Source organism: Pseudomonas sp. KH_046_1 (assembly GCF_057839025.1).
Window position 1 is genome coordinate 2,028,478 of the sequence record NZ_CM174481.1, and the last position, 57,193, is coordinate 2,085,670.

A 57,193-nucleotide genomic window follows, 5' to 3' on the forward strand; every position below is an offset into this window, starting at 1 on the left:
TTCAGGCGATTGACAATTGTCGGAAATTCCGTGAAGGTGACGTACCCAAATCAAACGGGCGTATGAATTGAGCGTTTGTATTTCAGATCGCTCCTACAGAATCCCGACTATCGCGTTGGCGGGTGTGCCGGGGGAATGGGCGTAGCATTGACGATCAACGTCCCTGCCAAGCCATTCGCCTGCGTCCGACGTGTACTGTTCAGCTTCCATATCGTGGAGATCAGTTGATGATTTACGAAGGTAAAGCCATCACGGTTAAGGCTCTTGAAAGTGGCATCGTCGAACTGAAGTTCGACCTCAAGGGTGAGTCCGTCAACAAGTTCAACCGTCTAACCCTGAACGAACTGCGTCAGGCCGTAGACACCATCAAGGCAGATGCTTCGATCAAGGGCGTGATCGTCAGCAGTGGCAAGGACGTCTTCATCGTCGGCGCCGACATCACCGAATTTGTCGACAACTTCAAGCTGCCGGATGCAGAACTTGTTGCTGGCAACCTCGAAGCCAACAAGATTTTCAGCGATTTCGAAGACCTCAACGTCCCGACCGTAGCCGCGATCAACGGCATCGCGTTGGGTGGCGGTCTGGAAATGTGCCTGGCGGCGGACTACCGCGTCATGTCCACCAATGCCAAGATCGGTCTGCCGGAAGTCAAGCTGGGCATCTACCCGGGCTTCGGCGGTACCGTGCGCCTGCCGCGCCTGATCGGTGCCGACAACGCCATCGAGTGGATTGCCGCCGGCAAGGAAAACCGTCCTGAAGACGCGCTGAAAGTCGGCGCCGTCGACGCAGTGGTTGCTCCAGAGCAGCTGCAGGATGCTGCGCTGGAACTGGTCAAGCGCGCCATCTCCGGTGAGTTCGACTACAAGGCCAAGCGCCAGCCGAAGCTGGAAAAGCTCAAGCTGAACGCCATCGAACAAATGATGGCTTTCGAAACCGCCAAGGGTTTCGTGGCCGGTCAGGCTGGCCCGAACTACCCGGCGCCGGTTGAGGCGATCAAGACCATCCAGAAAGCCGCGAACTTCGGTCGCGACAAGGCGCTGGAAATTGAAGCTGCCGGTTTCGTCAAGCTGGCCAAGACCTCTGCCGCGCAGAGCTTGATCGGCTTGTTCCTGAACGATCAGGAACTGAAGAAAAAGGCCAAGGCCTACGACGAAATCGCCAAGGACGTGAAGCAGGCCGCCGTACTGGGCGCCGGCATCATGGGTGGCGGTATCGCCTACCAGTCGGCGTCCAAAGGCACGCCGATCCTGATGAAGGACATCAACGAGCACGGTATCGAGCAGGGTCTGGCCGAAGCCGCCAAACTGCTGGTTGGCCGCGTTGATAAAGGTCGCATGACCGCTGCGAAAATGGCTGAAGTGCTCAACGGCATTCGTCCAACCCTGTCTTACGGCGACTTCGGTCACGTGGACCTGGTGGTGGAAGCGGTCGTCGAGAACCCGAAGGTCAAGCAAGCCGTACTGGCTGAAGTTGAAGACCAGGTCAAAGAGGACACCATCCTCGCGTCCAACACCTCGACCATTTCCATCACCTTGCTGGCCAAGGCCCTCAAGCGTCCGGAAAACTTCGTCGGCATGCACTTCTTCAACCCGGTGCACATGATGCCGCTGGTGGAAGTGATCCGTGGCGAGAAGTCCAGCGAGCTGGCGGTTGCCACCACCGTTGCCTACGCCAAGAAAATGGGCAAGAACCCGATCGTGGTCAACGATTGCCCGGGCTTCCTGGTCAACCGCGTCCTGTTCCCGTACTTCGGCGGTTTCGCCAAGCTGGTCAGCGCCGGTGTGGACTTCGTCCGTATCGACAAGATCATGGAAAAATTCGGCTGGCCAATGGGCCCGGCCTACCTGATGGACGTGGTCGGCATCGACACCGGTCACCACGGCCGTGACGTGATGGCTGAAGGCTTCCCGGACCGCATGAAGGACGACCGTCGCTCGGCCGTCGACGTGCTCTACGAAGCCAAGCGCCTGGGCCAGAAGAACGGCAAGGGCTTCTACGCCTACGAGACCGACAAGCGCGGCAAGCAGAAGAAAGTGGCCGATCCTTCGGTACTGGAAGTGCTCAAGCCGATCGTTTACGAGCAGCGCGAAGTCACCGACGAAGACATCATCAACTGGATGATGATCCCGCTGTGCCTGGAAACCGTGCGTTGCCTGGAAGACGGCATCGTCGAAACCGCTGCCGAAGCCGACATGGGTCTGGTCTACGGTATTGGTTTCCCTCCATTCCGTGGCGGTGCGCTGCGTTACATCGACTCGCTCGGTGTGGCAGAGTTCGTTGCCCTGGCTGACCAGTACGCTGATTTGGGCGCGCTGTACCACCCGACCGCGAAGCTGCGCGAAATGGCCAAGAACGGCCAGAGCTTCTTCGGTTAAGCGCCCCCAACTAGAGTGAGAGTGAACTTATGAGCTTGAATCCTAGAGACGTCGTGATTGTCGACTTCGGTCGTACTCCGATGGGCCGCTCCAAGGGCGGCATGCACCGCAACACCCGCGCCGAAGACATGTCGGCGCACCTGATCAGCAAACTGCTGGAACGTAACGTCAAGGTCGACCCGAGCGAAGTCGAAGACGTGATCTGGGGCTGTGTGAACCAGACCCTGGAGCAGGGCTGGAACATCGCGCGCATGGCGTCGCTGATGACCCAGATCCCGCACACCTCGGCCGGCCAGACCGTCAGCCGCCTGTGTGGCTCGTCCATGAGCGCTCTGCACACTGCTGCGCAAGCGATCATGACCGGTAATGGTGACGTCTTCGTGGTTGGTGGCGTCGAGCATATGGGCCACGTGAGCATGATGCACGGTGTCGATCCGAACCCGCACATGTCGCTGTACGCGGCGAAAGCCTCGGGCATGATGGGCCTGACCGCGGAAATGCTGGGCAAAATGCACGGCATCACTCGCGAGCAACAGGACGCTTTCGGCGTGCGCTCCCACCAACTCGCCCACAAGGCGACCGTGGAAGGCAAGTTCAAAGACGAAATCATCCCGATGCAGGGCTACGACGAGAACGGTTTCCTGAAAACCTTCGACTACGACGAAACCATTCGTCCGGAAACCACCCTGGAAAGCCTGGCGGCTCTGAAGCCGGCGTTCAATCCGAAGGGCGGCACCGTGACAGCGGGCACCTCGTCGCAGATCACCGATGGTGCCTCGTGCATGATCGTGATGTCGGCGCAGCGCGCACAGGACCTGGGCATTCAGCCTATGGCGGTGATTCGCTCGATGGCAGTGGCAGGTGTGGATCCGGCAATCATGGGCTATGGTCCAGTACCGGCCACACAAAAAGCACTGAAGCGCGCGGGTCTGGGTATCTCCGACATCGACTTCTTCGAGCTCAATGAAGCTTTCGCCGCACAGGCCCTGCCAGTGCTGAAAGATCTGAAAGTGCTCGACAAGATGAACGAGAAGGTTAACCTGCACGGCGGCGCGATTGCCCTGGGTCACCCGTTCGGTTGCTCCGGTGCGCGTATCTCCGGCACTTTGCTCAATGTGATGAAGCAGAATGGCGGTACCTTCGGGGTAGCCACCATGTGCATTGGTCTCGGCCAAGGCATCTCCACCGTCTTCGAACGCGTTTAAGCGTCTCGTTGATGGAAGCCGGGGCCAAGTGCCCCGGTTTTTGTTTTTCCGGATTTATTTTTATTTTTATTTTGAAAAAATTTCAGTGAGGGCCAAAGCATGCCGATACAACCCGGGCTCTACCAACATTACAAAGGTCCGCAGTACCGCGTATTCAGTGTTGCGCGGCATTCGGAAACCGAAGAAGAAGTGGTCTTCTATCAAGCCCTGTATGGCGATTACGGCTTTTGGGTGCGTCCCTTGAGCATGTTCCTGGAGTCCGTCGAAGTTGACGGCGAACAGGTGCCACGCTTTGCTTTGGTGCAGGCCGAAGAAAGCCTTTTCAACAAGCCATAAGCTGAGTGCGCGCAAAACCCTGCGCTTGACCTCACCTTGTTGCCACTATATATAGCGGTGCCGCGTCAGGCGCCAACCGCCTTTCACTTCTCGAATTCAGGAATTTTCTGATCCATGGGCAAATCGCTGGTCATTGTGGAATCCCCGGCTAAGGCCAAGACCATCAACAAGTATTTGGGCAACGAATACGTGGTGAAGTCGAGTATCGGCCATATCCGAGACCTGCCCACCAGCGGTTCGGCTAGCGCCAGCAAAGAGCCAGCCGCCAAGCGCGGCAAGGCTGCTGCGGGTGAAGTGCCGGCACTGTCGCCGAAAGAAAAAGCGCGCAAGCAGCTGGTCGCGCGCATGGGTGTCGATCCGGATCATGGCTGGAAAGCCAAGTACGAGATCCTCCCGGGCAAGGAAAAAGTCATCGAAGAGCTGCGCCGGCTCGCCAAGGATGCTGACACCATCTATCTCGCAACCGACTTGGACCGCGAGGGGGAAGCCATTGCCTGGCACCTGCGCGAAGCCATCGGTGGTGACGACACCCGCTACAAGCGCGTGGTGTTCAACGAAATCACCAAGAAGGCGATTCAGGAAGCCTTCTCAAAACCAGGCGAGCTCGATATCGACCGCGTCAACGCCCAGCAGGCGCGTCGCTTCCTCGACCGCGTGGTGGGCTACATGGTTTCGCCACTGCTGTGGGCCAAGATCGCTCGCGGTCTGTCCGCTGGTCGTGTGCAATCGGTTGCCGTGAAGCTGGTGGTCGAGCGCGAACGTGAAATCCGCGCGTTCATCCCGGAAGAGTACTGGGAAGTTCATGCTGACCTCGGTACCGCCAAAGGCGCGACCGTGCGTTTCGACGTAGCCCGTGAGAAAGGCGAAGCCTTCAAGCCGCTCAACGAAACCCAGGCCATGGCCGCGCTGGAGAAGCTCAAGGCTTCCAGCTACAGCATCGTCAAGCGTGAAGACAAACCGACCAGCAGCAAGCCGTCGGCGCCGTTCATCACCTCCACCCTGCAACAGGCCGCGAGTAACCGCCTGGGCTTCGGTGTGAAGAAGACCATGATGATGGCCCAGCGTTTGTACGAAGCCGGCTACATCACCTACATGCGTACCGACTCCACCAACCTCTCGGTTGATGCCGTGGCGATGGCGCGTACCTATATTGAAGGCGAGTTCGGCAAGAAGTACCTGCCGGAAACCCCGAACGTCTACAGCAGCAAGGAAGGCGCACAGGAGGCTCACGAAGCGATTCGTCCGTCCGACGCCAATACCGAGCCAAGCAAGCTGTCGGGCATGGAGCGTGACGCTGAGCGCCTCTACGAGCTCATCTGGCGCCAGTTCCTCGCTTGCCAGATGCTGCCGGCGCAATACCTGTCGACCACCGTCACTGTCGGTGCCGGCGACTTTGAGCTGCGCGCCAAGGGCCGCATCCTGAAGTTCGACGGCTACACCCGCGTCATGCCGCAAATCGCCAAGCCGGGCGATGACGACGTACTGCCGGACATGGCCCAGGGCGACGCGATGAAGCTGATCAAGCTTGATCCGACCCAGCACTTCACCAAGCCGCCGGCGCGTTACTCGGAAGCCAGCCTGGTAAAAGAAATGGAAAAACGCGGCATCGGTCGTCCTTCGACCTACGCGGCGATCATTTCGACCATCCAGGACCGCGGCTACGTGGCGCTGCACAACCGTCGTTTCTACTCGGAAAAGATGGGCGACATCGTCACCGAGCGTCTGGCCGAGAGCTTCTCCAACCTGATGGACTACGGCTTCACCGCCGGCATGGAAGAGCATCTCGATGACGTGGCCCAGGGCGAACGCGACTGGAAAAACGTACTCGACGAGTTCTACGGCGACTTCAAGAAGAAACTCGAAGTAGCCGAAAGCCCGGAAAACGGCATGCGGGCCAATCAGCCGGTCATGACTGACATTCCGTGCACCACCTGTGGCCGGCCAATGCAGATCCGTACTGCGTCGACCGGTGTGTTCCTCGGTTGCTCGGGCTACAGCCTGCCGCCGAAAGAACGCTGCAAGGCCACCGTCAACCTGGTGCCGGGCGACGAAATCGCTGCGGACGACGAGGGTGAGTCGGAGTCGCTGGTGTTGCGTGGCAAGCATCGCTGCCCGATCTGCAGCACGGCGATGGATGCCTACCTGCTCGATGAAAAGCGCAAGCTGCACATCTGCGGTAACAACCCGGATTGCGATGGCTACGAAATCGAAGAGGGCACCTATCGCATCAAGGGCTATGAAGGTCCGAGCCTGGAGTGCGACAAGTGCGGTAGCGAGATGCAGCTCAAGACCGGCCGTTTTGGCAAGTTCTTCGGGTGCACCAATGCGACGTGCAAGAACACCCGCAAACTGCTGAAGAGCGGTGACGCGGCGCCGCCGAAGATGGATCCGGTGAAGATGCCTGAGCTGAAATGCGAAAAGGTCAACGACACCTACATCCTGCGCGACGGTGCATCCGGTCTGTTCCTGGCGGCCAGCCAGTTCCCGAAAAACCGCGAGACCCGTGCTCCGCTGGTGATGGAAATCGTCCCGCACAAGGATGAGATCGATCCGAAGTATCACTTCCTCTGCGAAGCGCCGAAGAAAGATCCGGATGGCCTCCCGACTGTGATTCGTTACAGTCGCAAGACCAAGGAACAGTACGTGCAGACTGAGGTCGAGGGTAAGCCGACTGGCTGGAAAGCGTTCTACGACGGCGGTAAGTGGACGGTCGAAGACAAGCGCCCGGCAGCCAAGGCTTAAAGCCGCCAATCCCCCTGTAGGAGCGAGCTTGCTCCTACAGTGCGCAAGGCCGCATGAGAACCCTTGGGTTTTCATGCGGCCTTGGTTGTTTTGGGCTTGCGGTTGGATCGGCTGATCCACGACACTGTCCAACCTGCATGAAGCAATTATTTCGTTGTGGAGGCTGCCGTCATGGCCCACGAACTGTATACCCGCACCAATCAGAAGATTTATTTCGCCGGCTTGTCGCTCGAAGCACTGGCCCGCACTGAAGAGGGTCGGGCGATGAATTCGCTGGCGCTGATCCAGGCCGGACGCGAATCCGCGCTGTTTCACCTGTACGGCGCACTGTTGGGTCTGTGTCACGAAATCGCCGGTTTCTATCGCTTGCCCCAGGCCAATGCGCCCCGTGCAGAGTTGTTGCTGACTCGCGAGGTGCTGGAAACCATCGCCATTCCGGAAATGGCTGAGCTGGTCGAGTTGGCCAATAACCCGGAGACCTGGCTGGCCAAGCTGTTGGCCGCCCATGCTGCGCTGTTTCAGCCGCCACGCGCGCCCCACAAGCCGAAAGGGGACGTGACCCAGCCACTGATTCAGGCTGTCAATCTGGATGAAGAGGAGGCAGTGGAGGAGCTGAGTCGGGAGGAGCTGGAGAGCTGGCGCCAGAATCTGAAGGGGTTGGCGATCCGCTTTCGCGAAGGCCTGAACGAGTGCTGACAGAAACATTTTTGGGATGACATCTGGTCAAGATCCCAAGCGAAGCCCGCGCGATGCCTATATAATCCTCGCCTTTCGTGGAGAACAGTCCTTTATGCCAACGTCCTTTCTAGAAATTGTCGAGTTACCAGACGGCCGTATCGAGCTGCGCAGGGCCGAGGACGAGGGTTCTCTGGTTACTTTGGATTTCTCCGAGGACGCCAAGGCATTCCTGCAAGGCCAGCACGTGGAAGTCGCCAAGGCGATGTTGAGCGTGGGTGTTCAGATGGCCGGTCGCCTGGTTGAAGGCGAATTCGACAAGGAAGAGGGGTCGCGGGTGCTTCATTGACCCCCGTCTGTCGCTTTTCTTGATGTCGTTACTCATCGGCTTCTCTGTCCCTGGAGAAGCCTTGCGCGGTGAAGCGCGCGTCTTGCCTGTCCGTTAACCCAGTCGAATATTCAGGCTCTGAGCGTCCCCGGTGCGGGCGGCGCTGATCAGTTGTTGCCGCGATTGTGGGCTCAACGGGTTGATCCAGCTGACCACCGTGTGGCTACGACCCAGGCGCAGGGCTTCGCAGGTCAATTGCTGGGCGCTCTGGGTGCCCCGCGGTTGCAGCAGCAAAATGCGCTCGCGGTTGAGGCCGGCATCTCGCAGCCAGGCTTGAGTCAGGCTGGCGGGCGGCGCGATCAGTGTCAGCCAGCGTGCGTCCTGGTCCTGGCTCAATTCCCTGAGGATCGGTGCCAGGAGGTTCAGGCAGTTCCCGGCTGCACCACGCAGTGACAGCTCGCTGAAAACGTCAGGTTCGGCGCTCCAGGGGGACTCGACTACGTCTTTCAGGATCGGCGCCAATGGCTGTGCCATGAACGCTTCGAACAACGGCAGTTGGGTTTGCTGTGGTGATGGCTGTGGGAACTGCATGGAGCCTCCTTTAGCGGCGAATGACGCCGACACTCAAGCCTTCGATCACCAGTTCCTGGTCTTGAAGGTTCACTTCAATAGGGGCGAACTCGGGGTTCTCGGCGATCAGCCAGACTTTGCTGCCGTCACGCTTGAAGCGCTTGACGGTCACTTCGTCGCCGATTCGCGCCACCACGATCTGGCCGTTACGGGCTTCGCGGGTGGTGTGGACCGCCAGCAGGTCGCCGTCGAAAATGCCGATATCCTTCATGCTCATCCCGTGGACGCGCAGCAGGTAGTCGGCGCGCGGATGGAAGAAGGCGGGATTGATGTTGCAGGACTCTTCGATGTGTTGCTGCGCAAGAATCGGGGCGCCGGCTGCGACCCGGCCAATGATCGGCAGGGTGGAGTCGTCGGCCTTGGCTTCGAAGCCGGGGATGCGGATGCCACGGGAGGCGCCAGGCGTCATCTCGATTGCACCCTTGCGGGCCAGAGCCTTGAGGTGTTCTTCCGCCGCATTGGGTGACTTGAAACCCAGTTCCTGAGCGATTTCCGCGCGGGTGGGTGGATACCCGTTGTCTTCCAGGCAGCGTTTGATGAAGGCCAGAATCTCTGCTTGTCGTGGCGTCAGCTTTAGCATATCGATCGCTCTGTTTTTTTATACAGTGACTGGGATTATATACAGTAAGGCGGTCTTGGCAATGCTCCATTTTTCAGTCGCCGCCGGACGGTCGAACAGTCAGTGGATTGAAGCTTCGCCGTTGTGTGGTTAAATGTCTGACCGACCATTCCCGAAACGAACTGCCAGACTTGACAATGCACAGGCTGAAACGTATGTTTCAAACAAGTGTTTGTCAGGCGGAGTAGCCATGGCCCAGTCGGAAACCGTTGAACGCATTCTTGATGCTGCCGAGCAGTTGTTCGCGGAAAAAGGTTTCGCCGAAACCTCGTTGCGCCTGATCACCAGCAAGGCCGGTGTCAACCTGGCGGCGGTGAACTATCACTTCGGTTCGAAGAAGGCGTTGATTCAAGCGGTTTTCTCGCGGTTCCTCGGGCCGTTCTGCATCAGTCTCGATAAAGAGCTGGAGCGGCGTCAGGCCAAGCCCGACATCAAGCCTACTCTCGAAGAGTTGCTGGAGATCCTTGTCGAACAGGCACTGGTGGTGCAGCCGCGCAGTGGCAACGACCTGTCTATCTTCATGCGTTTGCTGGGGCTGGCGTTCAGTCAGAGCCAGGGGCACTTGCGTCGTTATCTGGAAGACATGTACGGCAAAGTGTTCCGCCGCTACATGATGCTGGTCAACGAAGCGGCGCCACGTATTCCCCCCATCGAACTGTTCTGGCGCGTGCACTTCATGCTGGGTGCGGCAGCGTTCAGCATGTCCGGTATCAAGGCCTTGCGCGCGATTGCCGAAACCGATTTCGGCGTGAACACCTCCATCGAGCAGGTCATGCGCCTGATGGTGCCATTCCTGGCTGCCGGCATGCGTGCCGAGTCCGGTGTGACGGATGCGGCCATGGCCACGGCCCAGTTGCGTCCACGCAGCAAATCGACACCGGTTGCCGCCAAGGTTTAACCGCACACGGGTGGGCGCGGCAGCTGACATCCGCTAAGCTAGCCGCCCATGCCGACTCTCGTTCTGAACCCGTTTCCCATTGATATCGCCGACCTGCCGGGCACTGTGCCTGGCGGCGAATCCGTGTGGGCCGGGTTAACTGTTATCAAGGAATTTTTATGACTGCTGGCTTGCAAGGCTCGTTGATGGTGGACGTCGCCGGTACCTGGCTGACGGCTGAAGATCGCCAATTGTTGCGCCAGCCCGAAGTGGGTGGCCTGATCATCTTTGCCCGCAACATCGAGCATCCACGCCAGGTGCGTGAATTGAGTGCGGCGATCAGAGCCATTCGTCCGGATCTGCTATTGGCGGTGGATCAAGAGGGTGGCCGAGTGCAGCGCCTGCGCCAGGGTTTCGTGCGCTTGCCCGCCATGCGCGCCATTGCCGACAATCCGAACGCCGAATACCTGGCCGAGCAGTGCGGCTGGATCATGGCGACCGAAGTATTGGCCGTTGGCCTGGACCTGAGCTTCGCACCGGTACTGGACCTTGATTACCAGCGCAGTGCCGTTGTCGGCACCCGTTCGTTCGAGGGTGATCCCGAGCGCGCTGCCTTGCTCGCGGGTGCATTCATCCGCGGCATGAACAGCGCAGGCATGGCCGCCACCGGCAAGCACTTCCCCGGTCACGGCTGGGCCGAAGCCGATTCCCACGTCGCGATCCCGAATGATGAGCGCAGCCTCGACGAGATCCGCGCCAATGATCTGGTGCCGTTTGCCAAACTGAGCAAGCAACTGGCCGCGGTCATGCCGGCCCACGTTATTTATCCACAAGTCGATTCCCAGCCCGCAGGTTTCTCCCGCCGCTGGTTGCAGGACATCCTGCGCGGCGAGTTGCAGTTCGATGGCGTGATCTTCAGTGACGACTTGTCCATGGCAGGCGCTCATGTGGTCGGCGATGCCGCCAGCCGTATCGAGGCGGCGCTGACTGCCGGTTGCGACATGGGCCTGGTGTGCAACGATCGAGCGGCCGCCGAACTGGCCCTGAGCGCTGCGCAACGCCTGAAGGTCAAGCCTTCAGAGCGCATTGCGCGGATGCGCGGCCAGTCGTTCGCCAGCACCGAATACCGTCAAGACCCGCGCTGGCTGGCCGCTGTCGGCGCGCTCAAAGAAGCTCAATTGATTGATTAAGGACTGTTCGTTATGACGGTTTACGCGATTATCGGTGGCACTGGCCTGACTCAACTCGAAGGCCTGAGCATTCGCCAGTCACTGGCAGTGGACACGCCTTATGGCGCGCCTTCGGCCGACGTTCAGATCGGCGAGTATGCCGGCAAGGAAGTGCTGTTCCTCGCGCGTCACGGTCATCCGCATCGTTTTCCGCCGCATCAGGTCAACTACCGCGCCAACCTCTGGGCGCTGAAGCAGGCCGGTGCCGAAGCCATTCTGGCGGTCAACGCCGTGGGCGGCATCCATGCGGCCATGGGCACCGGGCATTTCTGCGTGCCGCATCAGTTGATCGACTACACCAGCGGTCGTGAGCACACCTACTTTGCCGATGACCTGGAACACGTTACCCATATCGACTTCAGCTACCCCTACAGCGAGCCGTTGCGCCAGCAACTGATTGCGGCATTGGCGGCGGAAGGTGTGGGCTATAGCAGTCATGGCGTGTATGCCTGCACGCAAGGGCCGCGCCTGGAGACAGTGGCTGAAATCGCCCGGCTGGAGCGCGATGGCTGCGACATCGTCGGCATGACCGGTATGCCGGAAGCGGCCCTGGCTCGCGAGCTGGAACTGGATTACGCCTGTCTGGCGCTGGTGGTGAATCCGGCGGCGGGCAAGTCGACGGCGGTGATCACCATGGCCGAGATCGAGCAGGCGTTGCATGACGGCATGGGCAAGGTGAAATCGACATTGGCGCGGGTGCTCAAGGGCTGAGTCCCGCTTGATACCGAGTTGACTCCATCGCGAGCAGGCTCGCTCCCACAGGTTCAGTGGCGTTCGCAAAAAATGTGTTCGACGCGGTTAATGTGGGAGCGGGCTTGCCCGCGAAGAGGCCGGTTCAGGCGCCGAAAGTCTCAACGCTTTTCGAGGTTTTCCGGCAGCGGCGCAAACAAGGCCTCGATATCATCGCTCTGCAGCTTCCAGTCCCCGGCCTTGCGCCCATCCAGCACGCCCGCCGCGAGGTCGGATTTTTCTTTTTGCAGGTGCTGAATCTTTTCTTCCACCGTGCCGCGCGCAATCATTTTATAAACGAACACCGGCTTCTCCTGGCCGATGCGATACGCGCGGTCGGTCGCCTGGTTTTCCGTCGCCGGGTTCCACCACGGGTCGTAATGAATCACCGTGTCCGCCTCGGTCAGGTTCAGGCCAACGCCACCGGCCTTCAGACTGATCAGAAATATCTGACGCTTGCCGCTCTGGAATTCCTTCACCGGGGTGCGGCGGTCGCGGGTCTGGCCGGTCAGCAGGGCGTAGGCCACGCCGCGTTTGTTCAGTTCGTCTTCGATCAGTGACAGCATCGAGGTGAACTGCGAGAACAGCAGGATCCGTCGACCTTCCTCGAACAATTCCTCGAGCATTTCCATCAGGCTGTCGAGCTTGCCCGACGTGCTGCCACGGCTTGGCAGGGTCGCCTCGTTGACCAGGCGCAAGTCGCAGCACACCTGACGCAGCTTGAGCAGTGCTTCGAGAATGATGATCTGGCTGCGGGCCACGCCTTTGCGGGTGATCTCGTCACGGACTTTCTTGTCCATGGCCAGGCGCATGGTTTCGTACACATCGCGCTGGGCTTCGTTGAGTTCAACCCAGTGGATGATCTCGGTTTTCGGCGGCAACTCGGTGGCCACCTGTTCCTTGGTGCGGCGCAGCAGGAAAGGTTTGATCCGGCCGTTGAGATGCTGGAGCCTGACCTCGCTGGTGCGTTTTTCAATCGGCACGCGGTAATCGCGGTTGAAGCTTTTGACGTCGCCCAGCCAGCCGGGCAACAGGAAGTGAAACAGCGACCAGAGTTCACCGAGATGGTTTTCCAGTGGTGTGCCGCTCAGGCACAGGCGCTGTCGGGCATTGAGCTCGCGGGCAGCCTGTGCGGCCTTGCTGTTCGGGTTCTTGATGTATTGCGCTTCGTCCAGCACCAGTATGTGCAAGGGCTGCGCCGCCAGGCGTTCGACATCCTTGGGCAGCAGCGCATAGGTGGTCAGGATCAGATCGTAGTCAGCCAGCTTGTCGAAGTGCTTTTTGCGGCTGGCACCGTATAGCGCCAGTACCTTGAGCTGCGGCGTAAAGTGCGCCGCTTCGTCGAGCCAGTTGGGAATCAGGCTGGTCGGCATCACGACCATGCACGGCCGATCGAGGCGGCCGGCGTTTTTCTCGCTCAGAACGTGCGCCAGTGTCTGCAGGGTTTTGCCCAGGCCCATGTCGTCCGCGAGAATTCCACCCACTTCCAGCTGCCGCAGCGACTGCATCCAGCTCAAGCCTTCGAGCTGATACGGACGCAGCGTCGCATTCAGGCCGTCCGGGGCGGTGGCCGTGTGGTCCTTGATGTCACGCAGGCGCTGGGCAAAGGTGCGGATCTGTTCGCCACCCTCCCAGAGCAGCGGCATGTCTTCCAGCGGGTTCAGGCGCGTGGCATCGGCCTTGCTCAGGCGTAGCGTGGTGTCGCCGGGTTCCTGCAGGTAGAACTCACCGAGGGTGGCCAGCACCGGTTTCAAGCGGCCGAAGGGCAGGGCGACTTGCAAAGGGCCGTGCTCAGAATTCGGGCGATTGGGGATGTTGACCAGGATCAGCTCGTCGTCGCGGCGTCGGGCCAGGCGTTCCGGGTTGAGGATTTCGGTGTGGGAGCGCATCAGGTTGAGCAGGATCGGCAACAGGCTCAGGCGTTCGCCGTTGACGATGATCCCCAGTTCCAGATCGAACCAGTCGCGCTCCGGTGCCTGTTCGACCGTGGCGTACCAGTCGTCTACCGCGGTCAGGTCGAAACCGAAGTCCTCGTCGATCTGCAATTCCCAGCCCTGGGTGCGCAGCTTCGGCAGTTCATTGAGGGTAAAGGTCAGCCAGGCGCTGTCATTGACCATCTCGAACAGCTCGCCGGCACTTTCCGGCAAGGCCTTGCTTTGCCGGGTGGCGACTTTGAAGCCGAGGATTCGCAGCTGCTCCCGGTAGGACTGTTCCACTTCCGGGTGGCGTTTTATCCGCAGTGTCTGGGTTTCCTGGCGAATCAGGATGTCGGTGTTTTTCTGCCCGCAAACGTACTCGTCCAGGTAGCTGAAAGACAGCGCCGCGCGATGCTGGATGTAACGCTGCATTCGACCATTGCGCGGTTCGAAGGCGCTGAACTCGATGCTGGCCAGCCACAGGCGCGGGACGGGCTGCACATTCTCCACCAGCACTTGCGGCAGGGCTTTCGGGCTGCGATTTTCCAGGACTGCCTGGAGCTTTTCCAGGAGTTCGGCGTCTTTGGCGGCAGCGGGGTAGTCGAGGGTTTCCTGCACTTGCAGAAGCACCGCCGCGCAATGTTTGCAGTTGCTGTGGACCGGGCACGAGCACGTGGCGTCGACCATCAGCAGCGTGCCTTTGGCTGACTCGCGCAGGCGAATGGTCTGACGGTAAACGTTACCGCCAGAGCCTTCGCAGGCGGCAATGATCGTGGCGTCGCCGGCCTCGACGATCCTGACACGATTCTCCAGCGCGTAACGGCGACCACGTTCCAGGCTCTGTTCCTTGAATCGGCTGACCCAGGATGGTGCCAGGGGTTTGCTCAGGGTCGCGGACATAGGGAATCAGTCCGGAATTTCTTCGGGAGCTGCTCGGGGTGCGGGGGCGGTCAGCGAAGTGATCTTGATCAGCAGGCCGAGGTGGCCGTTGTCGAGGAAGTTCAGCTGGCCGTTCTTGGTGTGGCTTTCCTGTTTCATGCGCTCGCTGGCAGTCACCATGCCATTGGCGTCGAACTGGTTGACCCAGAAATCGGCGTCGACGTCGGTAAAGCGTCCCAGTTTCATGTTCAGTGTGCCCTCGATCGGGTACTGGCCATACTGTTCCTTGCCGTCGCTGATCGCCACTTTGCTGGCCGTTTCGCCGAGGGGCTGTTGCCAGGCCTTGTGCAGCAACACCGTGTAGTCGGCGCTGCTGGTGAGTTTTTCCACCTCGCCATTCAGGCTTGGCGTGCGCAGGCTGTCGGGGCTGACCGGTTGGGCGCCAGCCGCCCAGTCTTCCGGCGCGGCGCGGCTGACAATCGCCGGCACGGCGTTTTGGCGGACCAGAATCATTTCGACCTGATACAGGTCATCGGCAAATGCCGTGGGTGCAATCAGCGCTGGTATCAGCAGGGTCAGCAAGGTCAGTGAGCGAAACAGGCGCATGCGGCGTCCTTCAAGCAGTTTTCGGAACGAGGCGCTCGAACAGCGCCTCTACAGTATTAAAGCGCTCTTCCGGGCGCTCCATCGGAACCATGAACTTGAACATCGTGGCGCCTTCGAATTTGTAGCGTTTTGGCTGGCTCTGGATCAGTTTGATCAGGGTCAGCGGGTCGACCGGCGTCTGTGCGGCGAACTCGACGCGACCGCCTTGTGGGCCGCCATCGACTTTCTTGATGCCCAGTTGCTCGGCCTGCAATTTCAATGCAGTGATGCGGATCAGGTTCTTGGTCGGTTCCGGCAACAGGCCGAAACGGTCGATCATCTCCACCTGCAAATCCTTGAGGCCGTCCTCGTCGGTGGCCGAGGCAATGCGCTTGTAGAGAATCAGGCGGGCGTGGACATCCGGCAGGTAGTCTTCCGGGATCAACGCCGGTACCCGCAAGTTGACTTCCGGGCCGCCGCCTAGCGGTTGATCGAGGTTTGGCTGCTCGCCCTTGCGGATCGACTTCACCGCGCGCTCGAGCATTTCCATGTACAGCGTGAAGCCGACGGCCTGGATCTGCCCGCTCTGGCCGTCGCCGAGCAGTTCGCCGGCGCCACGGATTTCCAGGTCGTTGGTGGCGAGCACGAAGCCCGCGCCGAGGTCCTGGGTGTTGGCAATCGCTTCCAGGCGCTTTTCCGCGTCCGGGGTGATTTGCTGGCGCGGCGGCGTCAACAGGTAGGCGTACGCCTGGTGGTGGCTGCGACCGACCCGACCGCGCAACTGGTGCAACTGTGCCAGGCCGAACTTGTCGGCACGCTCGATGATGATGGTGTTGGCGCTCGGTACGTCGATGCCGGTCTCGATGATGGTCGAGGCGATCAGCACGTTGAAGCGCTTGTGGTAGAAGTCGCTCATCACCTGTTCGAGTTCGCGTTCGCGCATCTGCCCGTGGCCGATGCCGATCCGTGCTTCCGGCACCAGTTCGGCGAGGTCGGCGGCGCATTTCTCGATGGTCTTCACGTCGTTGTGCAGGTAGTAGACCTGGCCGCCACGCAGCAGCTCACGCAGCAGGGCCTCTTTGACCGTGCTCTTGTTCTGCTCCATGACGAAAGTGCGTACCGACAGGCGACGGGCCGGCGGCGTGGCGATGATCGACAGGTCGCGCATGCCCGACACCGCCATGTTCAGCGTGCGCGGAATCGGCGTGGCGGTCAGGGTCAGGATGTCGACTTCGCTGCGCAGCGCCTTGAGCTGTTCTTTCTGACGAACGCCGAAACGGTGCTCTTCGTCGATGATCACCAGGCCAAGGTTTTTGATCTTCACGTCGTCCTGCAGCAGCTTGTGCGTGCCGATGACGATGTCGATCTTGCCTTCGGCCAGGTTCGCGACCGCCGCATTCACTTCCTTGGCCGACTTGAAGCGGCTCATCACCTCTACGCTCACCGGCCAGTCGGCAAAACGGTCGCGGAAGCTGTTGTAGTGCTGCTGGGCGAGCAGGGTGGTCGGCACCAGAATCGCTACCTGGCGACCGCCGTGCACGGCGATGAACGCGGCGCGCATCGCCACTTCGGTCTTGCCGAAGCCGACGTCGCCGCACACCAGGCGATCCATCGGCTTGGGCGCAAGCATGTCTTCGCGCACTGCGTCGATGGTGGTTTGCTGGTCCGGGGTTTCTTCGAACGGGAAGCCGGCGCTGAAGGTGGCGTAGTCCGCCTTCGGATCGGCGAAAGCGTAGCCTTCGCGGGCGGCGCGGCGGGCATAGATGTCGAGCAACTCGGCGGCCACGTCACGCACCTGTTCGGCGGCTTTGCGCTTGGCTTTCTGCCAGGTCTCGGAGCCGAGGCGGTGCAGCGGGGCCAGGGCATCGTCGCTGCCGGTGTAGCGGGCGATCAGGTGCAGGTTGGCTACCGGCACATAAAGCTTGGCGCCTTCGGCGTATTCCAGGGCGAGGAATTCGGCGGTCTGGCTGTCGATTTCCAGGGTCGCCAGGCCCAGGTAGCGACCGACGCCGTGGTCGATGTGCACCACCGGCGCACCTTCGCGCAGCTCGGTGAGGTTCTTGATCACGGCATCGTTGTTGGCATCGGCGCGCTTTTCGCGGCGACGGCGCTGCATCACGCGCTGGCCGAACAACGGGCTTTCGGCGACAAGAGCCAGGGCCGGGTCGTCCAGCAGCAAGCCTTCGTCGAGCGGGGCGATGGTGATCGCCAGGCGTTCTTTGCCAGCGACAAAGTCCGGCCAGCTGTCGACGGTTTTCGGGCGCAGCTTCAGACGTTCCAGCAGCTCCAGTAACACTTCGCGGCGGCCTGCCGATTCGGCGGTAAACAACACGCGACCGGGGAACTGGTCGAGGAAATCGGCCAGTGCCGCCATTGGCTGCGTGGCCTTGGCTTCGATCGCCAGGTTGGGCAGCTCGCGAGCCGGGAAGCGCTCGCGACCGCCACCGCTTTCCACGTCCTGTTGACTGGCCACCACACGCGGCCAGTTCTTCAGGCGCGCGAAGCAGTCTTCCACCGGCAGGAACAGCTCTGCAGGCGGTAATAAAGGACGGGACGGGTCGACGCGGCGTTCTTCATAGCGATTGCGTACATCGTTCCAGAAATTTTCCGCGGCTTGCTCGATGCCCGGCAGGGAAAACACTTGTGTGTCCTGAGGCAAATAATCGAACAGCGTCGAGGTTTCTTCGAAGAACAGCGGCAGGTAGTACTCGATTCCGGCCGGAGTAATCCCGCTGCTCAAGTCCTGGAAGATCGGGCAGCGGCGGAAGTCGACGTCAAAACGCTCGCGAAAGCGCGCCTTGAAACGAGTGACCGCTTCTTTTTGCAGCGGGAACTCCCTGGCCGGCAACAGCTTGACCGAGTCGACTTTGTCGATCGAACGTTGGTTCTCCGGGTCGAAGGTGCGCAGGGTTTCGATTTCGTCGTCGAACAGATCGATGCGATACGGCAGCTTGCTGCCCATCGGGAACAGATCGATCAGCGAACCGCGAACGGTGAACTCGCCGTGTTCATACACTGTATCGACGTAGCGATAACCCGTGGCTTCAAGCCGGGAGCGCATTTGCTCGACGTCGAGTTTCTGGCCGATATCCAGCACCAGGCTGCTGCCGAGCAGGAATTTGGTCGGTGCGAGGCGATGCAGGGCGGTCGTGATCGGCACCACCAGCACGCCATGGCTCAGTTCCGGCAGCCGATACAGGCTGGCGATGCGCTGGGAAATGATGTCCTGGTGCGGCGAGAACAGGTCGTAGGGCAGGGTTTCCCAGTCGGGAAAGTGCAATACGGGCAAATCCGGGGCGAAGAAACCCAGCTCCTGTTCCAGCCGTTCGGCACTTTGGCTATCGGCGGTCAGTAGCAGGGTAAAGCGCTTGGCAGCGCTGGCAGCCTCGGCGATGGCCAGGCTCAGGGCGGCACCGGGCAGGTTGCCCCAGTGCTGTTTACCTGCCGCGGCAGGGAGAAGCGGTAGACGCAGAACGGGCACGGAAGGTTGAGCTCCAAGCGTTGCGACAAAGTCGGCAATTGTAGCGGTCAACGATGCCGCCTGTCAGTTGCTGACTGCGTCTAAAGCTCTGGTTGGGCGAAATGTAGTGGTAAAGACAAAATTCGGCGGTTTTTTACCTAAAATTACTGAATATGTAGTGGCAAAAACAACGACTGTTACGGAGGGTTACGGACAAGGAAGCGTGACCACCAAAAAATTGACTGCGCTGAAAGCCCCGGTTTTATTGGGCTGGCGCGATGCGTGATTTTTTTGAACGACGATTTGTTACGTAAAGCACGACGGGCGCGCATTGCTACGGCGCTCACTCGGCGGCATAATGTAGCCCCTTTTTTCTGCCCCTACATGTGGAAGGTTCCCGTGACTCAGAAGCCCGACCAGTGTCTTGGTGAATGGATCGACCGTGAAGCACTCGCAGAAGCGATGATTCCGCTTATCGGTCAGCTCTACCGCAATAACAACGTGGTGAGCTCGATCTATGGCCGCAGCCTGATCAATCGTTCAGTCATTGCGATTCTCAAAGCTCACCGCTTTGCTCGTCACCGTCAGTCCGACGAAAGCGAGCTGTCCGTCCACGAAACATTCCCGCTGATCAAGGCGATGAGCGAGCTCAAGCTCGGCGCCGCTTCGGTGGACCTGGGCAAGCTGGCGGCCAAATTCAAGGCCGAAGGCAATGGCCGTACTGCCGAGCAGTTCGTCCGTGAAGAACTGGCTGACGTGGTTGGCCAGCAAAACGCATCCGCCCGCAAAGGTACCGACGTTGTCCTCTACGGCTTCGGTCGTATCGGCCGTCTGCTGGCGCGCATCCTGATCGAGAAGACCGGTGGTGGCGACGGCCTGCGCCTGCGCGCCATCGTTGTCCGCAAGGGCGCCGAGAACGACCTGGTCAAGCGTGCCAGCCTGCTGCGCCGCGACTCGGTCCATGGCCCGTTCGATGGCACCATCACTATCGATGAAGCCAACAACACCATCACCGCCAACGGCAACCTGATCCAGGTTATCTACGCCAAGAGCCCGGCCGAAGTCGACTACACCCAGTACGGTATCGAAAACGCTCTGATCGTCGACAACACCGGTGTATGGCGTGACGCTGACGGCCTGGGCCAGCACCTGGCCTGCCCGGGCGCTGCCCGCGTGATCCTCACCGCACCTGGCAAGGGCGCGCTGAAGAACATCGTGCATGGCATCAACCATGGCGAAATCACCCCTGACGACAAGATCATTTCGGCGGCTTCCTGCACCACCAACGCCATCGTGCCGGTGCTCAAGGCAGTCAACGACAAGTACGGCATCATCAACGGCCACGTCGAAACCGTTCACTCGTTCACCAACGACCAGAACCTGATCGACAACTTCCACAAGGGCAGCCGTCGTGGCCGCGCCGCGCCGCTGAACATGGTAATCACCGAGACCGGTGCCGCCACCGCAGCCGCCAAGGCGCTGCCAGTGCTCAAGGGCAAGTTGACCGGCAACGCGATTCGCGTTCCTACGCCGAACGTGTCGATGGCCATCCTGAACCTGAACCTGGAAAAGGCCACCACTCGCGAAGAGATCAACGAGTACCTGCGCCAGATGGCCATGCACTCGGATCTGCACAAGCAGATCGACTACGTGAGCTCCCAGGAAGTGGTTTCCACCGACTTCGTTGGCTCGCGCCACGCAGGCGTAGTGGACGCTGAAGCGACCATCACCCAGGATAACCGCGTTGTTCTGTACGTCTGGTACGACAACGAGTTCGGTTACAGCTGCCAGGTGGTTCGCGTGATGGAAGACATGGCCGGTGTAAACCCGCCAGCATTCCCGCGCTAAGCCTTAGCTGCACATGAAAACGCCCCGGCCTTGGTCGGGGCGTTTTTGTTTGTGCTGCTTTTGTCTGTTGAGGGGGTGTTGTTCGGACTGGCCTCATCGTCGGATCGCCGCCCGGACCAAGCCCGCTCCCACAGGGATTGTGGCCGGCCGTGGGATTGGCGGTCACTGAAGATCAAAATTGTGGGAGCGGGCTTGCTCGCGAAAGCGGTGGATCAGTCGACATCTCTGTTGAATGTGCCGGCCTCTTCGCGGGCAAGCCCGCTCCCACAGTTCTATCGCATAATGGCTGGCCCTGGCGGTGTGTCAGGGGATGTTTCGGGGAGCTCGGGAATTGTTGATCAGGTGGCAGGGGGTGGCATTTTTGTTGCTCGGCGCACTATCAGGCTGCGGCAACGGCGACACTCTGGAAGCCTTCGGCGGCCCGACCATGGGCAGCACTTATTCGATCAAGTATGTGCGCCATGCCGGCCTTCCGGCGCCGGACGAGGTCCGCGTCCAGGTTGAGCAGATCCTCGCTGACATTGACCGGCAAATGTCGACCTACCGCAGTGACTCGGACATCGAGCGCTTCAATGCATTGCCGGCCAACAACTGTCAGGCAATGCCGGCCTCGATCCTCGAATTGATCCGCGTGGGCGAACAACTGTCAGTGCAAAGCGACGGCTCCTACGATCTGACAGTGGAGCCGTTGCTCAATCTCTGGGGATTCGGTCCACAGGCCCGCGGGGAAAAAGTCCCGACCGCCGAAGCTCTCGCCGAAGCCCGCAAGCGCGTCGGCCATGAACACTTGCGCATCGACGGCGACCAGTTGTGCAAGGACGCCGCCGTCGAGGTCGATTTCAACAGCATCGCCGCCGGTTATGCGGTGGACACGATTGCCGCAAGACTCGAGACGATGGGCATCCACGACTACCTTGCCGAAGCGACGGGCGAGCTCAAGGCGTCCGGCAAGAAGGCTGACGGCTCGCCATGGCGCATCGCTCTGGAAGAACCACGGGATGATCGGCAGGTGGCCGAGCGCGTGATTGTTGTCGACGGCTATGGCCTGTCCACCTCCGGCGACTATCGTAATTACTTCGAGCAGGACGGCCAGCGTTTTTCCCACACCGTCGATGCCCGTACCGGTGCACCGGTCTCACATAACCTGGCGTCGGTCACGGTGATTCATCCTTCGGCGTTGATGGCCGATGGCTTATCGACGCTGTTGCTGATTCTCGGCCCGGAGCGTGGTTGGGACTACGCAGAAAAACACGATATCGGCGCATTTTTTGTGATTCGTGCCGATACAGGTTTCGTCACGCGCAGCAGTCACGCTTTTGAACACCTCAGTGGCGAAAAAACCGAATGATTTCGGCGATTTGAGCATTGAAAACTGGCGTTGTAGCGCAGGCAAAAGTAGCCTACGACGCGACCAAGGGTTAATGTGCGCGGCGTTGACGCTTCTATAGACTGTGTCCGGGTTCTGCACTGGCCCCAAATTGTTCCTTCATGCCACGCATTGGCGTGATTTAGCCGCAGGTGCCGAGGGTGCCGCGGCCTGTTCTGAGGAGTACGCATGGCTGTCTACAACTACGACGTGGTGGTGTTGGGTTCCGGCCCGGCGGGAGAAGGCGCGGCAATGAACGCCGCCAAGGCAGGGCGCAAGGTGGCGATGGTCGATAGCCGTCGCCAGGTCGGCGGCAACTGCACTCACTTGGGCACCATCCCGTCCAAGGCACTGCGTCACTCGGTGCGGCAGATCATGCAATTCAACACCAACCCGATGTTCCGGGCCATTGGTGAACCGCGCTGGTTCTCCTTCCCGGACGTGTTGAAAAGCGCCGAGAAAGTCATCTCCAAACAAGTCGCTTCGCGTACCGGCTACTACGCCCGTAACCGCGTCGACGTGTTCTTCGGCACCGGCAGCTTCGCCGACGAGCAAACCATCGAAGTGGTCTGCGCCAACGGCGTGGTCGAAAAACTGGTGGCCAAGCACATCATCATCGCTACCGGTTCGCGTCCTTATCGCCCGGCGGACATCGATTTCCACCACCCACGTATCTACGATAGCGACACCATCCTCAGCCTCGGCCACACCCCGCGCAAACTCATCGTTTACGGCGCCGGCGTGATCGGTTGCGAATACGCCTCGATCTTCAGCGGTCTGGGTGTATTGGTTGAATTGGTGGACAACCGTGGTCAGCTGCTGAGCTTCCTCGACTCGGAAATTTCCCAGGCGTTGAGCTATCACTTCAGCAACAACAACATCACGGTTCGCCATAACGAAGACTACGACCGCGTCGAAGGCGTGGACAACGGCGTGATCCTGCACCTCAAGTCCGGCAAGAAGATCAAGGCCGACGCCTTGCTCTGGTGCAACGGCCGTACCGGCAACACCGATCAGTTGGGTCTGGAAAACATCGGCGTGAAGGTCAACAGCCGTGGCCAGATCGAAGTCGACGAGGCCTACCGCACCTGCGTGCCGAACATCTACGGCGCCGGTGACGTGATCGGTTGGCCGAGCCTGGCCAGTGCCGCCCACGACCAGGGCCGTTCGGCCGCCGGCAGCATCGTCGATAACGGTAGCTGGCGCTTTGTGAATGACGTGCCGACCGGCATCTACACCATTCCGGAGATCAGCTCGATCGGCAAGAACGAGCAGGAGCTGACCCAGGCCAAGGTGCCGTACGAAGTGGGCAAGGCCTTCTTCAAGAGCATGGCGCGGGCGCAGATCGCCGGCGAGCCGCAAGGCATGCTGAAGATCCTGTTCCACCGCGAAACCCTGGAAGTGCTGGGTGTTCACTGCTTCGGTTATCAGGCGTCGGAGATCGTGCACATCGGTCAGGCGATCATGAACCAGCCGGGCGAACTGAACACGCTGAAGTACTTCGTCAACACCACGTTCAACTACCCGACCATGGCCGAAGCCTATCGGGTAGCCGCGTACGACGGTCTCAACCGGCTTTTTTGACGGGCTCCGGCCGGTGGCCTGAGCCGGCCGGGGAGACCGATTTCAGCAATTCTCGAGCGTGGCGGTGGCCAAACCGGGAAAGTCTGTAATCAGGCTGTCAACGCCGAAGTCGGCGAGTCTGCGCATCAGCGCAGGCTCGTTGACGGTCCACACCGACACATGCAGCCCCTGACGCTGCGCCCTTTGCAGGCGTTCCGGCGTGCACAGGGTCCAGTTCAGCGCCAGAATCTCACAGCCATAGCTCGCCGCGACCTTCAGCGGGTCGAGCCAGGCGTACTCGGCCACCAGCCCGCGGGACACGTCCGGCACCAGTTCCAGCGCGGCCTTCAATACTTCGCGTGAACTCGAGGTGATGGTCACCTTGTCCATCAGCCCATGACGCTGCACCATTTCGCGAATCGCCAGCACAGTGGTCGCGGCACGCATCCTCGATGCGCTTTTTACTTCCAGCTGCCAGTGATCGAAGTCGCATGTCTCGAACAGTTGTTCCAGCGTCGGAATCGGGCACGGCTTGACCCAGCCCGGGCCACCCTTGCGTGCGTCATAAGTCACAAGCTCAGCCGCCGTGTGTTCGACGACCTTGCCGCGACGGTCTGTGGTGCGCTTGAGGGTCGGGTCGTGGATGACCATCAACTCGCCGTCCATGGACAGGTGCAGGTCCAGTTCGCAGCGACGCACGCCGTGCTTGAGACATTCCTGAAAGCTGGTCAGGGTGTTTTCCGGTGCTTCGCCCTTGGCGCCGCGATGGCCGTAGATGAGGGTCACGGTTCTTCCTTAAATTAATTGCCTGATTCGAGTTGGTCGCGGGCCAGGCGTCGTTCCTGGGCCTGCTTCTGCAAGATGTGGCGGGCCAGGAGCTGGCGCTGGGCGTCGGTCAGGTGTTCGAACTCGGTGCCAACGTCATAGCCGTCGCCCTTGCGGTCGCAATGGGTGACGCGGGCGCGCAGCAGCAGGCCCAGGGCTTGCGGCATCAGCACCAGCTTGACCGACAGGCCTGCGCCGGCGGCAATGGGCGACGGATGCTGAAAGTCGATGCCGCCTTCGGAGATGATCACCGGCTGCGGTTCGCCGATCTGCCCGAGCACTGTCAGAGCGATGACCTGACTCAGCAAATCGATACGTTTGTTCTGGGATTTGAGGAATGCGGCGGTCGTGCGGTCGCGTTCGCTGATCTGGCGCAACAGGTGTTGCGACTCGAATTCGCTCAGGTGTAGTTCGCTGAGCAAGTTGAAGAGTGGGGACGCATCCTGCAACACTTCTTGGCCAGCGGCTTCGGGAGCGGACAGGGGCCGAATTTCCAGTGCGATCGTATCCTCGATACGGTAGTATTCGCGGCGATCTTCTTCATCTAATGTCGACATGGCGAACCCATGGTAGCGGCGGTGGTCTGAGTGTAAAGCTGGTTATCGACCCCCGCCACAAGGACGTTCCTTTTCCCTCCGAACAAGCCCCGACATGTTCAGACCTCTCTTCGTATTTATCGGCACGCGTTACACCCGTGCAAAGCGTCGCAATCATTTTGTGTCATTCATTTCCCTGACTTCGATGATCGGGCTCGCCCTTGGCGTGGTCGTGATGATCGTGGTGCTGTCGGTGATGAACGGCTTCGATCATGAAATGCGCACCCGCGTGCTGGGCATGGTGCCCCACGCGACCATCGAGTCCGGCGAGGCGATCAGCGATTGGCAAAGCCTGGCCGCCAAGGTCAAGCAGAACCCGCAGGTGACGGCCGTGGCGCCGTTTACGCAAATGCAGGGTTTGCTGACCAACAACGGCAAGGTCTCGAAAGTCCTGCTCAATGCCATCGACCCGGCGCAAGAGCGCCAGGTGTCGATCATCGATCAGTTCATGACCCAGGGAAAACTCGACGACCTGGTGCCGGGGGAATTCGGCATCGTCATCGGCGACAAGGCCGCGGCCAAGCTCGGGGCCGCGATCGGCGACAAGCTGACCTTCGTCGCGCCCGAAGTCACCGTGACCCCGGCCGGGATGTTCCCGCGCATGAAGCGCTTTACCGTGGTCGGTATCTTCCATGTCGGCGCCGGTGAACTCGATGGCTATCTTGGCGTCACCAATCTGCAGGATCTGGCCCGGCTTCACCGCTGGAAACCGGACCAGGTCCAGGGCCTGCGCCTGAAGTTCGACGATCTGTTCCAGGCACCGCGCACCGCGTGGAGCATCGCCCGCGACCTCGGCGAAGACCGCTTCTACGCCCGCGACTGGACCCGCACCCACGGCAACCTGTACCAGGCGATCCGCATGGAAAAAGCCATGATCGGCCTGTTGCTGCTGCTGATTGTCGCGGTCGCTGCGTTCAACATCATTTCCACGCTGGTGATGGTGGTGAACGACAAGAAGGGCGACATCGCGATCCTGCGCACGCTGGGCGCCACGCCGGGCACGATCATGCGCACGTTCATGGTGCAAGGTACCGTCATTGGCGTGGTCGGCACGGCCATTGGCGCCGTGGTCGGGATCTTCGCCGCGCTGAACGTCAGCGCCGCGATCTCGGCCCTCGAAGGCCTGATCGGGCACAAGTTCCTCAACGCCGACGTGTACTTCATCGATTACCTGCCGTCGCAAGTGCAGAGCCAGGACGTGGTGATGGTCTGCTCTGCGGCGTTGGTCCTGAGTTTCCTCGCCACCCTGTATCCAGCCTGGCGTGCCGCGCGCACCCAGCCTGCGGAGGCGCTACGTTATGAGTGAGTCGGGCATGAGTGATAAAGCAATCTTGAGCTGCCGCAGCCTGGGCAAATCCTACGAGGAAGGCCCGGAATCGGTGGAAGTGTTGGCCGGCCTGCAACTGGAGTTGCACCCGGGAGAGCGTGTGGCGATTGTCGGCAAGTCGGGCTCGGGCAAAAGTACCTTGCTCAATCTGCTGGGCGGCCTCGATACACCAACCAAGGGCAGCGTCTGGCTCGACGGCGAAGAGCTGTCGGCGCTGAGCGAGAAGAAACGCGGCCTGCTGCGTAATCGCGCCCTCGGCTTCGTGTACCAGTTCCACCACCTGCTGCCGGAATTCACCGCCCTGGAAAACGTCTGCATGCCGCTGCTGATCGGCAAGACCGCGATCCCGGAAGCACGTCAGCGTGCCACGGCGTTGCTGGAGCGGGTAGGGCTGGGCCATCGCCTGGAGCACAAACCGGCCGAATTGTCCGGTGGTGAGCGTCAGCGCGTGGCCATCGCCCGTGCCCTGGTGAACAATCCGGGCCTGGTGATGCTCGACGAGCCGACCGGCAACCTCGATTCTCACACCGCCCAGGGGATCCAGGACTTGATGCTGGAGCTCAGCACCTCGATGCGCACGGCGTTCCTGGTGGTGACCCACGACATGAACCTGGCCCGCCAGATGGATCGCGTCCTGCATTTGCAGGAAGGTTGCCTCACGCCTATCTGATTGGCTGAAACCCGATGCCTGAAAAGGCGTCGGGTCATTTATTTCCATACGGTGCCCCAGCGAATGTTCAGACCGTTATCGATCTTTATCGGCACGCGCTATACCCGCGCCAAGCGCCGCAATCGCTTTGTTTCCTTCATCTCGATGACCTCGATGATCGGCCTCGCCCTCGGCGTGCTGGCAATGATCGTGGTGCTGTCGGTGATGAACGGCTTCCAGCGCGAAATGAGCTCGCGCATCCTCGGCATGGTGCCGCACGCCACCATCGTCGGCGTCAATCCGATTGATGACTGGAAGCCCGTGGCCGCGGCCGCGATGAAAAACCCGGAAGTGACGGCGGCGGTGCCGTTCACCGAGATGGAAGGCATGCTGTCCTACAAGGGCACGATGCAGCCAATCCAGGTCAGCGGTGTCGACCCGGCGCTGGAAGGCCAGGTGTCGATCGTCGCCAAGCACATCGTTCAGGGCAGCCTCGAAGCCCTGAAACCGGGCGAATTCGGCGTGGTGATCGGTGAGATCACGGCGCGCCGCTTCCGCTTGAACGTCGGCGACAAGATCACCCTGATCGTGCCGGAAGTCAGCAATGCGCCGGGCGGCATCACCCCGCGCATGCAACGGCTGAATGTGGTCGGCGTGTTCAAGGTCGGTGCGGAACTGGATGGCACCATGGCGCTGATCCACATGGCCGATGCCGCGCAGATGCAGCACTGGGAGCCGAATCAGGTGCAGAGCGTGCGCCTGGCGGTGAAGGACCTGTATGCCGCGCCGCAAGTGTCCAACGACATCGCCACGGGGCTGGGCGCCGCCTACAAGGCTGACGACTGGACCCACACCCAGGGCAGCCTGTTCAGCGCAATGAAAATGGAAAAAACCATGATCGGCCTGCTGTTGCTGATGATCGTCGCGGTGGCGGCGTTCAACATCATCGCGACGCTGATCATGGTGGTGAACGACAAGGGCGCGGACATCGCGATCCTGCGCACCATCGGCGCCACACCACGGGAGATCATGGCGATCTTCATGGTGCAGGGCACGGTGATCGGGATTGTCGGCACCCTGATTGGCGGTGTGTTGGGCGTGATTGCCGCGCTGAACGTCAGCCAGATCGTGGGCTGGATCGAGCGGGTCAGCGGACAGCACATCTTCAGTTCCGACGTGTACTTCGTCAGCAACCTGCCGTCTGAACTGCAAGGCGCGGATGTGGCGCTGATCTGCACGGCAGGGTTTGTCATGAGCTTCCTGGCCACGGTTTACCCGGCTTGGCGGGCGGCGAAGATTGAGCCGGCTTATGCACTGAGATATTCGTAACCAGTAACACCGCCATCGCGAGCAAGCTCGCTCCCACAGTAGACCGGGTTGAATCATGTATTTGTGAACACCCCCAGACCCTGTGGGAGCGAGCTTGCTCGCGATGAGGCCGCAACTGCCGGCCTCAATCTTCCCTTGGCAAATCGATCACAAACCTAGTCCACCCCTTCTCCGATTCGCAACGAATCTGCCCGCCATGGGCACGGATGATCGATTGCGTGATCGCCAACCCCAGTCCCGCATGTTCGCTACTGCCTTCACGACGCGCAGGATCGGCCCGGTAAAACCGGTCAAAAAGGCGCGGCAATAGATCTTCGGTAATCTGTTGGCCCGTGTTTTCAACGGTCAGGCGCAATTCTTTTGGCTGATCGACGATTCGCACCCGAACCTCGCCATCGACCGGCGTGAACCGCAGTGCGTTGTCCAGCAGGTTCGACAGCGCCCGCCGCAACATGCTGCGATCACCCTCCATGCGGCCCAGCCCTTCACGGGTGAGCGTGACACGGGCGTCTTCCGCCAATGGCGCAAAGAACTCCAGCAGCAGATCCGCTTCCTCCGCCAGTTCCAGTGGCTCGCATTTGGGCATTAACAAGCCGTGATCGGATTTCGCCAGATAGAGCATGTCGTTGACCAATTGCGCCATCCATTGCAGCTCCTCAAGGTTGCTGTGCAGGGCTTCGCGGTAGTCCTCGATGGGGCGCGGGCGGGTGAGGGTGACCTGGGTGTGGGTCAGCAGGTTCGACAGCGGCGTGCGCAGTTCATGGGCAATGTCGGCGGAGAACGCGGACAGGCGCTGAAACGAGTCGTCGAGGCGTCCGAGCATGGCGTTGAAGTTGTGGGACATTTCCGCCAGTTCCGGCGGCATGTTTTCTTCAGGCAAGCGCGAGTTCAGCGATTGCGCGGAAACACCGCTGGCCACCACACTGATCCGCCGCAACGGGCGCAAACCGCTGCGTGCCGCCCAGGCGCCCAGCAGTGCGGTGGCCAGGGCTGACAGGCCGACGGTCAGCCAGATCAAATGCTGCATGCGTTGCAGAAAGTGTTGGTGGTGGGTGATGTCCAGCAGCAGGGTCAGTTGCGGTGATTCGGGGTTGTCCACGAAAAGCGGCGCATTCAGCACACGGTAATCCGTGCCTTCATGGCTCACCGTCGACAACCCGGGCTGGCGCGGCAATGCCTGGGGAATGTTGGTCGAGCTGTCATACCAGCGCTGGCCGTCGCTGCCGGTGATTCGCAGGGGCAGGCCAGCTTGCCGACTCAATTCCTCGGCCAGTTTCACGCCACTGTCACTCGACTGAAGATCGTGCAGGGCCCGACGCAAGCCAATCAACTTGCCATCCAGCAGTTGCTGGTCGAGCTCAACGAAGTGCGCCTCACTGGCGCGGCTGAACAGCACCCCGGCGAACAGCGACACCACGGCGGTGCAGGCGGCAAACAGCAGCGCCAGGCGGCTGCTCAAGGACAGTTGGCGCATCAGGCGGGGCGCTCTTCAAGGACGTAGCCCATGCCGCGCACGGTATGGATCAGCTTGTTGGGGAATTCATCGTCGATCTTCAGGCGCAGACGACGGATCGCCACCTCGATGACATTGGTGTCGCTGTCGAAATTCATGTCCCAGACCTGGGACGCAATCAGCGACTTGGGCAGGACTTCGCCCTGGCGGCGCAGGAGCATTTCCAGCAGGGCGAATTCCTTGGCGGTCAGGTCGATACGCTGGCCGCTGCGCTCGACCCGGCGCCGGATCAGGTCCAGGCGCAAATCGGCCAGTTGCAGGTTGGTCTCCTGCGGCGTGGTGCTGCCGCGACGCAACAGGCTGCGGACCCGGGCCAGCAGTTCGGAGAAGGCAAACGGCTTGACCAGATAGTCATCGGCGCCCAGTTCGAGGCCGTGAACCCTGTCCTCCACGGCGTCACGGGCGGTCAGGAAAAGTACCGGCGTGTCCAGGCCGGCGCTGCGCACTGCTTGCAGAATCTGCCAGCCATCACGCCCCGGCAGCATCACATCGAGAATCAGCAGGGCATATTCGCCGCTGAGGGCCAATTGCTGACCGGTGTTGCCGTCAGCCACCAGTTCGGTGTTGAACCCGGCCTCGGCCAGGCCCTGGCGCAGGTAATGGCCGGTTTTCGGTTGGTCTTCGACGATCAGCAGTTTCATGGGCGACTCTTGGCAAGTGGAACGAACGCTTTATACCGTGGGCAGCATTGGCACAGGGCAACCTGACAAAGTTGTAATCTGGCTGTCAGGTTGCGGGCAGTGGCAGCAGTTTAGAGTTTTGCCCATGCTGAGCCTTATCTTGTTGGAGTATGACGATGTTTTTACGCAAATCCGTGGCGCAAATCGTTTGTTTGCTGGCGCTGAGTTCACCGGTGTGGGCGGACGCCGGGCATACCTTCGATTTCGGTCAGCCGGCCCCGGCGGCCAAGGCGACCCGCAGCATCGAGGTGGTGATGGAGGACATGTCCTTCACGCCGCAGTCCATCGACATCAAGGCCGGGGAAACCGTGCGCTTCGTGCTGGTCAATAAAGGCCAGTTGTTGCATGAGCTCAACCTGGGGGATGCGGCGATGCACGCCAAACACCAGCAGGAAATGTTGCAGATGCAACAGAGCGGCATGCTGACACCCACCGGCATGAAGGCAATGGACCACGGCAACATGGCCGGCATGGATCACAGCAAAATGGACCACGGCATGAAGCATGACGACCCCAACAGCGTGCTGGTGGAGCCGGGCAAGACCGCCGAGTTGACCTGGACCTTCAGCAAGGCCACCAATCTGGAATTTGCCTGCAATATCCCCGGTCATTACCAGGCCGGCATGGTCGGCAAATTGACTGTCAGTCAGTAAGCACTCAAAGGCGGGAGCAAAGGCTGATAGAATCCGCTGATTCTTCAGTCAGGTTTCCGCCATGCATCCCGCAGCCGAACACTCGCCGCTGGGCAAGTCCAGCGAATACATCGCCACCTACACGCCGTCTTTGCTGTTCCCGATCCCGCGTACCGCGAAGTGGGCGGAACTGGGCCTGACGGCGCAAACCCTGCCGTATAAAGGCGTGGACTTCTGGAACTGCTTCGAGCTGTCCTGGTTGCTGCCGTCGGGCAAACCGGTGGTGGCGATCGGCGAATTCAGCATTCCGGCGGATTCGCCGAACATCATCGAGTCGAAGTCGTTCAAGCTGTACCTCAACTCCCTGAACCAGACGCCGTTTGCCGATACCGCGAGCCTTGAAGCGACGCTGGCCAAGGACTTGTCGGCGGCTGCCGGCAAGCCGGTGGGCGTGCGTATTCGCAGTCTCAAGGATGTCGAGAGCGAAGGCGTCGTGGCCTTGCCGGGCGTGTGCATCGATGAGTTGGATATCAGCGTCAGCAACTACGAGCATCCACGGCCGGAACTGCTGCGTTGCGATGATTCGCGCATTGTCGAAGAGAGCGTGCACAGCCATTTGCTCAAGTCCAACTGCCCGGTCACCAGCCAGCCGGACTGGGGCAGTGTGGCGGTGGAGTACCGTGGCGCGGCGCTGGATCACGCGAGCCTGCTCGAGTACATCGTCAGCTTCCGCCAGCACTCGGACTTCCATGAGCAGTGTGTAGAGCGGATCTTCCTCGACCTGCAGCGGTTGCTGAAACCGGAGAAACTGACGGTGTATGCGCGTTATGTGCGTCGTGGCGGGCTGGATATCAACCCGTATCGCAGCACTGAAGAGGTGCAACTGCCGAACCATCGCCTGGTCCGTCAATGAAGATCCAATTGTAGGAGCGAGCCTGCTCGCGATGGCTGAGTGTCAGGCAACATTGATGTTGGATGTGCCGGCCTCATCGCGAGCAGGCTCGCTCCTACAGGGGATTTGCATTGTCAGTCGCAGAAACGAAAAAGCCCTGCTGGCGATAGCAGGGCTTTTTTGCATCAGCAGGGTTCAGATCCCCATGTTGGCCAAGGCCTGCCCGATGTTGCGCAGGGTGCCGGCAAGGGTAGGGTGTTCGAGTTCGAAGCGTTCCACGGCCAGGTTGACGCCATCGGCGAGGCTGGAATCCTGGGTTTTGGTTTCGAGCTCAAGCTTCAACTCGATCTGTTGCATCAGTTCGTGTAACTCGGCGCGTTCGGCATCAGACAATGGAGGATTCTGTTCCAATTGCTCGCGCAGGGCATTGAGCTGTTCTTGCAGTTCGCGGGCAGGCATGGCGTTCTTCCTTCTTTAATCGATAGGCACTGGCATAGACCGTGGCGGCAGGCCAAAAGTCGATGCCTGACCTTTAGATTAATCCACTCGCGCCCAACGTGCATGATCTCGATCAGGGCTTTTCGCCTTTGAGCCGACGCAAGCTGATATCGGCCAGGCAGGTGTCGAGTTCACCGAGGTGATCGATCACTGAATGTACGCCCAGACCGAACAGTTGCATCGTCGCCTTGGCGCGTTTGATGTCGCGCTCCTGCGGGCTCAACACTTGCCATTGCTCAGGCGTCAACCCGCACAGCGAGCCGCAGGACGCCAGGCCGATGGTCCACAACCCGGCATTGAGACCCGCTTGCAGCAAGCGGGGTTCGCCGCTCACCAGCACGCAGCCGTCGAGTCGCTCGACGTTCAGGGTCATCAAGGCTTGCCAGCAGGCATTCGGGGCGGGCCATGGGGTGTTTGTTGCTGGATGTTGCGAAGGTTTGATCCATTCCGGCAGCGCAGCGGCCAGGGATTGGCTGAGGGCAGGGGGCAGTTCATCGAGCCAGGCGCAGGGGATTTGCTGGCGCTGCAAGCTGCGCAGGCTATCCAGTGCGCCGGGTGTGGCCTCGGCGTGTTCGGCCGAGTGGCTGCCGTGCCGGTGCGTGTGTGCGCCGAAATCCACCAGGCAGCCACTCAGGCCGAACAGTACGGCGGTCAGGCTGGGTGCGGTTTGGGGCAAGGCTTCGGCGAGCGGCATGTATACGTCCCTGAAATAGCCTGAAGGCTAGTGGGTGACGGTGACAGTTGAGTGACATGGGTTTGAATCGCCCACTTTGGGCACGATTCCTTCGGTGTGGATTCCGTGCAAAGTGCCTTAAACGGCGTTTACGCCTTATACTTGCCAGCTTATTGCCTGGGCCAAGCGCCCGGGCCAGTACAAACCAAGGAGTTTTTTTCTATGCGCTGGAGCAATCATCTAGCCAGGATTTGTGTATGCGCCAGTGTGATGCTGGTTCCGTTCGTTGCCCAGGCAGCCACGGAAGATGATCCTTGGGAAAGCGTCAACCGCCCGATTTACAAGTTCAACGATGTGCTCGACACTTACGCGCTCAAACCCCTGGCCCAGGGCTACCAGTACGTGACGCCGCAGTTTGTCGAAGACGGTGTTCACAACTTCTTCCGCAACATCGGCGATGTGCGCAACCTGGCCAACGATATCCTGCAGGTCAAACCTCACGCCGCAGGCGTTGATACCGCACGAATCATTTTCAACACCACCTTCGGTTTGCTGGGCGTCATTGATGTCGGCACCAAAATGGGCCTGCAGCGCAATGACGAAGACTTCGGTCAGACGCTGGGTTACTGGGGTGTCGGCAGCGGCCCTTACGTGATGCTGCCCCTGCTGGGGCCAAGCACCTTGCGTGATGCGCCGTCCAAGTACGTCGACAGCTATACCGGTGCTTATCGTTACGTAGACGACGTTCCGGTGCGTAACTCGTTCCACGCACTGGACATCGTCGATACCCGTGCCAACCTGCTGTCGAGCGAGAAGCTGATCACCGGCGACAAGTACACCTTCATCCGTAATGCGTACTTGCAGAACCGTGAATTCAAGGTGAAAGACGGTCAGGTTGAAGACGATTTTTAACCTCGACCGGTAAATTGAGAAGGCGGCCATCAAGGCCGCCTTTTTTGTCTGCGAAGACCTGCATGCGGATAAAACCGCGCTTTTCGCTGCAGTCCCGAGCGGTTTGACTCATGGGTTCCATCCTTCCATTGGGTTACGGATTTGCCTGTTCTTATAACTCTCGGTGATTTGACAAATAAAGACGTCAAGCGACCATCGGCGTGAGCTTGAAACGCCCCGCGGATGGGAGTACCGTCTGCGCCTTAGAAGGGCACCTCTGGTGTACATGTGTGTAGGGCAAATGCCCGAAAGCGGTGCGACAGAGAGGCTAGAAAGCGAATCCAGTAGTCAGTACCGGGCCAAAGTCCCCGTCTGCTACGCCAACCTAATTCTGGCGCCGTTTGCCCACATGCCAAAAACCAGTGCCACGCTGCTGATAATCGATGATGACGAAGTAGTGCGCGCGAGCCTCGCCGCCTATTTGGAAGACAGTGGTTTCAGCGTCTTGCAGGCCAGCAATGGTCAGCAGGGTCTTCAGGTATTCGAGCAAGACAAGCCCGACTTGGTCATCTGCGATCTGCGCATGCCGCAGATGGGCGGACTCGAACTCATTCGCCAGGTGACCGAACGTTCGCCGCAAACGCCGGTGATCGTGGTGTCGGGTGCCGGCGTGATGAACGACGCGGTCGAAGCCCTGCGCCTGGGCGCAGCGGACTACCTGATCAAGCCTCTCGAAGATCTGGCCGTGCTCGAGCACTCCGTGCGCCGGGCCCTGGATCGTGCGCGCCTGTTGCTGGAGAACCAGCGCTACCGCGAGAAGCTGGAAAAGGCCAACCGCGAGCTCGAAGCCAGCCTGAACCTGCTCCAGGAGGACCAGAACGCCGGTCGCCAGGTGCAGATGAACATGCTGCCGGTCAGCCCCTGGACCATCGACGAGTTCAAATTCGCTCACCAGATCATCCCGTCGCTGTACCTGTCGGGTGATTTCGTCGACTACTTCCGGGTCGACGAGCGCCGGGTCGCCTTTTACCTGGCGGACGTTTCCGGTCACGGCGCCTCTTCAGCCTTCGTCACCGTGCTGTTGAAGTTCATGACCACGCGCTTGCTGTTCGAATCCAAGCGCAGCGGCACCTTGCCGGAATTCAAGCCTTCAGAGGTTCTTGGTCATATCAACCGGGGCCTGATCAGTTGTAAGCTGGGTAAACACGTCACAATGGTCGGTGGAGTCATCGACGAGGAGACCGGTTTGTTGACCTATAGCATCGGCGGTCATCTGCCGTTGCCAGTGTTGTACACGCCAGACAGTGTTCGTTATCTGGAAGGGCGTGGTCTGCCGGTGGGCCTCTTCAACGAAGCCACCTACGAAGACCACGTGCTGGAACTGCCACCGACGTTCAGCCTGACGCTGATGTCTGACGGTATTCTGGACCTTTTGCCAGAACCCACACTCAAAGAAAAAGAGGCAGCGTTGCCCCAACGGGTCAAGGCTGCGGGCGGCACCCTGGATGGGCTGCGGCAGGTTTTTGGATTGGCCACGCTAGGGGAGATGCCGGATGATATCGCCCTGTTGGTGTTGAGCAGGAATCTTTGATGAGTACCGGTAGAATCCAGTTCGCCGAGCAGGATGGCACCTTCGTCCTGAAGTTCGTCGGTGAAGTTCGCCTGACCCTGTGTTCGGCGTTGGATGCGACTATTGAGCGGATCTTCAGCGCGTTGAATTTCAACACGATCGTGATCGATCTGACCGAAACCCGCAGCATCGACAGCACCACACTTGGCCTGCTGGCCAAGCTGTCGATCCTGTCGCGGCAGAAAGTCGGCCTGCTGCCGACCGTCGTCACCACCCACGAAGACATCACCCGTCTGCTGCAGTCGATGGGCTTCGAGCAGGTGTTCAACATCGTTGATCAGCCGGTGCCGTGCCCGGAATGCCTGGACGACCTGCCAGACCAGGATCAGTCCGAAGAAGTGGTGCGGATCAAGGTGCTCGAAGCGCACAAGATCCTCATGGGCCTGAACGACACCAATCGTGAAGCCTTCCATGACCTGGTGAATGCGCTGGAGCGGCACTGATCCCCTGAAGTGATGTGGGCCGGACTGGCCCCATCGCGAGCAGGCTCGCTCCCACAGGTTCTTCGTTCAGCACACGACCAAAGCCATCCCGCAAATCCCTGTGGGAGCGAGCCTGCTCGCGATGGCGTCCTGACAGTCACCAAACACATACAAAAAAGGGCGAACCTGTGAGGGTTCGCCCTTTTTGCATTACACCCACTCAGATCACAGCTTGGCCTGCAACAGCGCCTCAAGCTTCTCCTGATCCCGTGCGAACTGACGAATGCCTTCAGCCAGTTTCTCGGTCGCCATCGCATCTTCGTTGGACAACCAGCGGAACTGCGATTCGTTGAGGCTCAGGCGCGCTTCACCGGCATGGCCTGGCACCAGTTTGCGCTCCAGCTTGCCGGTATCTGCGGCCAGCTTGTCGATCAGGTCCGGGCTGATGGTCAGGCGGTCGCAGCCGGCCAGCTGCTCGATCTGGCCCAGGTTGCGGAAGCTCGCCCCCATGACCACGGTCTTGTAGTCATTGGCCTTGTAGTAGTTGTAGATGCGCGTCACCGACTGCACGCCCGGATCATCCGCGCCGGTGTAGTCGTTGCCGTTGGCTTTCTTGTACCAGTCGTAGATACGGCCCACGAACGGCGAAATCAGGAACACCCCGGCGTCGGCACAGGCGGCTGCCTGGGCGAAGGAGAACAGCAGGGTCAGGTTGGTCTGGATGCCTTCCTTTTCCAGGATCTCGGCAGCGCGGATGCCTTCCCAGGTGGACGCGATCTTGATCAGCACGCGGTCGCGGCCAATACCGGCCTTGTCGTACAGCTCGATCAGGCGATGTGCACGCTTCAACATGGCATCAGTGTCGAACGACAGGCGCGCATCCACTTCGGTGGAAATACGGCCCGGGATCACTTTGAGGATTTCTTGCCCCACGGCCACGCCAAAACGGTCGCTGGCCAGGCCCACATCGCCCTTGCAGTCATTGACGCTGGCGTTCAGCAGCTCGGCATACGCAGGAATGGCCGCGGCCTTGAGCAGCAGGGAAGGGTTGGTGGTGGCGTCCACGGGTTTAACGCGAGCGATAGCTTCGAAGTCGCCGGTGTCGGCAACCACGGTGGTCATTTGCTTAAGTTGTTCCAGCTTGGAAGTCATGGGCGTGCTCTGTCCTATGGGTCTGATGACATTACCCGAGCGCTGACAGCCACTCAAGGGCATGTACGTGTATCGATGGCCCCTGCGGCAACAACCTGAAAACAGGTGTTTGAAAGGTCGGGCGCCGTATAGATGAATAGGATGCCAGGCGGGCTCACAGGTTCAACTGATCTGACGGTCAGCGCCTGGCAATCAGATCATCTGACGCCCGAGTCTTCTGATAACGCTCGCGGCACCTTACGTGTAATTACCGATATCGTTGAAGTCTATATAGTTCGATTGCGGGCTCAATAATTGTTATAAAAAGTCAATTAACACCCTGGCAAGGTTAATCTCCGCGGTAACAAATGTAATGTTATCTGGCGGAGATTTTGATCGTTAGAATACGTCCAGTACATATATAAAATAAAGTGTAATGTGATATTGAGAATTCGTGTTTGTAGAAATAACTTCACAACGTGAAGAGGTATATGTTTTTGGATGCGTTTGATGATTTGATGCTTGGCTACGCACTAAAAAAGTTGACCGGCGTGTTTGAAGAAATCGTGGAGGTTTCGAAAAACACCGCTTCGGACAAGGCAACGGGCGTGCTGGATATCAGTCCATCCAAAACCGCAAAAAAAATCCCCGTCTGGTTGGGGCGTCTGAGGGGCAACACCCCTTATCAAGTGACCCATGTTCTGATCGATCAGATGCACGCCTCTCGAAAACTCAACCTCGACCTGCGCTTCGCGGCACAAGCTGCCTTGCTGGATGCGCTGGTAGAGGACGGACTGGCAATGCACATCGCCAGTTATTCAGTGGTTGTCGTAGAGAATCGTCTGAAGTGCTTTGTTGATCGATGAACGTGGTATCTACTGTGCACGCGGCCAGTGTCCATCACACTGGGAAATTGCATGAGACGTGAGAAAGTAGATTGGTGTCAAAACTGTACATCGCACAATACGCCGGAATCACCATCATGCTTCCAGCGGCCATGGTCGTCGCTGGTTGGTTATGGAGCATGGCATCCAGAAAACTCGCCCTCCTATGGCTAGGCGTACTGTTCGTAGCCTATTTCGTCGTAGGTCTCAGTAAAGTGCTGTTCAAGGGCTGGGGTATCGGCCTGGAAAGCCTGGATATCGCGGTCATCAGCGGCCACGCAATGAATGCATGCCTGGTGTCGACCGTTGTCCTGAGTTTGCTATTGCGCCAACTGGATCATCGCCTTCGATGGCTGGCACTGGGGGCGGGGCTGCTGTCGACCTGGTGGTTCAGCGTGCAGTATGTCGGGCAGACGATTCATCCTCTGCCGGAAGCGATTGCCGGGGCGGTTGTGGGGTCAGCCGCGGCGTGCGTATTTCTTTTCAGGCTGGAGAGAAAGGAAGTTCGCAAAATTCCCCGCACGGCCCTCATGCTAGGGCTCGCGATTATCATGCTGAGTACGAGTATTCCAAAGTATACGGCTGAGAGGCTCTTGAACTCTTTCGCAGTCACTCTTTCGGGGGCAGAAAAGGCATTCATGCAGCCTCACTGGCGCACTCCCGGCGGATCGTCAAGGTTGTAGGTTTTGATTCGAGTTCTGGCGGAGTGGACTCACCAGGATTCACTACTATTTTCTTCTTCGATCCGCTCCAGCAGCTCTGCAGTTTTTTTCTGCATCAGTGCAACATCGCCTCGACTCTCAACCTTCAACAGGATCTCGCTCTCCGATGGGCAGATCTTGAAACGCCATTCAGCGAACGTCAGGCTCAGGCCGTCACTGTCATCCACATCCAGTGCTTCACTGGCATACAGGGTCCGCAAGTACTCGAGTAGCGCAATGGGATTACCGACCATGCGCCGAATATCACCTGAGGAAGGAAAGAGCCCGATGCGCTCCACCAATAACTTTGGCTGTGGGGTGACAGTGGAGGGCGCACTTTCGTATGTCCGCAACCAAGCCATCAATCCACTGTTGCCCTCGGTGAATGGCTGTCCAAAAACCATATTGCCCGGTGCAAAAGGGTCCGACGACTTATAGACAGCGTCGATCGGTGATCTGGAAGCGTTCATAGTGGTCTGCCTTGAAAAAGTTTATGGCCGCTCAAAAAATGCGGCACCCAAGAGCAAAAAAATACCGTTTACAGCAATGCTGTTCAGTTAAGGAAATTGTAGGAGCGAGCTTGCTCCGGGCGGAGTTCCGACGATGGGCTCAAGAACGCCGCGTTTAGCCAGTAAATACGCGTTATCGTTAACGACCATCGCGAGCGAGCTCGCTCCTACAGAGGACTACATTCGCCTAACTGACGTTTACAGGCCTTTCTTATTCAAAACCGCATAACAGAAATGGGTGGCGTCGATTCAGTGTTTTGATGTTTTCAGCCGTGTTGTCGCTATGCTCACGGGGCAAGCCATAGTCTTAAGTGTCCGGGAGCTCAGTGGACTGTTTGACGGGTTGCACCCAACGCCACGCAATCAAGCCGATCGACACACCGACAGCATTGGCCAAGGCGTCGTAAGGTGATGCCGTGCGCAGCGGCATCAGTGCTTGGGCATATTCGATCAGGATCCCCGTCAGCAGACAGCTCAAGGCGATCCAGCGTGCCTTGACCCGCAGGAAGGCCAGCTGGCAACTAAAAGACAACGCGAAAAAACCAAGCAGGTGATGCAGCTTGTCTTCCTGGGCAAAGGCTTCTGGAACCGGTTGCGCTCGCAAAGCGGCTGTCAGCAAGACCACACTGACGCCGATGAAAAACAGCGTGCGTAGGCTTTGGGAAAGTTGTGTGACACCCAGGAGTAACGAACTCATTCGGTGATTTTCTCAAAGTTCTTATAGAACGCATCTTTGTCGCGGCCATCGGTCATTGTGTACAGCGAATATTGGCGGTTAAGACGCGCACCACCATCGCGGGTCAGCGGAGCCCAGACCAGGTTGGCGCGACGCATCGTGGAAACGCTCATCAACTCGTCGAAGGGGACCGAGATATATATGCCTTTGTCGAAGCTACCCTCGCCGAACTCTTCTTTCGAGGCCGTGGTGCGGGTAACCCAGCCACCGAACTTCACGCCGTTACTGAACTCATGCGACAGATCGACCGTGGCCCCCCAATCGCGCGCCAGGTAACGTCCAACACTGACCGCCGCCTGCAATTCGAACGGCAGTTCGGTATAGGTGGTGATGTGACCGGTCACGGTATCGTAATCGCGCAGACCAAAACCCTGGTCAAAGTCACGCTGGCGTACAAAGTTCAAATCAGCACCCATGGCCCAGCGCTCGCCCATGGGGCGGTACAGCAATTCACCGCCGACCCCGGCGAACATTGACTCCAGATAACCGCCATACACCATGCCAAACAAGTCTTGATCCAGTTGCTTGGCATGGTTGAGCTGGAATGTCGGCATCGTTACATCAGAGGTGATGACGTACTTGCGCAAATCGGTCCGCACTCGGGGCAGATTGCTTGGCGCGTCGTACGTGAACTTGTCAAAGTTGTTCAGCAGATTGGTGCTGATGACCCCGCTCGTCCACGTGCTGCGGGTAAAGCGGTATTCTGCGTCCACATCAGCAGTCAGCTGGTACAGCAAGCCGTCGGGACCGCCAATGTTTTGCTTGTAACCCAAGCCGATACCATAGGTGAAACGCTCGAGCGCCTGGGTGTACAGCGTGTTTTCAATGTGCGGCGTGGCCCGGTTCAATTCGGTGGTGCGGTGCAGGTCTGTAAGGTCTTGTTGGTTGTTCACCACGGCCCGGAAGGTGTCGCGCGGCACACTGGTTTCTTCCACGGGCATGTCGTAACGCTTGTTCACCATCGTGAACCAGTCGATTTCGTCATTCGCGCTGTTGTCCAGAATCCGGCTGGCCCGGCCTACGCCTTTGGCGGAGTAGAAATAGCGCGACTGCTCGCCATACACAATCAGCTCGGAATCGCGCTGAGCAATACGCTCAACCTTATAACCTGCGTTGTTTTCCAGCCGTTTGGAAACCCCAGCCCAGTCGACCTGATCGAGCGGCGTGGTTGGCTCTTGTGCCGGCAGCGCTTCGACAGCTGGGTCGTAGCGTTTGGCCGGCGCCTTGCGGCTGGTGAAATTGGTATGAAAAGTAATACCGAACAACGCGGTGTTGCCGCGCTCCCAACCGGCGGTCAAATCGACTGAGTCAGTTAGCTTGAACACCGCCCCGATGTTGATGGGCGAGTCCTGCTTCAGGCTATTGTCCAGCGGCTCGTGCTCGTAGTCGTTACCGTCGAACTCGAGTTTCAGGCTCAAGGGCGCCCAGGGCGTCTGATAGGCCACACCGCCAAACAACGCGGGCGAGCCACGAAAATACGCGTTGGTATTGACGTTGCCCGCGTCCGCGCCCGTGTTTACCGGGCGTGTATCAAAGCGCTCATTGAGGTACCCCAGCGGGTTATCGATATCCCCGCGGTTACCGATGTAGCCCCAAGCGATGCCCAGGCTGAAATCCAGATCGTAGTAACGTTTGTTCGCCACAAAGTATTCGCTGGAAAACAGGCCGGTGCCCCCGACATCCCGAAAGCCGAGCGCGACCTCGGGCAACCAGTGGCTTTCTTGCCAGAGGCGGGCTTTGACATCGACCGCCTTGTCTTTATAGCTCTGGTCGCCACTGAATGCCTCGGCCCCGTATTTACGGTCGCTGATAGCGGTATACCGAAAGCTGCCTTCCAGCCAATCAAGGGGCTGTATTGAAATGCTATAGCGCGAATAGGGGTCTGTCCGGTTGGCGTTCAGGCTGAATTCGCCAGCGGGTGCCATCCGTGCGGTGGGGGTTTGCAACAAACCCACACCACCGAAATCATTCTGGGTAAAACGCGGCTCTCCATGAGCCAAGCTGTAGGGCAACAACAACACTACGGCGGCGAAACGTAACTTCAAGGGGCCACCTCGGGCAGCGGTTGGGTGGCGAGAAACTGGGCAAGCTGCTCGTTCAAGTCGGGTGTGGGCAGGTCCGGATCATCGTTTCGCACGGGCACCAGGATTGTGCTGCCTGCGGCGGCAAACACCCCGTCTTCGCGGTTCCAGGCGGCGTTACCGACTCGCCTGACCTGGCCATCGGGCTGAATCAGCCACAGGTAATCGGCATCTGCGTCGGTCACCGGCAGACAGCTCTTCAGATATTCCTGGACGGGCTGCAGGGCGCGATAAGGCAGCGCGCAAGGCTGTTCAACGGCGCCCACCACGGTGACCGTAGTCGGGCGTACAGGGTAAGTCAGCCGGTCGCCGTCACTGAGCGAGTAGTTGCGGGCGAACGCAACCTCCAGCGCCACGGGGTCGAGCATCGCGACTCTGCGGCCGGTAACGGGCAGTCGGCTGACCTCTTCAAACAGGCGCGCCGCCAGGGCCGCAAGGCTACTTTTTTCTTCAAGCAAGGCCCCACGTTGCAGCAATTTCAGATCGAACAGCACGCCGGCTTTAAGGCGGACTTGCTGCTCCACCAGTGGCTGGTGCAGCCAGGCGGCGGCCAGCCAGTAACTTTCGGCGTTCGGGCGTCCCTGGCTGACGGCATCGAGCAAGCGTGCACCTGGCACGAACGCGAAGGAACCGGCGTTTTTTACATCACCCGTGACCGTGACAGCGGCCTGAGCCATCGCAGAACTGGCCAGCAACAGGCAAGCCGACAGCGTTTTCGAATATCTCACCGAGCCGTCTCCCGGTCAGGGCGCAATTGCACAATCTTCAAGAAAAGTTCCGGCGTGAGATGTTGTTCGCTCTGCAGGATCAAGCCATCGTCAGGCCTGACCCAAAAACGGTTGGTGGCCTTGAATCCCAGCTCGGGTATGTCGATGCGTTCGTCTATGCGCAGCAGCGCATAGTCTTTGTCCAGGATGGTGACGGTTTCGATGTCTTGTCGGCTGAAACGACTGTTGACCGCCAGTCCGACCTGCGGCCCCTGATAGACATCTATCCAGCGGGTACTGCTGTAGCCGTCGGGCAATCGCTGCAAGCCAAGCTTGAACGGCGACTCACCGTCGAAGCGCGTGCCGTCGAGATTGATGCCCAGGCCGACGCTGCGCACGACCAGACCGTCGCGCATCAACAACACCTGTTTGCCGGAGGCGACCCAGAACTCCAGGTCGCCCTGCTGACGTAGCTTGGCCAATACACCTTCGCTGGCGTCGGTGGTGACCTTGATCTGCGCATAGGGCACGGCGTCCACTTGCGCCGCAGTCAACTCCAGCGGCTGGACGCCCAGTGTGGAGGCCTTAAAGGTATCCAGGGACGCTTGCATCAAGGGATTGCAGCCACACAGCAGTAATCCCACCGCCAGGCATGAGCTGTTACGCAAAGTTTTCAAAGCGGCTCAAACCTTATCGACTGCTGGCTTCACTGAGATTGTTTTGAGCCGCTGCTCCGGTACCCAGGATAGCGGCCGAAGGTAGCAACTGGCTGATCAAGCGGTTCCAGCGGGTCACGCCTGCAGGGCCGACGTAGACAATGTCCTGGGGTTGCAGATCGAAGCGGCTGGCGAGAGCAAACGCGGTAGGCGATTCGGCTTCCAGTTGAAAGACTTTTGCCGGCTCGGTTTCAAGGTTCTCGGCACCTCGAATGACATACAGCGCATTGCCGTTGGAGGTGGTCTGGTTCAGTCCACCGACCGTTCCGACCGCGTCTGCCAGATTCATCCGATTGATTTTGAACGTGAGCGCCTGAGGCTGGTTGACCTCACCCATGACGTAGATCTTTTTCCGGTCGTTGTAGGGCAGGTACAACTGATCGCCATCTTTCAAATAGACGTTATGCAACAGCGAGCCTTTGCTGTTAAGCGAGTCCAGGTCGAGCGGATACTCACGTCCGTCCCGGGTCAGTGTCAGGCCGGCAAGGTCGGCATTCAATGGATCGACAGTAGCAGTACCCATGGCTTCGACGACACTGAGCGGCGAAGTAGTAATGGGTTGTTGACCGGCTTTCAAAATAGCACCGGAAATAACGACTTTTTGACTGGCAAACCGCAAAACACTCAAGTCAACCTGAGGGCTGTCGACGAATTGAGTCAGGCGCTCAGCAATAAAACCGCGTAGCTCCTCGATGGTTTTACCTGCGGCATGAATATTGCCGATATAGGGGTAAAACAGGGTGCCGTCCGGGCGTACCAGGCGACCGTTCGCATCAATTTGCTGTTGCGCACCCGATGGCGCAGTCAACTCAGGATGGTCCCACACAGTGATGTACAACACATCATTGGCGCCAATCCGGTAAGCACCCGGCTTGTACGCCAACAACTCGGCGGGCATCGAGGCTTGCACTTTTGTCGCCGCGTTCTGGGCAATCAGTTTAGGCGTTATCGGAATCAACTCGATCCGACTGCTTTCCGGTGAGCCTTCACGGCCGACCTGGCTGGTATCCAGGTGTTGACCGGGTGAGAACATACAGCCTTGCAGGGTAATACCTGCAAGCACAGCGAGCGACAAACTACGAATCATGATTGAGGACACTTGTGGAGGGAACACATCAAAACGGAACCACCCGGATTGCTCCGGGTGGTAGAAGGCTATCGACCTTGCGGTGCGCTTAGCGTGTACCGGTGGTGCCTGTGGTGCCGGTAGTGCCAGTAGTGCCGCCGTCATTGTTGCTTCCGCCACCACTGGATGACAGCGCAGCGGCGCCGGCAACAACCGCGGCGCCGATGCCGAGAGCAGTCCCTGTGGTCAGGCTGCCCACGAGAGGGGTGTTCAGACTCAAAGGAGCGTTTGCTGCGGGTTTTGCAGGTGTGCCTGGAGCAGAAGACGCTGCGGAAGGCTCAGCGGCCAAAACGGAGGCACTCAAAGACAGCATTAGAACGGAAGCAAGTAGTTTGGTCATGGTAGATTCCTTTTTGATGCATCGTCGGTATTGGCGGTGAAGCTAAGAAGCTCGCGTGCAAGGCCAAAAACTCTGAGCGTCCAGTAGCGTTAAGTATAGTTATTGATTCGAACTCGACGAGAGTGGACCTCTGGAGGCATTTCTCAGTGAGATTTATCTCGCGATTATTGCTCAAGAATACTCGTGTAGGACGCCTCGAAGGTCTGACGTTTTCTAACGCGATCGTTGTTTCTAACATTGCTTGGCCGCGCCACGAGCACGGCGATGATATTCAAGACCGCTTGAGCTTTTCCTTGATGAGTAACCAGGCGAATTTGCTGTTGGTAGTCAAGTAGCGCTTCCACATCCTGCCGGGTTCCTGGATAACACGGTACAGCCATTCCAGGCCGTACTTCTGCATCCATTGCGGCGCGCGTTTTACCTTCCCTGCGACCACATCGAACGTTCCGCCCACCCCCATGACAAAGGTGACACCCAACTGATCGCGCCAGCGGTTGATAAAGTTTTCTTTCATCGGCGAAGTGATGGCAACGAACAGCAGCTGCGCACCTGAAGCCCGAACCTTCTCGACCAGTGCGGCTTCGTCGTCCCAGAAGTAGCCATGGTGATATCCGGCGACTTTCAGCCCAGGGTAAAGCGCCTTCACCTTGCTGGCGGCGGTGGAAACGACGTCGTCCTTGGCGCCTAACAAGAACACCGAAAAGTGGTTAGTCGCGCTCATTTCCAGCAATTCATGAAACAGGTCGACACCCGCGACGCGTTCGGGCACTGAGTGGCCGAGAAAGCGGGCCCCCAACACCACACCCATACCGTCGATATTAATGATGTCACAGGAACGAACGGATTCGCTCAACTGAGGGTCGTCGCGCATGTTTACAAGCTTGGCGACATTCACAACCACGTGCTGGGTGAAGTGGCCGGCAGTAATCGCGTTGCGAATTGTCACGACGGTGTTGTTCATGGAGGCGACATCCATGGGGCAGCCCAGAACCTCAATTCTCTTCATGATGAAATTCAGTATTCCTATAATATTGGGATAAAATACGTGAGCGATCTCGCAGCATTCTATGCGTTGCACGAAAATTTATAGCTGTGAGTATTGTTATGTGCTCTAACTTTGCGGTTAGCTATCCATTCGACTAATAAACAAATTAATTGATGGCTGATGAAGTGGTAGTTGCGCGGATTATTTCAAAGCTGCGCGATAGTTTTCTAAAAATAGTTGCATGCCATACTGATTAGCTATCAAGCTACTTCGGTCGATGAGAGTTTTCATTCGTGTTTTTTGTTTCGATAAGTCGATAGCATGGGTGAGCGCCGTTAAAAACGATGCAGGGTTGGCGTGACTGAAAGAAATTGATAAGTCGTCGAGGGAGCATAGTTCTATTAATGCGGGAACGTCAGAGTGGATTAAAATCCTACCGTGGTACATCGATTCAATTGCCACTAAGCCGAAACCTTCTTCAATAGAAGGCATGATATTTATATGGCAATGCGCAATTTTTGTGAATGGGCTTTCAACTTCGCCTAGAAGAGTTATGTTTATATTGTCAGGCAGGTGCTTGGTTTTATCTAGGATCTGCTCTTTTAACGGACCGTCACCTATAATGGTTAATCGAATTTTGGCGTCGGATAGCGCAATATAATCTATTAACTCCAGAATGCCCTTCCAGGGATGAAGCCCCCCTACGTAGCTTAGGTCTATGGTGTTTGCCGGATACTCTGGATATGCGGCAGTGCCAGCTGTTATAGGGTTTTTAATTAACTTTATCTTGCGAGAAAGAATTCCCATTTTAACGAACCCGTCGCGGACGGTTTCGGAGACTGCGATATAGTTATCAGTTTTAAAAAATCGAAATATAATTTTTTTTGATTTGTAATCTGCATGGGCGTAGAAGCAGGTCTTTATTCCAAGAAAACGAAGGATTGGTACCAACGGTAAATAAAATCGAGAATGGATGATGATCCATTCGGGTTTCAATTGAATTGAAGTCCATAGAAGTTTGAGAGCCCAACACCCTCCGCCAATAATGTTGTGTTTGTCACAAAGATTGTCTTGTCTATATTTGCTAAAGCTGAACGTTTCTTTTCCTTGAGCGGCATCATCTTTTCTTAGAATTGCTAAAATTCTTTGCGCGCCTCCTCGTAACGGAGTTGCATCATTTATGAGGTGTAATATTCGCTTCATTTGAAAAAACTCTCTTGATGCTGAGAGGTTAGTGATTTTTGTTCATTAGTTCCATATAAAAGGCCTGCCTGCATTTGTTTAGTGACAATAGCGTTTGCTGCTACGCAAACACTTTCCTCGAAAATCAATGGGCCGAGAACAACAGAGTTAATGCCGATAAAGCTATCTGCAAAAAAATGTGGCTGTTTTATTATTTTATCGTTTCTGCATAATGTGCGGCCTAAATTACCACCCAAAGTACTACCTTGCATGATCTTCATATTGGCGGTTGAATGAACTCCGTCGCCAATCACTATACCTATGGGGTGTGGCATGTATATCCCGCTGTAAAGCTTTGCTCTGTAATCAATGTCAACCTTAAACAGCAAGAAGTTAACCCACCATATAAATTTTGGTAGTAGTGGGATTTTTAAGGAGTGAACTTGGTGTGACACGCGGTATAAAAATGAACAGATAAAAGATGGGGAGAGCGCACACCTAAATTTTGCCGAGATGCTAGAAGGATCTAGGCCTTTGTTTTGTGCAATAAATTTAAGGTCGGAGTTGATAAGATTAAACATGTCGTAATTCACTTCTTGGTGAGCAATAGGTTCTGGCAGCAAAGTATGGTGCTAGATACATCATGAAATAAAATGTGGGGTAATAAAAAGCCGCGCAAAATACCAGGGAGACCAGGATTATCATTTGCGTTTTTTCAGTCCTTTTAGTTGCCATATTGCATGTCGCGTAAAAGTCAAGAAAGAATAGAAGGGCGCCAACTAAGCCAAGTTCAAACACCACTACATAAGATTCGCTTGTGTCACGTGCGGTTTTGCTTTTTTCTGGACTTGCCCGAGATGATAGGTTCTCCTGGTAAGCGACTTCCCCCCAGGTAGAAAGGCCATTGCCAAACAGTAATGAAGGTAGCGAAAAATTTTTTTCGATATAAGTTGCTGTTTTAAGGACTGTAACGCTTCTTGCGGATACTGATCGATCATCTCCAGCTGCGCCAGATAAAGTATCACTAAAGGTTAGCGCTAAAAGAAATATTATTGGGGCGATGCATACGATGATGAGGAGATGTTTTTGGATTTTGTGGACGTATTTTTCGTAAAAAAATATAGAAGTAGACAACAAGACGAAGTATAGCGTTAGCCTATTTTCACTTAAATATAGGCACGTAAAAGATAGGCCCATCAAGAGAATAGAAGGCCGTTTTTCATCCGTGGTCATTATATATCCTATAAAAGCCGAAGCTAGATATAGGCCATACCAGTTAGGCTCAAGAAAAAAGCCTCGCATGCGATTGGCAATGCTGCCGCCATCGATGTAATAGGTGTCCGAAAGACCGCCTAGTGAAATTTGATAGTTAAAGACTGCGTACAATAAATACTGAGCGAATCCAGTCGCTACTAACAGGATTAGGGTTCGCTTAAAAAATAAATTGAAGTTGATTTTGTTTGCGTATGTAAAAATTGCAGCGTGTGTCATTATGGCTAGGATAAAATATGAAAGTACAACTATGTATGTTTTTAGGTCTGTGGCGATAAATGCATGAAGCGAAAGATAGATAAGCAGAAAGATAATTGTTCTATTTTGGCGGGCATATTGTCTAAGCCATTTTCTAGCTGATATTGCGCTTAGCGCCATCGCTATTATCAGCAGCAGGTGCGATATGTGAATCCTGAAGTCTTCAAGATTGATTTTTATCAAGCTGTCGAGCGAGAATAAAAGGATGGCAGGCATGATGATTTTTGATATTTTCACTTGTGCATGCGCCTAATGACTTGCGAAAGAGCAATGCTTAATAAAAAACTTAGTGTAATGCATATCATAATTTCATTTAAGGTTTTTGCTAAAAAGCCAATCAAAATAAGTGTTAGTGCTGAAATGGTGCTAGAGGTAAGGATCGGAGTGATATGTTTCTGCATTCGTAGTGATATTGATGATAGTCCAGAACTGCTATTGGCAGCTGCTAAGAGTGTGGCATATACAAGTTCTTGCGTGGTTATGGGGATTTTGGTAATGCTTTGGATTGTCTCAGAGCCTATAGCTATTAGTATTATTCCATAGGCTGCTGTAAGTGACAGAATTATAGGGAAAGCGGCTTTGTTGGTTGATTTTTTCGATATAAGAAAAGATCCTGCTATTGTGCCTGCTTGGAGAATAGGCATGAATAAAGTATAAATGATTCTAAGTTGGCCGCTTTCATCGGCTCGGCCAACAGCGGGTAAGTAATAAAAGAAATAATTACTGCATATCCACAGCATGATTGCTGTGACTAGACTGCTTAAGTCAGCGGCGACTTTCTCTTTATTTTCGTATTTTATTATGGGTAAAAGCAGCAGGTATGTTACGCCTAGCGCTCCATAGGTTATAAGCCATAAAGATAACGATGCTTGTGTGTAGTTGAGCAACCATAGTGATGTCATGGTCAGGGCGAAGCTGGTTGCAGATACTAGTGTTAGTTTGTTGTGTTCGCCGTTTAGTGCGTTAATTCTTCTGACTATGAATAGTGCAGAGTTTCCTAGGGTGAATGCCAGTACCGGGAAAAATTGAGACTGCTCTATGAAGAATAGACAAAGGAACGACGCTATTAGGCTTAGTATCGATAGTTTTGTAATTATTGTTCCTCGAGAAAGTCCTCTTTTTCCTTTTATCGCTGTGGGTTCGATGTACGCGGAATTGAATATTGCTGTCACCATAAGGCTTGTGCTTAGTGCAATTGCGTATATTGAAAAATCTGCAGCGCCAAATTCGCGGGCTAGCGTAATGGAAAAAATAAATAGCGATAGTGATGACAGCCCTTGATCGATGGAAAGTCTAATTATGTACTGCATTGTTTGTTTCTCATCTTGTTTGGGCTTGTTGAGTCTTGAAGTTTTAGTTGTTGGAAGTATTGCCGTATCTAAGCGGTGGCCAATATTAAAATTTGGCCACCGTGTAAGATATGGTTGTATATGAAATAGAGAGATTATTAGCTGATTGTTTGCTTTATTAGTTGCTCATTAGTCCGCGTGCATCAACTATATGGTTACCTGCGAAAATTTGCGATTTAGCTTCTTTGAACTCCTTGTGGTCAACTAAAATCACGACTATGTCTGATTCTGTCAATGCTTGTTCAAGAGTGTTGAGTGATAGTTTTTTGTTTAATGTATCTGGTAATGCCTGAATATTCGGTTCCACTACGACCACTTGCCCTGAATGCGTTGCTGCGATCTCAGTGGCAATAAACAGGGCTGGACTTTCCCGCAAGTCATCAATATCTGGTTTGAATGCTAATCCGAAGCACGCAATCGACACTTCCCGCGCGGTCTTATCCGGGTTGGCTTGCAGAAACTCGGCTACAGCCAGTTTGACCTTGTCAATCACCCATTGTGGCTTGCTGTCATTCACTTCGCGGGCCGTACGAATCAGGCGCGCCTGTTCTGGTGTTTTACTGACGATAAACCACGGATCAACTGCAATGCAGTGTCCGCCAACCCCGGGGCCAGGTTGCAGGATATTGACCCTTGGGTGGCGGTTGGCCAGGCGGATCAGTTCCCAAACATTGATATCCAGCTTGTCGCAAATCATCGAGAGTTCGTTGGCGAATGCGATGCTCACATCGCGAGAGCTGTTCTCGGTGAGTTTGCACATTTCCGCAGTGCGGGCGTTGGTGACGATGCATTCGCCCTGGACGAAGATCTTGTAAAGGCTGATGGCCAATGCGGAGCATTTCGGTGTCATGCCACCGATAACACGGTCGTTCTGTACCAACTCGTGCAGCACATGGCCGGGCAGTACACGTTCCGGGCAGTGGGCAATGCGGATGTCGGAGCTTTCACCGTGGGTTTGCGGAAAGCTCAGGTCTGGACGGGCTTCGGCAAGCCAGGCGGCCATCTGTTCGGTGGCGCCGACCGGGGAGGTCGATTCTAGAATGACCAGATCGCCTTTCTTCAACACCGGTGCAATGCTTTTACTGGCCGATTCGATGTAGCTCAGGTCCGGTTCATGGTCGCCCTTGAACGGAGTTGGCACCGCAATCAGAAAAGCATCGGCGGGTTCCGGCCGGGTGGAGGCGCGCAGGTAGCCTTCAGTCACGGCGGCATGTACAACCATGTCCAGGTCTGGTTCAACGATATGAATCTGACCGCGGTTGATGATATCAACCGCGTTTTGATTAACGTCGACGCCGATCACTTGTTTTTTGCGCGATGCGAAGACAGCCGCAGTGGGCAAGCCGATATACCCGAGACCAACGACGGAGATGGTGTTGAAAGGCATGGTGCGTCCTTGAATGGTAATGTGTAGATACGTTGTTCAAGCGAGCTAACAGCCGAGCAAAGCCACGGCTGTTAAGTAAGGGAGGGGATTAACGAGCGAGCAGCGCCTCGATGATGCGCTGGCAGGCGTTACCGTCGCCGTAAGGGTTGTGGGCGCGACTCATTGTTTGGTAGGCGGCCGTATCGGTCAGCAAGCGGTTCAACTCGCGGGCGATATCGGCGGTTTCGGTGCCGACCAGTTTCACCGTGCCCGCGGCAACGGCCTCTGGCCGTTCTGTGGTATCGCGCATCACCAGCACGGGTTTGCCCAGTGACGGCGCTTCCTCCTGGATGCCACCGGAGTCGGTCAAGATGATGTGCGCACGGCTCATCATGTGGACGAAAGGCAGGTAGTCCAGGGGCTCGATCAGGTAGATGTTGTGAATGCCGGTCAGAAGTCGATTGACCGGCTCGCGCACATTGGGGTTGAGGTGCACGGGATAGACGATATCAACCTCTGGATGTTGCTGGGCAACCTCCATCAACGCCTGACAGATGCGCTCGAAGCCGTCACCGAAACTTTCCCGGCGATGGCCTGTAACGAGGATCAGTTTTCGAGCTGGGTTCAGGAAGGCCGCCGGTGCAGATGCCTGGGCAAGCAGTGCCTGGTCCTGATCGAGACGCTTGACGACATCCAGCAGGGCATCGATCACGGTGTTGCCCGTGACGACGATAGTGGCTGGATCAACGCCCTCGCGCAGCAGATTGGCTTGTGACGTTTCGGTTGGCGCGAAATGCAGGTTGGCCAACGCCCCCGTGAGTTTACGATTGCCTTCTTCCGGCCACGGCGAGTAGAGGTTACCCGTGCGCAAACCGGCCTCTACGTGCGCAACCGGAATCTGCTGGTAGTAGGCCGCGAGGCTGGCAGCGAAGGTGGTGGCGGTATCTCCGTGAACCAACACAATATCGGGTTTGAATTCTGCGAGGACTTTCTTCAGCCCTTGCAGGATGGCGCTGGTGACATCGGTCAGGTCCTGGCCGGGTTTCATGATGTTCAGGTCGAAGTCCGGCTCAATGGCAAACAACCCCAACACTTGATCGAGCATTTCACGGTGCTGGCCGGTGACGCAGACTTTCGCCTCAAAGCGTTCATCTGCCGCCAGTGCCAGCGCAAGTGGAGCCATTTTAATGGCTTCAGGACGGGTACCAAAAATGCATAGGGTCTTCATAGGGCGATCCATTGCTATGTTCGTAGCTGAAGGTGGAGGGATGTTTGGACTGACTAACAAATGCCGTTTCAGATCGATGCTGTATAAAACAACGTTGACCCAACCTTTGTTGATCCAGAGAAATACGCCGAATTAACGGATAACCATTGACGTGGGGTACCACGAATTTGATTTTTTCCACGCTACCGCCCCAGGATTAATTGCCAGTCCCTGAGAGCGTCATTATTTACTAATGTGTCTGCATCTTTTTTCAGCTGCAGTTAGCAAGGTGGAGTTGATATGGCTACCGCCATGCACTTTTGCTCGACGGTAGCGGGGTATAGACAATAGTTAGTTAACTAAACATTCTCGGATTTATATTCGTAGTTGTAATAACCATAATCGGCATAACCATATTTGGCCGAGGCGCGTTTTTCAACACCATTGAAAATTGCGCCTTTCAAATCAATGCCATTTTGTGCAAAGCGGCGAATGGTCAATTCAATTTCACGAACAGGGTTAAGTGCAAAGCGCGTCACAATCAAGCTGGTGCCCGACTGGCGGCCGACAATCGCCGCATCCGTCACTGCGAGCAACGGCGGGGTATCCAGAATCACCAGGTCGTACTGGGCGCTGACTTCGTCCAGGAAGGCACTGAAGTTCGCATGCATTAGCAGTTCTGAAGGGTTGGGCGGTATTTGCCCGCGGCCAATAATGTCAAGGTGCTCGAATTCAGTTTTATTGATCGCGGTTGCCAGGTCGCAGCGCTTGACGAGTAAATCCGACAGCCCGTTTTCAGCGGGAGTCCCGAATACTTTATGCAAATACCCTTTGCGCATATCCACGTCGATCAGCAATACACGCTGGCCGGTCTGAGCGATGACTGCAGCGAGGTTGGCAGAAACGAACGTTTTACCTACCTTGGGGCTCGGACCGGAGATCATCAGGCGATTATTGCTGGCTTCGAGCATGGCGAAGTGCAGGCTGGTGCGCAGGCTGCGCAATCCTTCTATGGCCAGGTCGGTGGGGTGACTGCTGGCCAGTATAGGGGCGGCGTTGTTAGCGCGGCCTCGGCCACTTCGGTGGGTTTTGTTTTCTTCACCTTTTTGCAGTGTGCTGAAAGGAATGGATGCATACACCGGCAACCCCAGCTGTTCAATTTGATCCGGATTGTCCACGCCACGATTAAGGGCTTTGCGAAAAAGCACTAATGCAGTCGCCAGAAAAGCCCCGAACAGGGTGGCAATGAGTACGATCAGGGGCTTCCTGGGTTTAACGGGCTTGCGCAGATCCACATCGGCAGTATCGATCAAGCGCACGTTGCCCACGGTGCCGGCGCGCATTACATCCAGTTCCTGGGATTTATTCAGGAGCTGGGTATAAATTTCGGTGCTGACTTTTACATCGCGGGTGAGGCTAAGCAGTTCTTGCTGCGTTGAAGGCAGGCCCTCGACTTTTTTGGCCAAGCCATCCTGCTTGCTTGTCAGCTCGCCTAATTGGCTGAGCAAGGCCCGATAGGCGGGATGCTGACGGGTAAACTTGCGATCCATTTCCGCTTGCTGCAATTTCAATTCGGAGATGCTGGTATCAAGCGCCACGATCTGATCGAGAATGGCTTTGGCTTCCAGGCTGATATCGATGGATTTACTACGAATTTGATACTTGTTCAGGGCGTTTTCGGCTTTTTCCAGGTCTTTGCGGACCTGAGGCAGTTGATCGTTTAGAAACTCCAGGCTTTGAGCGGCTTCGGCCGATGTCCGCTCAACATTTTGCCTTACATAGAGCTTGGCGATTTCATTGAGGATTTGAATGGCTTTGGCTGGTTCTTCGCTTTCAAGAGCCAGTCCGATTATGCCGGATTCTTTACCGCGCTCTGATACATCTAGTACCTTTTGGTACTTCAAAATACTGGTCAGGCGTGGGTCACGTACGATGTTGAACGTTGTACCAGGATTCGCCTGCAACACTTCGACCTGCAGTTTAATGCCGTCTTTGTCATAGGCTTGGCCAACTTGGCCTTCGACCAGGATATTGTCGTCTTCATCCAACAAAGTGAAGTGGCCACTTTCACCGCTGACGAAAGTTAGTTCCTGACCCAGAAGCTCTTGTGGGAGTTCGAGCTGAAATATTTTCAGGGTTTCGCCACCCCAGGCAAAACTGTTCATGCCAAACCATGGCGTCGCGACCGCATTAACAGCGTCTGGCTTGAACCGACGAGCAATAAAGTCGCCGATCAACGGAAAATGGTTCGGCTCGACAGTGATATCGAGCGACAGATTGTCGACAACCTTGCCGATGATGGCGCGCGATTTGATTAATTCAATTTCTGTGGCTGAAGGTGACTCTTTACCCAACATGCTGTTGATATCGGAGAAGCCGAGCATGTCATTTTTTTTAGCCTCCACCTGTATCAACGCAGTTGCCTGGTAAACAGGATTGGCCAACACCGCATAGGCCGTTCCAACGGCCATGGAGGCAGCAGTGATCCCGGCAATCAACCATTTATGATCGACCAGTGTCCCGAGTAGGCCCATCAAGTCGATATCATCATCATCGTCATGTGAGGTTAATGCTGGAGTTTGCTGCATAAGTGAGTTCTTTTTTAACAAGTATTCGAGGAATGGTTTAGCGTGCGAGACGCCTTGCCCAGGCGGTTACTGCTTCTTCAATCAACGCGTATGCATGCACAAAAGACGGTTTGCCTTGACGGTAGGGGTCGCTGATTTCGCGGTTGTTCTGCCACTTGCCCAGCAAGAAGACCTTTCCTCGCGCTTCAGGCGCGATCTTGAGAACACGGTCTATGTGCGACTGCTCCATCACCAGGATCAGATCCGATTCGCTGATGGCTGCTGGGGTCAGTTGATTGGCTTTGTGCTCTGTTGGCAGATGGCCATGCTCTTCCAGTACGATCCGGGCGGTGGGCTCGATAGGGTGGTCTTGTAGCGCGCCAAGACCCGCGGAGCTGACTTCGATGTCGGACCGGAGCAGTGCTTCTCGCAACAAATGTTCTGCAGTAGGGCTTCGGCAAATGTTGCCAATGCAAACGATTAGAATCTTGTTAAACAAGGCAACCTCCCTGGAAATTCCACACTTGCGGTGATGGTGCAATTGGAAAGACTGAAATTCTGTTTTTCTTCAATGGCACTTTTATGACGGTTTGCAGCTATTGGGTGTGTGCCTCTTTCCGTGAGGAATTACCGTACTGGATGAAACTTTTCACTGCGAAGACTCTGGTCTGCTGGAATCTCGACTTGGAGCGTGCTTGACGGTTGCTATGCTAAAAATCATAACTGGCAACCCACGACAAACTCAACCATTAAATGCCACGTGATTATTGAGTGCTTGCGGAAAAAAAATATCAATATATAAAGTCAGATATTAAATAACATCGCCAACTCTTAAAATAACATTTCGTTGTGTTATCGGACAAATTCTAACATTCTCGGCTTTTTTGTGTTGTGCAGTAGTGGGCTGTGTTAAATAGCGTGAGGCGCGGTTTGATGATTAGTGCTGGGGATTGCTTTGGGTAAAGCGTTCTCCAGCATTCGTTTATTGCCAATAAGTTTCGCATGTTTTTAAAGGGCGCAGTTTCCATGGTCGGCCAATTCCGTTTCTCAGGTGCGTTTCCATCCTTGGGAGAAATCCGTCGCAAGGTCGAGGAGAAAACCACGGAGCTACTTGGCCACATAGGCGTAGAAGGGGTTGATTGTGTCCATCCATAGTGCTTCGGCAGTTCAAACGACCTTGCCTGAGCGTCTCACTGCCAGTGCCTGGTATTTGGTCCAATGTAAGGCGAGCCAGGACGAGCGTGCAGAGATCAATCTGGTTAACCAGGGGTATACCTGTTTTCGCCCTACGCACCAGCGTGAGCGTGATTTACAGGGACGCAGGAGGACTGTTCGCGAATCGCTGTTCCCGGGTTATCTGTTTATCCAGCTCGGCTCGGGTGAGAGCTGGGCGCCATTGCGTTCTACCCGCGGTGTACTGCGAATTGTCAGTTTTGGAGGCAAGCCGCTGCCCGTCGGTGATGACTTGATCGCGCAACTTTATGAGCACGATAGCGCAGCCCCTGTGGAGGCCCGGTTTGCCTGTGGAGAGAGGGTGCGTATCAATGAGGGGCCTTTTGTCGATGTGGAAGCGATCTTCCTGGCGATGGAGGGAGAGCAGCGAGTGTTGCTCCTGATGACACTGCTGCAGCGTGAGCAAAGAATCAGCGTCCCCTTGGTTGATATCAGTAAGCATTGATACGGCGCATTGCTCGTTTGTAATCATCGGAATCTTCCTTGCGGCGTCTTTCAAGGACGATGCCATGCCGCTCTGATTCGCCAAGCGCATTTCAGGGTATGGATCTGGCGGTTGTAGCCCGTGCATCCGCCAGGATGTTTGTGGGCTCCCGTCACAATGCGCTCGGCCAGCCAATCAACGAGCAGATACCGTTCTGGCAACAAGGTCCGTTGCCCTCATCTTCGCTTCCCCCCAGTAGGCATTAAGCTTTTTTCGCAGCACCAGGAAAGCAGTGGTCTCAGCCAAGGCCGCATCTTTGCGGCGTAGCTGGCGTTCCGGCCCGCGAATACGGTTTTTGTCGTCACGGGATTGCCCTGCATCCACTTTTTAGCGATCGACTGCTGTCGTTGCGCCTGCCTGACGCAAGTTTGTTGAGCTGCAAAGGGTTCAGCCTGAAGGCAAGTCCGGGCGTGCCAATATCGCCCTGATATCTGGTCAAC

At 57.1% G+C, this 57,193-nt stretch carries 50 protein-coding genes; 23 read left to right on the top strand and 27 right to left on the bottom strand.

The features are described from left to right. Window positions 1-227: 227 nt before the first annotated feature. The 6 genes from fadB (at window position 228) to AC3IT9_RS09300 (ending at window position 7,682) form a co-directional block, all read left to right on the top strand. Window positions 228-2,375, top strand: a complete 2,148-nt coding sequence (fadB, locus tag AC3IT9_RS09275; protein WP_150758845.1) for a fatty acid oxidation complex subunit alpha FadB — start codon at window positions 228-230, stop codon at window positions 2,373-2,375. 29 nt (window positions 2,376-2,404) lie between these two features. Then, window positions 2,405-3,580 (top strand): acetyl-CoA C-acyltransferase FadA, encoded by a 1,176-nt coding sequence (gene fadA, locus AC3IT9_RS09280; protein WP_007974051.1) that lies wholly within the window; start codon window positions 2,405-2,407, stop codon window positions 3,578-3,580. A gap of 99 nt (window positions 3,581-3,679) precedes the next feature. Beyond that, window positions 3,680-3,916 (top strand): DUF1653 domain-containing protein, encoded by a 237-nt coding sequence (locus tag AC3IT9_RS09285; protein ID WP_008050054.1) that lies wholly within the window; start codon window positions 3,680-3,682, stop codon window positions 3,914-3,916. Between the two features lie 114 nt (window positions 3,917-4,030). Beyond that, window positions 4,031-6,658: a type I DNA topoisomerase gene (topA, locus tag AC3IT9_RS09290; RefSeq protein ID WP_150755196.1), complete on the top strand. Its 2,628-nt coding sequence runs from the start codon at window positions 4,031-4,033 to the stop codon at window positions 6,656-6,658. Between the two features lie 171 nt (window positions 6,659-6,829). Further along, window positions 6,830-7,354, top strand: coding sequence for a DUF6586 family protein (locus AC3IT9_RS09295; protein WP_150724703.1), 525 nt, complete (start codon window positions 6,830-6,832; stop codon window positions 7,352-7,354). Between the two features lie 94 nt (window positions 7,355-7,448). After that, on the top strand, window positions 7,449-7,682 hold the full coding sequence (locus AC3IT9_RS09300; RefSeq protein ID WP_046041430.1) for a hypothetical protein: 234 nt from the start codon (window positions 7,449-7,451) through the stop codon (window positions 7,680-7,682). A gap of 93 nt (window positions 7,683-7,775) precedes the next feature. Here AC3IT9_RS09300 and sulA read toward each other — a convergent pair whose 3' ends face one another. Together sulA and lexA are read right to left on the bottom strand one after the other, a co-directional pair. Further along, window positions 7,776-8,252, bottom strand: coding sequence for an SOS-induced cell division inhibitor SulA (gene sulA, locus AC3IT9_RS09305; RefSeq protein ID WP_150724704.1), 477 nt, complete (start codon window positions 8,250-8,252; stop codon window positions 7,776-7,778). A 10-nt stretch (window positions 8,253-8,262) separates the two neighbouring features. After that, entirely contained in the window at window positions 8,263-8,871 is a 609-nt protein-coding gene (lexA, locus tag AC3IT9_RS09310; RefSeq protein ID WP_007995278.1) for a transcriptional repressor LexA, read from the bottom strand. A 229-nt stretch (window positions 8,872-9,100) separates the two neighbouring features. Here lexA and AC3IT9_RS09315 point away from each other — a divergent pair, with 229 nt between their 5' ends. The 3 genes from AC3IT9_RS09315 to AC3IT9_RS09325 all read left to right on the top strand — a co-directional run bounded on the left by AC3IT9_RS09315 (window position 9,101) and on the right by AC3IT9_RS09325 (window position 11,727). Beyond that, the gene (locus AC3IT9_RS09315; RefSeq protein ID WP_150724705.1) at window positions 9,101-9,808 is read left to right on the top strand and encodes a TetR/AcrR family transcriptional regulator; all 708 of its coding nucleotides are present in this window, start codon (window positions 9,101-9,103) and stop codon (window positions 9,806-9,808) included. A gap of 158 nt (window positions 9,809-9,966) precedes the next feature. Then, window positions 9,967-10,977, top strand: a complete 1,011-nt coding sequence (gene nagZ, locus AC3IT9_RS09320; RefSeq protein WP_056722002.1) for a beta-N-acetylhexosaminidase — start codon at window positions 9,967-9,969, stop codon at window positions 10,975-10,977. 12 nt (window positions 10,978-10,989) lie between these two features. Continuing rightward, window positions 10,990-11,727 carry an S-methyl-5'-thioinosine phosphorylase gene (locus tag AC3IT9_RS09325; protein WP_007974037.1) on the top strand — a complete coding sequence of 246 codons (738 nt, stop codon included), beginning with the start codon at window positions 10,990-10,992 and terminating at the stop codon, window positions 11,725-11,727. 140 nt (window positions 11,728-11,867) lie between these two features. Here AC3IT9_RS09325 and AC3IT9_RS09330 read toward each other — a convergent pair whose 3' ends face one another. Genes AC3IT9_RS09330 through mfd form a run of 3 tightly spaced genes read right to left on the bottom strand, consistent with a single transcriptional unit; the run spans window position 11,868 to window position 18,606 of the window. Beyond that, window positions 11,868-14,561 carry an SNF2-related protein gene (locus tag AC3IT9_RS09330; RefSeq protein ID WP_489272742.1) on the bottom strand — a complete coding sequence of 898 codons (2,694 nt, stop codon included), beginning with the start codon at window positions 14,559-14,561 and terminating at the stop codon, window positions 11,868-11,870. Window positions 14,562-14,567: 6 nt separating this feature from the next. Next, window positions 14,568-15,146 (bottom strand): CsiV family protein, encoded by a 579-nt coding sequence (locus AC3IT9_RS09335; protein WP_150758842.1) that lies wholly within the window; start codon window positions 15,144-15,146, stop codon window positions 14,568-14,570. A 10-nt stretch (window positions 15,147-15,156) separates the two neighbouring features. Continuing rightward, a complete protein-coding gene (mfd, locus tag AC3IT9_RS09340) occupies window positions 15,157-18,606 on the bottom strand; it encodes a transcription-repair coupling factor (protein ID WP_150755193.1) in 3,450 nt (1,149 codons plus the stop codon). Window positions 18,607-18,969: 363 nt separating this feature from the next. Here mfd and AC3IT9_RS09345 point away from each other — a divergent pair, with 363 nt between their 5' ends. The 3 genes from AC3IT9_RS09345 to sthA all read left to right on the top strand — a co-directional run bounded on the left by AC3IT9_RS09345 (window position 18,970) and on the right by sthA (window position 23,383). Continuing rightward, on the top strand, window positions 18,970-20,433 hold the full coding sequence (locus AC3IT9_RS09345) for a glyceraldehyde-3-phosphate dehydrogenase (protein WP_046041409.1): 1,464 nt from the start codon (window positions 18,970-18,972) through the stop codon (window positions 20,431-20,433). A 310-nt stretch (window positions 20,434-20,743) separates the two neighbouring features. Then, complete coding sequence (locus tag AC3IT9_RS09350; RefSeq protein WP_489272744.1) at window positions 20,744-21,781, top strand: FAD:protein FMN transferase; 1,038 nt, start codon at window positions 20,744-20,746, stop codon at window positions 21,779-21,781. Between the two features lie 207 nt (window positions 21,782-21,988). After that, window positions 21,989-23,383 carry a Si-specific NAD(P)(+) transhydrogenase gene (gene sthA / locus AC3IT9_RS09355; RefSeq protein WP_007984277.1) on the top strand — a complete coding sequence of 465 codons (1,395 nt, stop codon included), beginning with the start codon at window positions 21,989-21,991 and terminating at the stop codon, window positions 23,381-23,383. Between the two features lie 42 nt (window positions 23,384-23,425). On the opposite strand, the gene AC3IT9_RS09360 is transcribed toward sthA, so the two are convergent. Continuing rightward, complete coding sequence (locus tag AC3IT9_RS09360; protein ID WP_150724710.1) at window positions 23,426-24,148, bottom strand: glycerophosphodiester phosphodiesterase; 723 nt, start codon at window positions 24,146-24,148, stop codon at window positions 23,426-23,428. A 14-nt stretch (window positions 24,149-24,162) separates the two neighbouring features. Then, window positions 24,163-24,744: a PilZ domain-containing protein gene (locus AC3IT9_RS09365; RefSeq protein WP_489272745.1), complete on the bottom strand. Its 582-nt coding sequence runs from the start codon at window positions 24,742-24,744 to the stop codon at window positions 24,163-24,165. Between the two features lie 94 nt (window positions 24,745-24,838). Here AC3IT9_RS09365 and AC3IT9_RS09370 point away from each other — a divergent pair, with 94 nt between their 5' ends. From AC3IT9_RS09370 to AC3IT9_RS09380, 3 genes are all read left to right on the top strand, one after another. Further along, window positions 24,839-26,089, top strand: coding sequence for a lipoprotein-releasing ABC transporter permease subunit (locus tag AC3IT9_RS09370; protein ID WP_150724712.1), 1,251 nt, complete (start codon window positions 24,839-24,841; stop codon window positions 26,087-26,089). 7 nt (window positions 26,090-26,096) lie between these two features. After that, window positions 26,097-26,780 (top strand): lipoprotein-releasing ABC transporter ATP-binding protein LolD, encoded by a 684-nt coding sequence (gene lolD / locus AC3IT9_RS09375; RefSeq protein WP_173677889.1) that lies wholly within the window; start codon window positions 26,097-26,099, stop codon window positions 26,778-26,780. Window positions 26,781-26,843: 63 nt separating this feature from the next. Further along, entirely contained in the window at window positions 26,844-28,088 is a 1,245-nt protein-coding gene (locus AC3IT9_RS09380) for a lipoprotein-releasing ABC transporter permease subunit (protein ID WP_150755190.1), read from the top strand. 124 nt (window positions 28,089-28,212) lie between these two features. On the opposite strand, the gene AC3IT9_RS09385 is transcribed toward AC3IT9_RS09380, so the two are convergent. After that, the gene (locus tag AC3IT9_RS09385) at window positions 28,213-29,562 is read right to left on the bottom strand and encodes a heavy metal sensor histidine kinase (RefSeq protein ID WP_489272746.1); all 1,350 of its coding nucleotides are present in this window, start codon (window positions 29,560-29,562) and stop codon (window positions 28,213-28,215) included. Next, window positions 29,562-30,242 carry a heavy metal response regulator transcription factor gene (locus AC3IT9_RS09390; protein ID WP_489272747.1) on the bottom strand — a complete coding sequence of 227 codons (681 nt, stop codon included), beginning with the start codon at window positions 30,240-30,242 and terminating at the stop codon, window positions 29,562-29,564. The genes AC3IT9_RS09385 and AC3IT9_RS09390 overlap by 1 nt, the downstream gene beginning before the upstream one ends. Window positions 30,243-30,397: 155 nt before the next feature. Here AC3IT9_RS09390 and copI point away from each other — a divergent pair, with 155 nt between their 5' ends. Both copI and queF read left to right on the top strand, forming a co-directional pair. Further along, window positions 30,398-30,934, top strand: coding sequence for a copper-resistant cuproprotein CopI (gene copI, locus AC3IT9_RS09395; RefSeq protein ID WP_489272748.1), 537 nt, complete (start codon window positions 30,398-30,400; stop codon window positions 30,932-30,934). Between the two features lie 61 nt (window positions 30,935-30,995). Further along, complete coding sequence (queF, locus tag AC3IT9_RS09400; protein WP_150717086.1) at window positions 30,996-31,826, top strand: NADPH-dependent 7-cyano-7-deazaguanine reductase QueF; 831 nt, start codon at window positions 30,996-30,998, stop codon at window positions 31,824-31,826. Window positions 31,827-32,000: 174 nt separating this feature from the next. Here the strand turns inward: queF and AC3IT9_RS09405 are convergent, their stop codons facing one another. Then, window positions 32,001-32,264 carry a DUF4404 family protein gene (locus tag AC3IT9_RS09405; protein ID WP_008020667.1) on the bottom strand — a complete coding sequence of 88 codons (264 nt, stop codon included), beginning with the start codon at window positions 32,262-32,264 and terminating at the stop codon, window positions 32,001-32,003. A gap of 112 nt (window positions 32,265-32,376) precedes the next feature. Continuing rightward, window positions 32,377-32,997 (bottom strand): HAD superfamily inactivated hydrolase PcrP, encoded by a 621-nt coding sequence (pcrP, locus tag AC3IT9_RS09410; RefSeq protein ID WP_150724717.1) that lies wholly within the window; start codon window positions 32,995-32,997, stop codon window positions 32,377-32,379. Window positions 32,998-33,198: 201 nt separating this feature from the next. Between pcrP and AC3IT9_RS09415 the strand changes: the two genes are divergently transcribed. The 3 genes from AC3IT9_RS09415 (at window position 33,199) to rssC (ending at window position 35,940) form a co-directional block, all read left to right on the top strand. Further along, entirely contained in the window at window positions 33,199-33,888 is a 690-nt protein-coding gene (locus AC3IT9_RS09415; RefSeq protein WP_150724718.1) for an MlaA family lipoprotein, read from the top strand. A 388-nt stretch (window positions 33,889-34,276) separates the two neighbouring features. Further along, a complete protein-coding gene (rssB, locus tag AC3IT9_RS09420; RefSeq protein WP_056722032.1) occupies window positions 34,277-35,458 on the top strand; it encodes a two-component system response regulator RssB in 1,182 nt (393 codons plus the stop codon). Then, window positions 35,458-35,940 carry an anti-sigma factor antagonist RssC gene (gene rssC, locus AC3IT9_RS09425; protein WP_008003418.1) on the top strand — a complete coding sequence of 161 codons (483 nt, stop codon included), beginning with the start codon at window positions 35,458-35,460 and terminating at the stop codon, window positions 35,938-35,940. The genes rssB and rssC overlap by 1 nt, the downstream gene beginning before the upstream one ends. A 204-nt stretch (window positions 35,941-36,144) precedes the next feature. Here the strand turns inward: rssC and tal are convergent, their stop codons facing one another. Then, complete coding sequence (gene tal / locus AC3IT9_RS09430; protein ID WP_007984304.1) at window positions 36,145-37,071, bottom strand: transaldolase; 927 nt, start codon at window positions 37,069-37,071, stop codon at window positions 36,145-36,147. Between the two features lie 470 nt (window positions 37,072-37,541). Here tal and AC3IT9_RS09435 point away from each other — a divergent pair, with 470 nt between their 5' ends. Continuing rightward, on the top strand, window positions 37,542-37,916 hold the full coding sequence (locus AC3IT9_RS09435; RefSeq protein WP_489272750.1) for a hypothetical protein: 375 nt from the start codon (window positions 37,542-37,544) through the stop codon (window positions 37,914-37,916). 74 nt (window positions 37,917-37,990) lie between these two features. After that, complete coding sequence (locus AC3IT9_RS09440) at window positions 37,991-38,617, top strand: hypothetical protein (protein WP_489272751.1); 627 nt, start codon at window positions 37,991-37,993, stop codon at window positions 38,615-38,617. Window positions 38,618-38,646: 29 nt separating this feature from the next. Here the strand turns inward: AC3IT9_RS09440 and AC3IT9_RS09445 are convergent, their stop codons facing one another. From AC3IT9_RS09445 to AC3IT9_RS09515, 15 genes are all read right to left on the bottom strand, one after another. Continuing rightward, window positions 38,647-39,105 carry a mannose-1-phosphate guanylyltransferase gene (locus tag AC3IT9_RS09445; RefSeq protein ID WP_489272752.1) on the bottom strand — a complete coding sequence of 153 codons (459 nt, stop codon included), beginning with the start codon at window positions 39,103-39,105 and terminating at the stop codon, window positions 38,647-38,649. 346 nt (window positions 39,106-39,451) lie between these two features. After that, window positions 39,452-39,841 carry a VanZ family protein gene (locus AC3IT9_RS09450; RefSeq protein WP_489272754.1) on the bottom strand — a complete coding sequence of 130 codons (390 nt, stop codon included), beginning with the start codon at window positions 39,839-39,841 and terminating at the stop codon, window positions 39,452-39,454. Then, window positions 39,838-41,925 carry a YjbH domain-containing protein gene (locus AC3IT9_RS09455; RefSeq protein WP_489272755.1) on the bottom strand — a complete coding sequence of 696 codons (2,088 nt, stop codon included), beginning with the start codon at window positions 41,923-41,925 and terminating at the stop codon, window positions 39,838-39,840. Before AC3IT9_RS09455 ends, AC3IT9_RS09450 begins: the two co-directional genes overlap by 4 nt. Next, window positions 41,922-42,689 carry a capsule biosynthesis GfcC family protein gene (locus AC3IT9_RS09460; RefSeq protein WP_489272756.1) on the bottom strand — a complete coding sequence of 256 codons (768 nt, stop codon included), beginning with the start codon at window positions 42,687-42,689 and terminating at the stop codon, window positions 41,922-41,924. Before AC3IT9_RS09460 ends, AC3IT9_RS09455 begins: the two co-directional genes overlap by 4 nt. Beyond that, window positions 42,686-43,345, bottom strand: a complete 660-nt coding sequence (locus AC3IT9_RS09465) for a YjbF family lipoprotein (RefSeq protein WP_489272757.1) — start codon at window positions 43,343-43,345, stop codon at window positions 42,686-42,688. The genes AC3IT9_RS09460 and AC3IT9_RS09465 overlap by 4 nt, the downstream gene beginning before the upstream one ends. A 13-nt stretch (window positions 43,346-43,358) precedes the next feature. Continuing rightward, entirely contained in the window at window positions 43,359-44,471 is a 1,113-nt protein-coding gene (locus AC3IT9_RS09470; RefSeq protein WP_489273494.1) for a polysaccharide biosynthesis/export family protein, read from the bottom strand. Window positions 44,472-45,121: 650 nt separating this feature from the next. Continuing rightward, window positions 45,122-45,856, bottom strand: a complete 735-nt coding sequence (locus AC3IT9_RS09475) for a WecB/TagA/CpsF family glycosyltransferase (protein ID WP_489272759.1) — start codon at window positions 45,854-45,856, stop codon at window positions 45,122-45,124. 180 nt (window positions 45,857-46,036) lie between these two features. Beyond that, complete coding sequence (locus tag AC3IT9_RS09480) at window positions 46,037-47,038, bottom strand: glycosyltransferase family 4 protein (protein ID WP_489272761.1); 1,002 nt, start codon at window positions 47,036-47,038, stop codon at window positions 46,037-46,039. After that, complete coding sequence (locus AC3IT9_RS09485; protein ID WP_489272763.1) at window positions 47,035-47,598, bottom strand: hypothetical protein; 564 nt, start codon at window positions 47,596-47,598, stop codon at window positions 47,035-47,037. The genes AC3IT9_RS09480 and AC3IT9_RS09485 overlap by 4 nt, the downstream gene beginning before the upstream one ends. Next, on the bottom strand, window positions 47,591-48,784 hold the full coding sequence (locus AC3IT9_RS09490; protein WP_489272765.1) for a hypothetical protein: 1,194 nt from the start codon (window positions 48,782-48,784) through the stop codon (window positions 47,591-47,593). The genes AC3IT9_RS09485 and AC3IT9_RS09490 overlap by 8 nt, the downstream gene beginning before the upstream one ends. Further along, entirely contained in the window at window positions 48,781-49,857 is a 1,077-nt protein-coding gene (locus tag AC3IT9_RS09495) for a hypothetical protein (RefSeq protein WP_489272766.1), read from the bottom strand. The genes AC3IT9_RS09490 and AC3IT9_RS09495 overlap by 4 nt, the downstream gene beginning before the upstream one ends. A 157-nt stretch (window positions 49,858-50,014) precedes the next feature. Next, window positions 50,015-51,283, bottom strand: a complete 1,269-nt coding sequence (gene wecC / locus AC3IT9_RS09500) for a UDP-N-acetyl-D-mannosamine dehydrogenase (protein WP_489272767.1) — start codon at window positions 51,281-51,283, stop codon at window positions 50,015-50,017. Window positions 51,284-51,371: 88 nt separating this feature from the next. Continuing rightward, window positions 51,372-52,490 (bottom strand): non-hydrolyzing UDP-N-acetylglucosamine 2-epimerase, encoded by a 1,119-nt coding sequence (wecB, locus tag AC3IT9_RS09505; protein ID WP_489272768.1) that lies wholly within the window; start codon window positions 52,488-52,490, stop codon window positions 51,372-51,374. A gap of 338 nt (window positions 52,491-52,828) precedes the next feature. Continuing rightward, window positions 52,829-55,057: a polysaccharide biosynthesis tyrosine autokinase gene (locus AC3IT9_RS09510; RefSeq protein ID WP_489272770.1), complete on the bottom strand. Its 2,229-nt coding sequence runs from the start codon at window positions 55,055-55,057 to the stop codon at window positions 52,829-52,831. Between the two features lie 37 nt (window positions 55,058-55,094). Beyond that, the gene (locus tag AC3IT9_RS09515; protein ID WP_489272772.1) at window positions 55,095-55,535 is read right to left on the bottom strand and encodes a low molecular weight protein-tyrosine-phosphatase; all 441 of its coding nucleotides are present in this window, start codon (window positions 55,533-55,535) and stop codon (window positions 55,095-55,097) included. 648 nt (window positions 55,536-56,183) lie between these two features. Here AC3IT9_RS09515 and rfaH point away from each other — a divergent pair. Further along, complete coding sequence (gene rfaH / locus AC3IT9_RS09520) at window positions 56,184-56,714, top strand: transcription/translation regulatory transformer protein RfaH (RefSeq protein ID WP_489273495.1); 531 nt, start codon at window positions 56,184-56,186, stop codon at window positions 56,712-56,714. The last annotated feature ends 479 nt before the right edge of the window (window positions 56,715-57,193 follow it).

Excerpts from the sequence above, each read along its gene's own strand:
- AC3IT9_RS09325 (WP_007974037.1), top strand. The coding sequence starts at position 10,990 with ATGACGGTTTACGCGATTATCGGTGGCACTGGCCTGACTCAACTCGAA.
- AC3IT9_RS09510 (WP_489272770.1), bottom strand. The coding sequence starts at position 55,057 with ATGCAGCAAACTCCAGCATTAACCTCACATGACGATGATGATGATATC.
- nagZ (WP_056722002.1), top strand. The coding sequence starts at position 9,967 with ATGACTGCTGGCTTGCAAGGCTCGTTGATGGTGGACGTCGCCGGTACC.
- AC3IT9_RS09485 (WP_489272763.1), bottom strand. The coding sequence starts at position 47,598 with ATGTTTAATCTTATCAACTCCGACCTTAAATTTATTGCACAAAACAAA.
- AC3IT9_RS09350 (WP_489272744.1), top strand. The coding sequence starts at position 20,744 with ATGTTTCGGGGAGCTCGGGAATTGTTGATCAGGTGGCAGGGGGTGGCA.
- AC3IT9_RS09475 (WP_489272759.1), bottom strand. The coding sequence starts at position 45,856 with ATGAAGAGAATTGAGGTTCTGGGCTGCCCCATGGATGTCGCCTCCATG.
- AC3IT9_RS09405 (WP_008020667.1), bottom strand. The coding sequence starts at position 32,264 with ATGCCTGCCCGCGAACTGCAAGAACAGCTCAATGCCCTGCGCGAGCAA.
- lolD (WP_173677889.1), top strand. The coding sequence starts at position 26,097 with ATGAGTGATAAAGCAATCTTGAGCTGCCGCAGCCTGGGCAAATCCTAC.
- AC3IT9_RS09385 (WP_489272746.1), bottom strand. The coding sequence starts at position 29,562 with ATGCGCCAACTGTCCTTGAGCAGCCGCCTGGCGCTGCTGTTTGCCGCC.
- AC3IT9_RS09495 (WP_489272766.1), bottom strand. The coding sequence starts at position 49,857 with ATGCAGTACATAATTAGACTTTCCATCGATCAAGGGCTGTCATCACTA.
- queF (WP_150717086.1), top strand. The coding sequence starts at position 30,996 with ATGCATCCCGCAGCCGAACACTCGCCGCTGGGCAAGTCCAGCGAATAC.
- AC3IT9_RS09415 (WP_150724718.1), top strand. The coding sequence starts at position 33,199 with ATGCGCTGGAGCAATCATCTAGCCAGGATTTGTGTATGCGCCAGTGTG.
- AC3IT9_RS09470 (WP_489273494.1), bottom strand. The coding sequence starts at position 44,471 with ATGATTCGTAGTTTGTCGCTCGCTGTGCTTGCAGGTATTACCCTGCAA.
- rssC (WP_008003418.1), top strand. The coding sequence starts at position 35,458 with ATGAGTACCGGTAGAATCCAGTTCGCCGAGCAGGATGGCACCTTCGTC.
- rssB (WP_056722032.1), top strand. The coding sequence starts at position 34,277 with ATGCCAAAAACCAGTGCCACGCTGCTGATAATCGATGATGACGAAGTA.
- AC3IT9_RS09285 (WP_008050054.1), top strand. The coding sequence starts at position 3,680 with ATGCCGATACAACCCGGGCTCTACCAACATTACAAAGGTCCGCAGTAC.
- AC3IT9_RS09295 (WP_150724703.1), top strand. The coding sequence starts at position 6,830 with ATGGCCCACGAACTGTATACCCGCACCAATCAGAAGATTTATTTCGCC.
- sulA (WP_150724704.1), bottom strand. The coding sequence starts at position 8,252 with ATGCAGTTCCCACAGCCATCACCACAGCAAACCCAACTGCCGTTGTTC.
- AC3IT9_RS09435 (WP_489272750.1), top strand. The coding sequence starts at position 37,542 with ATGTTTTTGGATGCGTTTGATGATTTGATGCTTGGCTACGCACTAAAA.
- AC3IT9_RS09315 (WP_150724705.1), top strand. The coding sequence starts at position 9,101 with ATGGCCCAGTCGGAAACCGTTGAACGCATTCTTGATGCTGCCGAGCAG.
- lexA (WP_007995278.1), bottom strand. The coding sequence starts at position 8,871 with ATGCTAAAGCTGACGCCACGACAAGCAGAGATTCTGGCCTTCATCAAA.
- AC3IT9_RS09370 (WP_150724712.1), top strand. The coding sequence starts at position 24,839 with ATGTTCAGACCTCTCTTCGTATTTATCGGCACGCGTTACACCCGTGCA.
- AC3IT9_RS09380 (WP_150755190.1), top strand. The coding sequence starts at position 26,844 with ATGTTCAGACCGTTATCGATCTTTATCGGCACGCGCTATACCCGCGCC.
- pcrP (WP_150724717.1), bottom strand. The coding sequence starts at position 32,997 with ATGCCGCTCGCCGAAGCCTTGCCCCAAACCGCACCCAGCCTGACCGCC.
- fadB (WP_150758845.1), top strand. The coding sequence starts at position 228 with ATGATTTACGAAGGTAAAGCCATCACGGTTAAGGCTCTTGAAAGTGGC.
- AC3IT9_RS09450 (WP_489272754.1), bottom strand. The coding sequence starts at position 39,841 with ATGAGTTCGTTACTCCTGGGTGTCACACAACTTTCCCAAAGCCTACGC.
- AC3IT9_RS09445 (WP_489272752.1), bottom strand. The coding sequence starts at position 39,105 with ATGAACGCTTCCAGATCACCGATCGACGCTGTCTATAAGTCGTCGGAC.
- AC3IT9_RS09330 (WP_489272742.1), bottom strand. The coding sequence starts at position 14,561 with ATGTCCGCGACCCTGAGCAAACCCCTGGCACCATCCTGGGTCAGCCGA.
- wecB (WP_489272768.1), bottom strand. The coding sequence starts at position 52,490 with ATGAAGACCCTATGCATTTTTGGTACCCGTCCTGAAGCCATTAAAATG.
- topA (WP_150755196.1), top strand. The coding sequence starts at position 4,031 with ATGGGCAAATCGCTGGTCATTGTGGAATCCCCGGCTAAGGCCAAGACC.
- AC3IT9_RS09390 (WP_489272747.1), bottom strand. The coding sequence starts at position 30,242 with ATGAAACTGCTGATCGTCGAAGACCAACCGAAAACCGGCCATTACCTG.
- AC3IT9_RS09480 (WP_489272761.1), bottom strand. The coding sequence starts at position 47,038 with ATGAAGCGAATATTACACCTCATAAATGATGCAACTCCGTTACGAGGA.
- AC3IT9_RS09365 (WP_489272745.1), bottom strand. The coding sequence starts at position 24,744 with ATGTCGACATTAGATGAAGAAGATCGCCGCGAATACTACCGTATCGAG.
- AC3IT9_RS09345 (WP_046041409.1), top strand. The coding sequence starts at position 18,970 with ATGTGGAAGGTTCCCGTGACTCAGAAGCCCGACCAGTGTCTTGGTGAA.
- sthA (WP_007984277.1), top strand. The coding sequence starts at position 21,989 with ATGGCTGTCTACAACTACGACGTGGTGGTGTTGGGTTCCGGCCCGGCG.
- wecC (WP_489272767.1), bottom strand. The coding sequence starts at position 51,283 with ATGCCTTTCAACACCATCTCCGTCGTTGGTCTCGGGTATATCGGCTTG.
- AC3IT9_RS09335 (WP_150758842.1), bottom strand. The coding sequence starts at position 15,146 with ATGCGCCTGTTTCGCTCACTGACCTTGCTGACCCTGCTGATACCAGCG.
- fadA (WP_007974051.1), top strand. The coding sequence starts at position 2,405 with ATGAGCTTGAATCCTAGAGACGTCGTGATTGTCGACTTCGGTCGTACT.
- copI (WP_489272748.1), top strand. The coding sequence starts at position 30,398 with ATGTTTTTACGCAAATCCGTGGCGCAAATCGTTTGTTTGCTGGCGCTG.
- tal (WP_007984304.1), bottom strand. The coding sequence starts at position 37,071 with ATGACTTCCAAGCTGGAACAACTTAAGCAAATGACCACCGTGGTTGCC.
- AC3IT9_RS09300 (WP_046041430.1), top strand. The coding sequence starts at position 7,449 with ATGCCAACGTCCTTTCTAGAAATTGTCGAGTTACCAGACGGCCGTATC.